Source organism: Allobosea sp. 2KB_26, assembly GCF_052115715.1.
Classification (GTDB): domain Bacteria; phylum Pseudomonadota; class Alphaproteobacteria; order Rhizobiales; family Beijerinckiaceae; genus Allobosea.
The window spans coordinates 1-57,324 of the sequence record NZ_JBFRHE010000002.1 but is presented as its reverse complement, the minus strand read 5'-3'; the positions used below and the strand labels follow the sequence as shown (position 1 = coordinate 57,324).

Sequence of the window (57,324 nt, the reverse complement as noted above, 5' to 3'; positions counted from 1 at the left end):
TTCGAGCCAGTGCAGGAGGTTCGGGAGCCCTCGCCTGACATTGTTGATATTATAGGTCGCCACCCTGAAGACGTCGCGCTTTCGGCGGTGCCTGGACATCACGCCAGAGCCTCAACCGAAATCGACCGCGTCTGCCGGCGCGTCGCCGCTCAGGCTCCGGCGGCAGGCAGCCTGCCGTCCGGCGTATAGCGGTCGACGGCATCCGGCAGTTGCCGGGACAGGCGCGACAGCAACTCGTCACGCGACAGGCCGGTCTGGCGTTCGAGCTTGGCCAGGATGTCGGGACCGATCGCCTGTTCGAGGTCCGGGGGCGCAACGTCCTGATTGGGGCCCTGGCGCACCCAGGAATCGGCCTTTTCGCCCTGGCCGGCCTGCTTGAAGCGATCAAGCAGCTCTCCCAGACCTCCGTTCAGGAAGCCGCCGATTCCGCCTGCGCCCAATGTGCCGAGGTTGCCGAGCACGGAATCCGCGCCTTTCGGGATGTCGCCTGCCGGTGCCCCGGTGCGCGCCGGCTGATTGGCCGGGTTGGCCTGGGTCGCCTGGCCGAACCACTCGGCGATCTTGTCCTTGTTCTGGTAGCCTGCGAGGGCCAGCAGGCCCAGCAGTGCCGTCATCGACGGAAAGCCCTGGTTGTCGCTCATGAGACTTGCTCCTGGTGCCGGATTAAACGGTGTGTCGGCGGTTCGCGAAAAACGCCCACGCCGCCAGGACGATGACGGCGCCGATGATGGCCCCGATCAGGCCCGCCCCTTCGCCGGGGGCGTACCAATGCATCGCCTGTCCGATATAGGTCGCAACGAATGCACCAACGATCCCGAGGATGGTGGTGAGAACGAATCCCGAAGGCTCGTTGGACCCAGGGGTCAGAAATTTGGCGACCACACCGGCGAGAAAGCCGATGAGGATGGTCCCGATAATGCCCATAATGTCCTCCCGCAAGCGCTTGGTCACATTGGAAGCTTGGCCACATCTGAAGGCGCATGAGCCGCCGCAAGCGACGCGCAAGCGCAGGTCCTGAACCGACGAACAGCAGAGAGGTTCCCGCTGGGTCGTCAGCCCCTGCGAAACCGCACGGGGCGGTTCGGAACGAAACCACTGCCAACTCCGTTTGGATCGCTGGGAGAGTCCGGAGTTCAAGATGAAGCTGCTCGCATCGGCCCAACTCGTCTATGGCTTTTTCGCGCCGACGCAGGTGATCGGGCTGATCCAGGCCTCACATTCCAGCGATCAGTCGATCATTGCGGACGAATTGACGGTCAGTGGCGACGTGCGGCCCATCACGGACGAGGCGCCCTCGGGAGACCGCCGGTTCCGGACCTGCCTCTCGGGCGAGACGACGATCACCTATACCGCCACGGTCGATAACGGCGTGCGCCAGTTGCTGCCCCTGTCGGGGCGCCAACATGCGTGGAACGAACTGCCGGCCGACGCGCTGCCCTATCTCCTGCCGAGCCGGTTTTGCCCGAGCGACCGCTTTCAACGCTTTGCCCAGCGCGAGTTCGCAGGCGCCGGCGACGGGGTCGGCCGGGTGATGGCGATTCTCGAGTGGATCGCGGCCCACGTCGATTACGTCGCGGGCGTCAGCACACCTGGATCGACAGCGGCGCATACCTTCACCGTCAGGGCGGGCGTCTGCCGCGACTTCACCCATCTCGGCATCACCTTCTGCCGTGCCCTGTCGATCCCGGCCCGCGCCGTCAGCGCCTATTCGCTCGATGTTCAGCCGCCCGATTTCCACGCCGTGATGGAAGTCTATCTCGAGAACGCCTGGTGGCTGGTCGACCCGACGCGCCTTGCCCCGATCGAGGGCATCATCCGCATCGCGCATGGCCGGGATTCGACGGATACCGCCTTCCTGACCACGGATCAGGCTTGCACCGTGATCTCCCAGACTGTCCAGGTCCTGCGCAGCGAGTCAGCCTGAGAGAGGCTTGCAGCGCCTGCCGTTGCGGCCCCTGACTACTCATGACGAGGGATCTCCATGTCCCACCCACTCGATTGCCTCGTGATCGGCGGCGGCCCCGCTGGCCTGACGGCGGCGATCTATCTTGCGCGCTTTCACCTCGGCGTCACCGTCATGGATGCAGGCCATGGCCGGGCCCTGCAGATCCCCTGCACCCATAATCACGCCGGCTTCCCCGAAGGCATTTCCGGTCGCGAGCTGTTGTCGCGGATGCGGTCGCAGGCGATCCAGTACGGCACCTGGATTGTCGATCGCCGCGTCGAGGCGCTGACCCGCGACGGTTCCGGCTTCGCGGCACACGGGCAGGACGTCGACATCAAGGCGCACTCGGTTCTGCTCGCCACCGGCGTCACGAACCGTCGCCCCCCGATGACCGATGCGCTCCATGCCGAGGCCCTCAGCCTGGGCCGCCTGCGCTACTGCCCGGTTTGCGACGGTTACGAGGTCACCGGGCAGGACGTTGCGGTCATCGGCTCCGATGCCGGTGCCGCGAATGAATGCGAATTCCTGAGGTCATATACGGCGCGGGTCAGCCTTGTCCTCGATGGGACCGATGGTCTCGCCGCCCCCCTGGCGGAGCGTCTCACGGGTCTCGGCGTCCGCATCATCGGCGGACCGGCGCAGGAATTCGCACTGGAGGAGGATGGCCTGAGCCTGTCTTCGGCCGCCGGGCGGCTGCGCTTCGACGCCGTCTACCCCGCACTTGGCTCGGTTGTTCATTCCGGCCTCGCGACCGCACTGGGCGCTGACGTGACGGAGGATGGCTGCGTCCAGGTCGATCGCCATCAACGCACCAGCATCATGCGATTATACGCGGCCGGCGACGTCGTGATCGGTCTCGATCAGATCAGCCATGCCATGGGGCAGGCCGGCGTGGCCGCGACCGCGATCCGCAACGATCTCGCCGCATGCCGCCCTCAGCTGCGCTAGTCACGGGGGCAAGCCCCCGCTTCTCCGCGACGACGGCGACAAGGATAGTCCAGTTCATCTCGTTCGCCGGCTTCCATTCCGGAACAGAGAAGGCTTGCCGATTGTATCGCTGCCACCCGCCGGCCACCGCAAAGATTACGGGGGATGAGATCGCTCGTCATTCACATTCACCCGCTGCCCCCGCTCAACAGGGGTTGGTGCCGGTGCCGGAATTGTCTGTACTGGCAGGCGTGATTCGATCGAGGGCCAGAGACCGGCCGCATCAGCCCGGCGGTAAGGACGTGTTAATCTTTATTAATCAATGGTTCAGATATGGTGATCGCTCCAAGACACCGGCCTGGGTGCCGATGAGCGTGTCCGGCCTGCGTCCGGCGTCGGGCCCGGCTCGCGGCCAGACCAGGGGGCGACGCGCAGCCCTTGTCACCGCGGCCTTGCTGGGAGCGATGGCGGCGGGCTGCGGTGAGCAGAGGCTGACGGATGCCGAGCTGTCCTTCGCAACGCGCTCCATCGCCGTCGACCCGAGCCGGGCGATGATCATGCTGCCGCCGGGCGGCCCGCCGATCGTGAACGTGACGCAGCGCAACTACGAAAACGCCGTGTCCCAGACCATCACGCTCGCCACGCGCGGCCGGACGCCGGGCGAGAATGCGATCCATGCCGCCTTCCTGACGGCGGCCGATGTTCCCGATACGAACGGTGTCGAAGGCAGGCTCCTGTCCCTTCCGAGCATCGAGGATTTCGCGATCGCGCGCGAGATGGAGGAGCGGCTTCCTGGCGTCGCCATGGTGCCGTCGGCCGCCTATGTGCAGAACCGCTACGGCCCGTTCGGCTATGCCTATGGTCGTGGTGCAGGGGGGGATGGCTGCCTTTACGCCTGGCAGCAGGTCGCCAGTGGCGACAGCCTCTTCCGGCCCAGATCGGGCGTGATCTCCGTGCGACTGCGCGTCTGCGCGCCGGGCGCGTCCGAGGCCGCCTTGCTGCGCCTGGCCTATGGTTTTTCCGTCAACGCCTCGCTCAGGCGCCCGGGCTGGAACCCGATCGGGGATGCGCCATCGCCCTCCCCCGACCTCGGCGAAGCCGGCGCACCGATCTATCCCCTGCCTCTGACATCCATGCCCCAGACATCCCTGCCTGACGCGCTCGATCGGCCGCCTCGGGTTGCCCGCCCGAAGCGTCCGCAACCGGCCCGTGCGGAGGTGAGAGACCCCGTCCCAGACAGGTCTTTGCCAGACAGGCCTTTGCCGGACCGCCCCCTGGAAGGATACCCGACCGTTCCGCCGCCCTTGTCGCCTTGACCGCAACCATGATCGCCTGAAGAGCCGATGCGAACAGCAAGCTACGTCATCGTCTGGGCTGTGATCGCCACTGTCGTCGTGGTGCTGATCACGCTACCGATCAGCCTGCAGGCGCATCTGATCGCGGGTGCGATCGTGGTCACGGCCATGATCGCGCTGAAGTTCCTGCGCCCTTACGGCGTCTGGCGGCTGATCGCGCTCGGGCTCGGAACGGCGATCGTGCTGCGCTACATCTATTGGCGCACGACGAGCACCTTGCCGCCGGCGAACCAGATCGAGGACTTCATCCCCGCGATGATCCTCTATCTCGCCGAGTTCTATAATATCGGCATGCTGTTCCTCAGCCTGTTCGTGGTCGCGATGCCGTTGCCGCACCGCAAGACACCGCCGGTCGACCTGCAGAATGCGCCCACCGTCGACGTCTTCGTGCCGACCTATAACGAGGACGCGGACCTGCTGGCGACGACGCTCGCAGCGGCGCTTGCGATGGATTACCCCGCGGATCGGCTGAAGGTCTATCTCCTCGACGATGGCGGGACCGACGAGAAGTGCAACGCGGATAATTTCGTGACGGCCAACGCCGCCAGGGAGCGCCGGGCGACGCTGCAAAGGCTATGCGAGGGCCTCGGCGTCACCTATCTGACGCGCGCCCGCAATATCAGCGCCAAGGCCGGCAATCTCAACAACGGCATCACGCATTCCGAGGGCGAGTTGATCGTCGTGTTCGATGCCGATCATGCGCCCGCGCGGTCCTTCCTGACCGAGACCGTCGGCTATTTCGGGCTGGATCCGAAGCTGTTCCTGGTCCAGACCCCGCATTTCTTCATCAATCCCGACCCGTTGGAGCGCAATCTCCAGACCTTCAAATACATGCCGTCCGAGAACGAGATGTTCTACGGCATCATCCAGCGCGGCCTCGACAAATGGGACGCGTCGTTCTTCTGCGGCTCGGCCGCCGTGCTGCGCCGCCAGGCGCTCAAGACGACCAACGGCTTCTCGGGCCGCAGCATCACGGAAGACGCCGAGACCGCGATCACGCTGCACGCCACCGGCTGGCACAGCGTCTATGTCGACAAGCCGCTGATCGCCGGCCTGCAGCCCGCGACCTTCGCGAGCTTCATCGGGCAGCGCTCGCGCTGGGCGCAGGGCATGATGCAGATCCTGATCTATCATCGCCCACTGTTCAAAACCGGCCTCTCGCTGCCGCAACGGCTCTGCTATTGCTCCTCGGCGCTGTTCTGGCTGTTTCCGTTCGCGCGCTGGATCTTCCTGATTTCTCCGCTGTTCTACCTGTTCTTCGGATTGCAGATCTTCACGGCATCGGGGGCGGAGTTCTTCGCCTATATCCTGAGTTACATGGTCGTGAACCTGATGATGCAGAATTACCTCTATGGCCGCTATCGCTGGCCATGGATCTCGGAACTCTACGAGTTCATCCAGTCGGTCTATCTGCTGCCCGCGGTCATCTCGGTCCTGCTCAATCCGGGCAAGCCGACCTTCAAGGTCACGGCCAAGAACGAGTCGCTCGAAACCCGGCGCGTCTCGGAACTGGGCACGCCCTTCTTCATCATCTTCGCCGTTCTGGCGCTTGGCGTCGTCGCGACCTATTGGCGGATCATCACCGAGCCCTACAATGCCGACACGACCGTGGTGGTCGGCCTCTGGAACGTTCTCAACCTGCTGATGGCGGGCTGCGCACTCGGCGTCGTCTCGGAGAGGCCGGAGGGACGCGCCGCCCGGCGTTTCGCGGTGCGACGCCGCGGCGAGATCACCATCGACGGCCAGACCGCGCCGATCGTCACGGAGAACGCCTCGGTCGACGGCGTCGGCATCCGCGTCCTGTCCTCGGCTTTCGAGAATCTGCCGATCGGCAGCGAGGCGCTGATCTCGTTCGAGACCACGATCGATATGCCGGCCGGCCAGCTGCCGGTGCGCGTGATGCGGCTGGCGCCCGACGACAAGGGCTTGCTGATGGGCTGCCGCTATGTGCCCAGCGAACCGCTGCACAGCCGCATGATCGCCGATCTCGCCTTTTCCGACGCGGAGCGCTGGGCCCTTTTCCAGAAGGCGCGGCGCCAGAACATGGGGGTCGTCTACGGCACGATCCGCTTCCTGCGGATCGCGCTGTTCCAGACCAGCCGCGGCCTGTCCTATTTCTTCGGCCTCTACCGCCTGACACGCCCCTCAGCGACACCGGCGAGGCCGGCGGAATGAGGCTGCAGCCATTCTCCCTGATGGCCGCGATGGCCCTTCCGCTCTTCTGCGGCGCCAGCATGGCCCAGGACGGGCGCGTGCAGTCGGCCCCGGCCGAACCGGCGCCGTTCATGATCGCGCCGCCGGAGACGCCGCCGGCCACGACGCCCGCCCCCGTGCCTCCGGCCGCGCCTGCTGCCCAGCCCCCTGCCCCGGCCCAGCCGCCGAAGCCCGCAGCGGCAGCGACTGCCGCTGTCCCCTTCGCCTTCAAGCCGTTGCTTCCTGCCGCCCGCGTCACCCTCGAGGGCGAGAGCGACACGCGCAGCTGGGCCTTCTTCCTGACGCAGGACGAGGCGGGCGCGGACCTGAACCTCGACGTGGCGTTTCAGAACGCGCTCGTCGTGATGCCGGAAGCCTCGCGACTGACCGTCCGGATCAATGGCGAGCGCGTCATCGAGCAGCCCGTCGCCTCCTCGGACCGGGTGGCGCGGCTGTCGGCCGCGATCCGCAAGGGCCTGCTGAGAGCGGGTGAGAATACGATCCGCTTCGAGGCGGTGCATCGCCACCGCACCGATTGCACCCTGGCCTCCACCTACGAGCTCTGGACGCGCATCGACGGCGCAGGCACGCAGCTGAGCTTCCGCCGCCCCGATGCCGGGCAGTTCCGCCTGCGCGGCATCGACGACCTGCCGACGATCGGCGGGGACGAAGGTGGTCAGACGACGATCAACATCGTCGCGCCGAGCGCGTCGCGGGCGATCGCGGGCAATACCATCCTCGCCGTCGCGCAGGCCGTGGCGCTGCGCGGGCGCTTTGGGCAGGTCGTGGTGCGGGTCTCCGAACGGCCGCCGGAGCGGCTGCGGCCGGGCTCGCTGACGGTCGTCGTCGGAACCGCGAACGAACTGGGCGAGCTGCTGGGCACCATCCCTGAAGAGGCCGCCACCCGCAGCTTCCTGGGCTTCGTCGCCAGTCCGAAGCTGGGTCCGGCGACGCTCCTCGTCACCGGACAGGGTTGGCCGGATATCGAGGCGGTCGTCGCCAAGATCCTGACGGAGCCCGTGTCCAGGCCGACCAATATCAACCGCACGAGCATGGATACGGCGAGCTGGCACACACCGAACCCGCCCTATGTCGCGAACAAGCAGGTGCTGCGCTTCTCCGATCTCGGCGTTCCCACGCAGGAATCGACCGGCCGGCGCATGCGCGTACGCGCGCTCGTCGCCATGCCCGGCGATTTCTATGCGAACGCCTATGGCGAAGCGACGCTCCTTCTCGACGGCGCCTATTCCGCGGAGGTCCTGCCTGGCACCAGCCATATCGAGATCTTCGTCAACGGCAACGTCGCCGCGACCGTGCCGCTCAACACGACGAATGGCGGCCTGTTCCAGCAGTTCCCAATCACCGTGCCGATGCGGCATTTCCGGCCGGGGATCAATGAGCTCTGGCTCGAGGCCGTCACGATCGCGAAGACCGATCTCAGCTGCGGGCCGGGCGCAACGCTGCCCGGGAAGAGCCGCTTCGCGCTGTTCGACACGACCTCGCTTGCCGTTCCCGATTTCGCGAAGGTCGGCGTCAAGCCCAACCTCGCCGCGCTGTCGGGTACGGGTTTCCCCTATTCGGTGTCGCCGCGCGTGGCGCTGATCCTGGGCCGGCTCGATTCAGCCAATTACAGCGCGGCGGCGACACTGTTGGCGCGCCTCTCCCAGCGCGCGAGCCGGCCGATTGCGGTCGACCCGCTGGCGAACGCCGCCACCGTGGGCGATCGTCCGGCCTTGATCGTGGGCGCCGTCGGCCAGTTGCCGAGCGGCCTGCTGCCGCGCGTCGGCATCTCCGACACTGTCCGCAGCACCTGGCCGCGGCGTGCCGACACCGTCGTGGTCGCGCCCGATGCCGATGGCACGGCCGTGTTCGATGCCGTGCTCAACCGGTTCCAGGGCCGCCAGACGACGCCGGAGGATTCAGGCGGGCCGCCGCAAACCGCGATCGAGATCCGCGACCGCTGGCACAACTCGCTCGGCGGCCCGCTGGCCCGCTATTTCGATGCTTTCGACGGCTGGCTGGAACGGACTTTCGATTTGTCCTTCGCCCGGCTGCGCGCCCCGTCGCGCGCGGCCTCGCTCTACGAACCCGCCGAGGGAACCGACCTGATCGTGGCGCAGGCCGCCGATCCCGACACTCGCCAGGTCTGGACCGCCTTCGTCGCACGGCGCGAAGAAGCGCTCGAAAGCAGCGTCGCCCGCATCGTGACACCGGGCAACTGGGCTGCCATGGCCGGCAAGATCACGGCGTTCCGCGGCGCGCAGGACACGCATGTCGTGTCCGCCGACAGCACCTCCTTCTTCATGACGCGCCCGTTCAGCCTCGCGAATATGCGGCTCGTCCTGGCCAACTGGATGTCGAGCAATATCGGCACCTATGCGCTGGCGCTCCTGCTGGCCTGCATCGGGCTGGGCATCGGCACCTCGCTGATGCTCGGACGGTTGGGGCGGCGCACATGAAAACGCTTCTCGCCACCGTCACGGCCACCATGATGGTTCTCGCATCCGCGGCGCAGGCCGCCCTGCCCGACGGAGCCTGGGAGCTCTACCGGCAGAAATTCGTCACCTCCGAAGGGCGCGTGATCGACGACGCCAATGGCGGGATCAGCCATAGCGAGAGCCAGGGCTACGGCCTGCTGCTGGCCTGTCTCGCCGGAGACCGCAGCAGTTTCGCGAGCATCTTCGCCTTCACGCGAACCGAACTTCTGATCCGCGACGACGGACTGGCGGCCTGGCGCTGGGACCCCAAGGCGAGCCCCCATGTCACCGACATCAACAATGCCAGCGACGGCGACCTGCTGATCGCGGAGGCCCTCGCCTGCGCCGGGACGCGCTGGACCATGCCGGCCTACACGACAGCGGCGCGCCAGATCGCCCGGTCATTGGCCAAGGTCGCGCTGCTGAAGCGCGGCGGCGAGACCTGGCTGATGCCCGGCGCGGTCGGCTTTTCCGAGAAGGACCGGCCGGACGGCCCCGTGGTCAATCCATCCTATTGGGTGTTCGAAGCGCTGCCGGCGCTCGCCCAGCTCACCGGCGATCAGAGCTGGATGCAGGTGCAGGCGAGCGGCCTGAAACTGCTCGACACCCTCGCCAAGGCGAAGATGCTGGCGCCGGACTGGGTCTCGATCAAGGACACGCCGAGGCCCGCCGACGGCTTCCCGCCGCAATTCGGCTACAACGCCATCCGCATCCCGCTCTACCTGATGCGGGCCGGGCTGGCCGACAAGGCACGCATGGAGCCCTTCCGAAAGGCCTGGGCCGGCGGCACCGCCGTGATCGACGTCAAGACCGGCAATCCCGTCGAGCCGCTGCCTGACGCCGGCTACCGCATTCTCTTCGCCGCCATGGCCTGCGCGCTCGACAAGACGCCGATCCCGGCCGAGCTGAAGAGCTTCCAGCCCACGGCCTATTACCCCTCGACCCTGCACCTCCTGTCCCTCTCGATGCTCCGCGAGAGGTATCCGCAATGCATGTGAAATACGCTGTCCTCGCGATCGCTGCCTCGAGCGCCGCATTCTATGCCTTCGGGCGCCATGGTCGCGACGCCGAGCTGTCGCTGGCGCCGCCGGCGGCGATCCGGCAGGCCGTCGCGGCCGGCCTGCCCTTTGCGGACAACCAGCAATCCGGTCCCGAGCTCGCCCAGGCGCAGCCGCCCGCCAACCCGGCTGCGCCGTCCGCAGTCCAGCCGGGCCAGCCCGGCCAGCCGGCGCAGCGCCCACCCGTGGTCGACGAAAGCGCGCTGCGCTATTTCGCGGCTCAGGGCGACACGCGGCGGCTGGAGGCCGAGCTGGCCCGGCTGCGGGCCCTCTATCCGGAATGGAAGCCGCCCACCGACCTGACAGCCCCGGCCCAGACCGGCGATCGCGAGCTGGAGCGGCTCTGGAAGCTGTTCTCGGAGGGCAAGATCGGCGAGGTCCGCGCCGCAATCGCCCAGCGCAGCACGAGCGACCCAAACTGGCACGCCCCGGCCGACCTCGTCGCCAGGCTCGACGCCGCTGAAGCCGCGCAGCGGCTGGTCAATGCCTCCAACGCACGGCAATGGGAGCAGGTGATCCGGATCGGCACCGAGACGCCGGCCTTGCTGACCTGCGCGAATGTCGATGCGCTATGGCGTGTGGCCGAGGCTTTCGTGCAGACCGGCAAGCCCGAGCGGGCGCGGGACGCCTATTCCTATGTGCTGGGCAACTGCAATACCCCGGCCGAACGGGTCGGGACGATGCAGAAGGCCCTGGCGACGCTGCCCGACGCGCTAACCGACGGGCTGCTGGCCCAGGAGAGGCAGACCGAGTTCTCGAGCATCCGCGACGAGATCGCGCGCCGGCGCATCGGGCGAGCCGCCGAGGACCCCAAGCTCACGGCGTCCGCCGACGACATTCGACGCGTCGAGGCGCTGGCCAATGCCGCGACGACGCCGGACGATGCTATCCTGCTCGGCTTCTACGCGCTGCACCACAATGACCCCGTCAGGGCGGAGGCCCTGTTCCAGGCCGCCTTGCAGCGCAAGGGCGGGGCGAAAGCCGCCGAAGGCGCCGTTCTCACGCTGGGCGCCAACCGGAAATACCGGGAAGCCGAGGCACTGGGCTCGCAGTGGCTGGACGCAGGCGCCGCCAACCGCAAGGCCTATCTCGATGTCGCGACGACACTGATCACGCAGGAACCCGCTCCAAAACTGGATCGCGCCGTCGTCGAGCGGATCGCGAAGACCGTTGCGACGGACCGCTACGCGCCGGGCGCGGCCGGTCTCGGCTGGTATGCCTATAATGCCGGCCAGACCTCCCCGGCCGAGACCTGGTTCGAAACCGCCCTCTCCTGGGACCGAGGCTATGAGCCGGCCGCCTATGGGCTTGCCCTGGCCCGTCAGCGCTTGCGCGACCAAGCCGGCCTGCGCGCGGTCGTGAACGACTGGGGCGGTCGTTCCGAACGGATTGCCGCGCTGCTCGATCCGCGCCGCGCGCGCGCCGTGCCGGTGCAGGAACAGCGCCGGGACGATATCGCCGCGCCCGCAGCGCCGGTCACACGCGAGCGAGACATTGTCGAACCCGCACCGAGCCGGCCGGTGCGCTCCCGGGCTCCCCGTCAGACCGTCCAGACCGATATCGACACCGAGCCGGTCCGGCGCCGCCAGGCGGCAGCCCCCGCGGCCGGCAGCTGCGGCAACGGCCAGTCGGGCGCAGCCGCGTTGCAGCGCGGCTGGTGCCTGCTCAACCTGAAGCGGCCTGCCGCCGCAGCCGCAGCCTTCGATGCGGCCATGCGCAGCAGCTCGGGCCAGGTCGCGGCCGATGCTGCCATGGGCAAGACCTATGCGAAACTCCAGCAGGGGCTGACGGCGGAAGCCAATGTCGCGGCGGCGCAGACCAATCCGGCTCCCGCGCAGCGGCGCGAACTCTCGGCCCTGCTCCTCTCCGAGCGCTTCTACGCGCAATACGACACCAAGGATTACAACGGCGCCCTGGTGACCCTGTCGGAACGCGCGCGCCTTGCGCCTGAAACCACCGATCTGATGATGATGCGCGGCTGGTCCTATTTCCATCTCGGTCGCTACAGCGATGCCAGCCGGGTCTTCACGGCGCTGTACAAGAGCAATGGCTCACCGCAAGCACTGGCCGGATTGACTGCCATCGGCGATGTGACGCGCCAGAACAGGTACTGACGGCGCTCGCCCAGGGCGGTGCCGGAGACCGGGAGAGTTCCGCTCCATCCCCACTCTGGGGCCAACCGACGAAGGCGCGCGCCTTTGCCGCGGGAACCGATGGCCGGGCCGATCGTTTGACTGTCCCGCGTCAGTTTACGCCAGGACGGGAGGTCCGCCATGCCTCTGATCGATGAAGCGAAACCCGTAGCCGCGGGGGTAACCGCGGCAGCGCGTCCGGATGATCCGCGCATCCAGAGAATTGCCCGGGCGATGTGTCGCGCCGCGCGGATCGACCCCGAACAGCCGGCCGGGACGGTGGCGATCTTCACGATCATGCACTGCCACGCCGGACGGTCGGAGAATGATCCGGCCTGGATGCTGTTCGCGCGTCAGGCTGAACTCTTCATCGCCATGAATCCGGACGTGGTCGAACCGCTCTGATCCGTCACGGAGACGCCGACAGTCTCGGCGAAACCAGCCCCTCGCGGTTTCGGCATCAGCAGGGCCCTGTGCAAGCGCCCGGAAGTTTGTCACCATGGGCTCAGGTCCCAGCGGGGGTTCGATCGCACGGGACTTGGGTTCCTGGGGGCTTGGGTCCCTGGGATCGGTCATTGCGGGGCATACGGATGACATTCCGGTTGCTTGTCTCGATTGCGGTGATGGCGCTGGCGCTCGGCGCCTGCAACGACCGGCAAGCCGCGCAACCTCCGGCCGCTCCGCCTGCGCCCGCGGTCGGCATCCAGCCAGCCAGCAAGAAGGGCGTGACCTGGTCCTATTCCTTCGTCGGCCGTATCAAGTCGCCCGAAAGCGTGGCGCTGATCGCCCGCGTGCAGGGCTTCCTCGACAAGATCCAGTTCACCGAGGGGCAGGAGATCAAGGCCGGCGACACGCTCTACCAGATCGAGAAGGTGCAATACCAGGCGCAGCTCGACCAGGCGACGGCCAACCTCGCCGCCGCCAAGGCCCAGGAGCTCAACGCACAGCTCACCTATGCGCGCTCGCAGGACCTGGTGAAGACGCAAGCCGTGTCGCAGGCGACGCTCGACAGCAACCGCGCCGCTCTCGACGTCGCCCATGCCTCGGTGCTGCAGAACCAGGCGGCGCTGACCCAGGCCAAGGAGAATCTCGGCTACACCGACATCATCGCCCCGATCGCCGGCCGCATCGGCCGCACAGCCTATACGCAGGGCAATCTCGTCGGCCCCGGCAGCAACCCGCTCGCGACCATCGTCAGCCAGGACCCGATGTATGTCCTGTTTCAGGTCAGCGTGCGCCAGCTTGAGGAGCTCCGCGAAGCGCGCCGGCAGGAAGACGGAGGCCAGAGCAAGATCGCGATCACCGTGCGCCTGTCCTCCGGCAAGGAATACCCCCATCCCGGCGTCTGGAACTATACCGACCCGCAGGTGGACCTACAGACCGACACCGTGACCATGCGGGCCTCGCTGCCGAACCCCGAGCGCCAGTTGATCGATGGCGAGTTCGTCTCGGTCGATGTCCGCGCGCGGCGCGAACAGCCGCGCCTCGTCGTGCCGCAGGCGGCCGTCCAGGTCGACCAGGCCGGCAGCTACGTCATGGTCGTCGACAAGGACAGCAAGGCCCAGCAGCGCCGCATCAAGCTGGGCCCGCAGCAGGACGCCGATGTCGTCGTCGAAACCGGGTTGACCGAGGGCGAGAACGTCATCGTCGACGGCCTGCTCAAGGTCCGCCCCGGCCTGACCGTGTCCGCCACGCCCGTTGCTCCGGCAAGCGGGAGCTAGACGTGATCTCGTCGATCTTCGTCGACCGGCCGCGCCTCGCCTTCGTCGTCTCGATCGTCATCACGCTGGCGGGCCTCATCGCCATCTTCACGATCCCGGTTGCGCAATTCCCCGATATCGTGCCGCCGCAGGTCACCCTGACCGCGAGCTATCCCGGCGCCGATGCCGAGGTGGTCGAGACCACGGTCGCCCAGCCGATCGAGCAGCAGATCAACGGCGTCGACAACGCGCTCTACTACCAGTCGACCAGCGGCGCCGACGGCAGCTACACGCTCAACGTCACCTTCGCGCTCGGCACCAACCCGGACATCAACACCGTCAATGTCCAGAACCGCTCGTCGCTGGCCCAGCCCCAGCTCCCGACCGAGGTCACGCGCCAGGGCCTGACTGTCCGCAAGAAATCCGCCGCGCTGCTGCAGGTGGTCGAGATCCACTCGCCGAAGCACAGCTTCGACTCGCTCTATCTCAGCAACTACGCGACGATCAACCTGGTCGACGCGCTCGCCCGCATCAACGGCGTCGGCCAGGTCAGCCTGTTCGGCCCGCTCGATTACTCGCTCAGGGTCTGGCTCGATCCGAACCGGCTGACGGCGCTCAGCCTGACACCCAGCGACGTCATCTCCGCCGTCCAGGGCCAGAACGTGCAGGCAGCGCTGGGCCGCATCGGCGCCGCCCCGGTCAGCAGCGACCAGCAATACCAGCTCACGGTCAAGACGCAGGGCCGGCTCACCAAGCCGGAGGAATTCGCCAATATCGTGCTGCGCACCAACCCGGGCGGCTCGGTCGTGCGCATCAGGGATGTGGCGCGCGTCGAGATCGGGGCCCGCACGGCCGATCGCTACAGCCGTTTCAACGGCGCGCCCGGCGCCGCCATGGGCATCTACCAGTCGCCCGGCGCCAATGCGATCGACGTCGCCAAGAAGGTGCGGGCGACGATGGAGGAGCTCTCCAAGCGCTTCCCCGAGGATCTCACCTACGGCATCTTCTTCGACACCACGGTCTTCGTCAGCGCCACGATCGACGAGGTCATCCGCACCCTGCTCGAAGCCTTCGTGCTGGTCGGCCTCGTCGTCTTCCTCTTCCTCGGCAAGCTGCGCACCACCATCATCCCGCTGGTCGCGGTGCCGGTCTCGATCATCGGCACCTTCGCCGTCATGCTGGTGATCGGCTTCACCGCCAACACCGTCTCCCTGCTCGCGCTCGTCCTTGCCATCGGCATCGTCGTCGACGACGCGATCGTGGTGATCGAGAATGTCGAGCGCGTCGTCGAGGAGGAGCCGGAGCTTTCGATCGCGGACGCGACCAAGAAGGCGATGGCCCAGATCACCGGGCCGATCATCGCCATCACCTTCGTGCTGCTCGCGGTCTTCGTGCCGGTCGCCTTCATTCCCGGCATCAGCGGCCAGCTCTTCCGGCAATTCGCGGTCGCCGTCTCGACCGCCATGCTGATCTCGGCGATCAACGCCCTGACGCTGAGCCCGGCGCTCTGCTCGATCCTGATCAAGCGCGGCCATGGCGGCGGCGGGCCAATGCGCTATGTGATGAACGGCATCGACAAGGTCCGCGACGGCTATGCCGCGATCGTCAGGCGCCTGGTCAGGGTCGCCGTCGTCGTCCTGTTCGTGCTCGCCGGCATCCTGGCCGCGACGGGCGGGCTGTTCCTGATCACGCCGCAGAGCTTCCTGCCGGAAGAGGACCAGGGCGCCTTCTTCATCGCCATGCGTCTGCCTGAAGGCGCTTCGGTGAACCGGACCGCGGCCGTGGTCGAGCAGGTCGAGAGCATTGTCCGGCCGGTCGCCGGCGTCCAGGGCGTGCTCTCCGTCGTCGGCTTCAATTTCATCGATGGCCTCGCCTCCTCCAACCAGGCCTTCTTCGTCGTCCGCCTGAAACCGTTCGAGGACCGCAAGGATCCGGCGCAAGGCGTCGGCGCGATCATCGGGGCGCTGCGGCCGCAGCTTGCCGCCGTGCAGCAGGCAACAGTCTTTCCGTTCAACCTGCCGCCGATCATCGGGCTCGGCAGCACCGGCGGCTTCCAATATGTGCTCGAAGCCCTGCAGGGTCAGTCGCCGACCGATATCGCAGCCACGATGCGCGGCCTGCTCATCGCCGCCAATCAGCAGCCCGAGCTCGCCGCGGTCTTCAGCACCTTTGCCGCTGACACCCCGCAGATCTATCTCGATATCGACCGCGACAAGGCGCAGGTGCTGGGCGTGCAGATCGCCGACATCTTCACCTCCCTGCAGGCCACGCTCGGCGGCTTCTACGTCAACGACTTCAACGTCTTCGGCCGAACCTGGCAGGTCAATGTCCAGGCCGAGACGCCCTTCCGCCGGGCCGTGACCGATATCGGCAAGATCTATGTCCGCAACAGAACTGGCGCGATGGTGCCGCTGAACGCGCTCTCGCAGGTGCGCCTCGTCACCGGGCCGCAGGCCCTGACGCGCTACAATGGCTACAGGGGCGCGATCATCAACGGCTCGCCTAAGCCCGGCGTCAGCTCGGGTCAGGCGATCCAGGCCATGGAGCGTATCTCGGCGACGACCCTGCCGGCAGGCTACGGTTTCGAATGGACCGGCACGGCCCTGCAGGAGAAGGCCGCAAGCGGCGGCACCACGATCGTCCTCGCGCTCGCCGTGCTCTTCGCCTATCTCTTCCTCGTCGCGCTCTACGAGAGCTGGAACGTGCCGATCGCGGTGCTGCTCTCGGTCACGGTCGCGGTGCTCGGCGCAGTCGCCTCGGTTGCGCTGACGGGCGTCAGCCTCGGCGTCTACGCCCAGATCGGCCTCGTCGTACTGATCGCGCTCGCGGCGAAGAACGGCATCCTGATCGTCGAATTCGCGCTGGATCAACGCGCCAAGGGCGAGTCGATCATCGATTCCGCCGTATCCGGCGCCAGGCTGCGCTTCCGCCCGGTGATGATGACGAGCTTTGCTTTCATCCTCGGCCTGCTGCCGTTGGTGATTGCCACGGGAGCCGGCGCGCTCAGCCGGCGGGCGGTCGGCACGCCGGTCTTCGGCGGCATGCTCTTCGCCTCGATCTTCGGCATCTTCCTGATTCCGATGCTCTATGTCGTGTTCCAGTGGATGCGCGAGCGCAGCAAGGGCAGGAAGGAAGCAGCCCCCGCCAGCGAGCCGGCCCCTGCCCCGGGCCCTGGACACTGAGCCCAGCTTCGGTGGCGGAACGGAGCGGGATCGTCCTTGCCGCCCTCGGCTCAGCCTGGATCAGCGATCCCGCGTGCGGCCGGGACGCGTGTCGATCGCCTCCTCTGCGCCACCGACGAGGCCGAGGGTCAGGCGGGCATCAACCGGCGTGGCCGCCGGCAGCTGGACGCCGTCGTCGAAAGCCGGCCGCCGCGGCCTCCGGCGAACGGGCATCCCGGCAAGGGCGACAAGGACGGCCCCACCGAGAACGAAGGCAAGGCACGCGGGGTTAAGCGCCCGCGGCATCGTGAAAGCCGCGCACGCGGACGGGATCGAGCATGCCCGACAGTAGCAGGTCGACGTCGGCGCCCCGTCCTGCGGTGTCCTTCACGGCACGGCCTGCCGGTGCCGTGAAGGGCTCGCGGTCGCGGCGGTCAGGCGACCTTGGCGTGCAATGTGCCGATGCCCTCGACATGCCCCTCCATCACGTCGCCGCGGACCACCGCACCGACGCCGGACGGCGTGCCCGACATGATCAGGTCTCCCGGCTGCAGCTCGAACAGGCCGGAGAGATAGGAGATCATCTCCGGCACCTTCCAGATCATGTGGTTGAGATCGCCCTGCTGGCGGATCTCGCCGTTCACCTTGAGCCAGATCGCTCCGTTCTCGGGATGGCCGATCGTGCTCGCAGGCACGATTTCACTGAGCGGCGCGGAATGCTCGAAAGCCTTGCCGATCTCCCAGGGCCTACCCGCCTTTTTGCACTCGTCCTGCAGATCGCGCCGCGTCATGTCGAGACCGACCGCATAGCCATAGACATGCTCGAGCGCGGTCTCGACCGGGATATCCTTGCCCCCCCGGGCAAGCGCGACCACCATCTCAATCTCGTGGTGAACATTGCTGCTGCGTGGCGGATAAGGAAAATCGGCGCCGTCGAGGACGACGCTGTCGGGGTTCTTCTGGAAGAAGAACGGCGCCTCGCGGTTGGGGTCGCCGCCCATCTCGATGGTATGGGCGGCATAGTTGCGGCCGACGCAGTAGATGCGGTGAACGGGGAAGCGGCTTTGCGTCCCCCGCACCGGGACAGACACCTGCTCCGGGGCCTGGACGACATGGTTCTGAGGCGTAGCGATGTTCATCTTGCAGGATCCTTCGTTGGCAAGAGAGGTCTTCAGCGCGAGGCGGCGTAGTAGCCGAACCGGCGTTCGAGCCGCGCGAGCAGTTCGTTGAGGGTGAAGGCGAAGGCGAAGAGCACGAGCAGCAGCGCCCAGAAATGCTCCATCAGGAAATGCGACTGGTAGATCTCGAAGAGGGTGCCGAAGCCGACGACGGAGACGAGCAGCTGCCCGATGACCACGCCCTTGACGGCGCGGATCACGCCAAGCCGGATGCCGGCCAGGATTTCGGGCAGCGCCGCCCAGAGATAGATCCGGCTGAAGGCCTGCCAGCGATTGGCGCCGAAGCTGCGCGCCATCTCCACCAGCGACGGCGAAATGGCGCGGATCCCGGCGCGCGTGTTGAGGACGATGATCCACATCGAGAACAGCACGACGGTCAGCACGATCGTCGTCTCGCCCAGCCCGAACAGCACCATGATGACCGGCACCAGGGCGCTCAGCGGCGCCGAGAGGAAGAGGTTCACCCAGGGCAGGAGAAGCCGGTCGGCAATGACCGAGCGGCCCATCAGGATGCCGAGCGGGACGCCCACGGCGATCGCGATCGTGTTGCCGAGCAGGAAGGCGCGGCCGGTGATCAGCAGCGCGTCGAGGAAGGAGGCTGTCGGGACGATCTCGAAGACGCGCCAGATGATGCGCGACAGCGGCGGCAGGATGAAGCCTGCATCGGTATGGCCGGCGATCTCCCAGACCACGGCCCAGACGAGAAGCGCCGCCATCATCGGCAGGCGGATACCTGAAATGACCATGGCCGCCCCCTAGTCCAGATAGTGCCGGAGCTGCTGCCAGATCGCCTCGACGACATCGAGATAGGCGCTGTCGCGCCTGATCTTCTCGGGGTCGCCGCCACGGATGATCTGCGGCTCGATGATCGCCGAGACGCGGCTCGGCCGGCGCGAGAGCAGCGCGATCCGGTCCGAGACATAGACCGCCTCCTCGATGCTGTGCGTGACGAAGATGAAGGATTTTCCTTCATTGGCGACGAGTTCGAGCAGCTCCTCCTGGAACTTGCGGCGGGTCTGCTCGTCCACGGCCGAGAACGGCTCGTCCATCAGCACGACCTTGGCATCGACCGCCAGCGCGCGCGCCAAGCCGACGCGCTGGCGCATGCCGCCCGAGAGTTCGTGCGGGTATTTCTGTTCAAAACCCTTGAGACCGACGCGGGCGATATGGCGTTCGGCGATCGCCTCGCGCTCGCTATGGGCGACGCCGCGCAGCTCGAGCCCGAAGGCGACGTTGCGGATGACGCTGGCCCAGGGCATCAGCGCGAAATCCTGGAAGACGAAGGCGCGTTCGGGGCCGGGCCCGGTCACCTCGCGGCCGTCGACGAGAACCTGGCCGCCAGTGGCCGGGATCAGGCCCGCGATGATCTTGAGGAGCGTGGTCTTGCCGCAGCCCGAGGGGCCAAGCAGCGTCGTCAGGCGCCCTTCCGGAAACTCCAGCGAGATGCCGCTGAGCGCCTCGATGCCGCCCGCATAGGTCTTCGAGACGCTGCGCACTTCGACGATCGGCTGAGGCGCCCGTCCCGGGAGCGGCGGCAAATCGCGGTTCGGCTGCGAGGCCATGGCTGCGGACGGATTCATGGGCGCGCCTCCGGTCGAAACAGGGTGACTTCGATCCGCTCGAGCAGCTCGATGAACAGGACCGAGAACACGATGATGGCGAGGATGGCCGCGTACATCTTGGGATAGTCGGCGACCGATTGGTTGTAGGAGATCACGTCGCCGATGCCGGTTGGCGTGATCAGCAGTTCGGCGAGGATGACGCCGATGAAGGCGGCGGCGCAGCCGAGCCGAAGGCCCGCGAAGATCATCGGGCTGGCCGCCGGCAGGATGATCAGGCGGATGCTCTGGCTACGCGTCGCCAGAAACGAACTGCCCATTTCCAGCAGCGATTTCGGTGTGTTGCGCACCGCGCCCAGCGTGTTCAGCACGATCACCGGCATCGCCATGATGCAGACGGTCATGACCTTTGCGGTCAGCCCGATGCCATAGGCGAAGGTCAGGATCGGGATGAGGGCCGCCAGCGGCGCCGCCTGGGCGATCACGAAGATCGGCGCGAACAGCCATTCCGAGGGTTCGTGCAGGCCCATCAGCACGCCAAGGGCGATGCCGCACAGGATCGAGGCGGTGAGGCCGATGACGAGCGGATGAAGTGTGATCAGGAAGGCCTTGAACAGGGTCCCATCAGCCATGATCGCGCCCAGACCGCCGAGCGTTTCCAAGAAGGTCGGAAAGGCAGGGCTGAGCGGAATCCGCCCGGCATATTCCCAGAGCGCGAGCACGGCCGCGAAGGAGAGCAGGCGCAGGACGAGCGGATGGATCAGGAGATCGCGCCAGAGCCGGGCCGGAGCCTCACGAAGCGCCGGCAAGGCGGGAGCAAGTTCGGAAATCTGCAAGGGAGAGCACTCCGCCTGTGCGCATTTCGAAACGAGGGGTCGCCAGGCTGGGTGCTGCATTCCAGCCTGGGGACGGGTCTGGACGAGGCTAGCTGCCCAGGGCCTTGCGTGCCCGCTCGAGCGGCGCGAGATACCAGAAGTCCTCGACCTTCAGCTCACCCGCCGGTCCCTGCAGCTGGCCGGCCTCGGTGTAGAACTCGAAATCGGCCTTCGCGACCTCCGCACTGCCACCGGCCGGCGCATAGACGCCCTCCTTGGTCGCCAGCGTGTAGAATTTGGTGATGCCCTCCAGCACCTCCTTCGGCTGGTCGGCCATCAGCTTGCGCTTGACCCTCTCCTGTTCGACGATCGCCGGATTGGCCGCCATTTCCTGCCAGAGCCGCAGGAATTCGGTGACGATGACATCGACCTGCTTCTCGTTCTTGCTGATCCAGTCGGTCCGCCCGAACAGGGTCTCGTCGGACGCCGGCTCGCTGACGCCGGGCAGGACATGGAAGCGATCGCCCGCCTTCTCCAGCAGGAGGTTCTTGTTGGCGAGATCGACGATGGTGGCCTTGATCTGGCCCTTCATCATGCCGATGATCCGGTTCTCCGAGCCCGGCACATAGCTGCGCTCGCCGAACTGGATGCCCTCACGTTTCGCGATGATGTTGCCGATCGCCTCGGTTCCGGTGGCGCGGGCGTGAAAGGCGATCGGTTGGCCGTTCATGTCCTTCCAGGTCTTGTAGGACTTGTCCGCGACCGGGAAGAAGACGAGGCGCGTGCCCTGGAAAAGCACGCGCAGCGGCGCCTTGCTCTTCTGCACGACCGCATAGGGCGTGCCGACGCCGAGATCCGCCTGGCCGTTGATCACGGCCTGGATGGCGAGGTCCTCCTTCGAGAAATGCGTCACCTGGTAGTCGACGCCCTTCTCCTTGGCGCGCTCCAGTGCGATGATCATCGAGAGCGTCTCGGTCGACAGCACGTCTCCCAGCGCCACTCTGACCTTCGCTTGCGCCTGCGCGCCGGCGCTTCCGAGCATCAGCGCAGCGCTGACGGCGGCGGCGCCAAACAGGACGGACCTTCTCCTCAACAGCTTCATGATCTGACTCCTCCCAGAGTTCTGCTTGGCTTTCTTGCGCGACCTTGGTCGCAACCAATTTTATTTTGGGCACTGTCATGTGCCGAATTGATCCTGTCAAGGCCTGAATATCCGCCATTCTGAACCGGAATAGCTGCGTTTCCACGCAATAATCCCAACCAATTCCAAAAATGGTTGCAACCACCGACGATCCGTGGAATGACAATCGCGTCTCCTGTTGCCGGTCTCGCCCATGATGGATCAGAAAGCCCCCACCCCGCCCGATGCCGATGTCTCGGGCGTCCTGACGCAGCTCTATGGCTACATCACCGCGGCGCAGCTGCCCGATGACGGGCGCCTGCCGCCGGAGCGGGAGCTGGCCGAACTGCTAGGGGTGAAGCGCACCGAACTGCGCAAGGGCCTCGCCGCACTCGAACGCGAGGGCCAGCTCTGGCGCCATGTCGGCAAGGGCACGTTCGTGGGCCCCAAGCCGCCGCAACTGGTCGATATCGCGGACCTGGTGCAGCGCAGCAATCCGGTGCAGGTGATGAAGGCGCGGATCGGCCTCGAACCCGAGCTGTCACGCCTCGCCGCGATCAACGCCACGGTGGCGGAAATCGCGACGCTCGCCGAACTGAACGCCTCCTGCCGCGCCGCGACGAGCTGGCGCGAATACGAGGCCTATGATGCGCGCTTTCACCACCAGATCGCCGAGGCCGCGCATAATCCGATCCTGATCGCGCTTCTGGAAACGCTGAACGCTGTGCGCCGCGCCGTCACCTGGGGGCGGCCGCGACCCAGCCATTCAAGTCCGCCCGCCGATCATCACAGCTTCGAGGACCATGACCGGATCGTCGACGCGATCGCCCACCGCGAGCCCGGAGGCGCCGCGGACGCGATGCGCCGGCATCTTCAGAATGTCGAGGACCGGCTGATCGGGCGTTCGCCCTGAGGCAGGGCACCTTCTCGCTTGCCGGCTGATACCGCCATTGCGCGTGGACCCGGCAAGCATGCCTTATGCTCTTCCGTCAGGCCCGGACCGAAGCGGATCCCGCCGCGATGGCGTTCAACGCCGCGATCGCCTCACCGCTCAGGTCCAGCGCCCCGGCAGCGATGTTCTCGCGGAGATGGGCGACCGAGCCGGTGCCCGGGATCAGCAGAATGTTCGGCGCGCGCTGCAGCAGCCAGGCGAGCGCGACCTGCATCGGCGTCGCGCCGAGTTCGGCCGCGACTGCGGTCAACCCCGCCGATTGCAGCGGCGAAAAGCCTCCGAGCGGGAAGAAGGGCACAAAGGCCGTGCCCGCGGCCGCCAGTTCGTCGATCAGCGCGTCATCCCCCCGCTGCACGAGATTGTAGTGGTTCTGGACGCAGACGATCTCGCAGATGCCGCGCCCCTCCCCGACCTGCATGGACGTGACGTTGCTGAGCCCGATATGGCGGACAAGGCCCTGCTGCTGGAGTTCGGCGAGCACCGTCAGTTCGGCAGCCAGGCTGCCCTCAGCCGGGCCATGGCCATCGCCCCAGAGCCGCAGGTTAACGACATCGAGAGCCTCGAGCCCGAGATTGCGCAGATTGTCGTGCACCGCCTGCCGCAGCTCGCCCGGCGAAGTCGCGGGAAGCCAGGCCCCGTCAGCCCCGCGCCGGGCGCCGATCTTGGTGACGATGACGAGATCATCGGGATAGGGCGACAAAGCCTCGCGGATGAGCTGGTTGGTGATATGCGGGCCGTAGTAATCGCTCGTGTCGATATGGTTCACGCCCTGGGCGATCGCTTCGCGCAACACCGCGAGCGCCGCATCCCGGTCCTTCGGCGGGCCGAATACGCCGGGCCCGGCAAGCTGCATGGCGCCGTAGCCGAGCCTCTTCACCTGGCGGTTACCGAGGCGCCAGGTCAGGGATTGTTTGCTGCCAGCCATGGTCGCTCTCCTGTTCATGAGGGCACGAGATAGCGACTGGATGACTGCCGGATCAGCGCGCATGATCAGCGCAGCCTGCGCGGAAATCCAGACCATGCGGATCGATCTCGAAGACCTCCAGGCGCTCGTCACTGTTGCGCGTGCCAAGGGTTTTGGCGAGAGGCGGTCACCTGAGGAAGGTCCGGGCACGACTTGAGCCTCGATCCCAAGCCAGGCTTCAAGGTCATCGCGGCAATCTCCTGCGCGCCATCGCAACGATCAGGACAGCCGCGATCATGGCGGCAGCGAGGTTGTAAGCCATCCCGCTGACGAAGGCAGAGGCGTAACGCTGGGCTTGGCCCTCCGCATCGAGGCCGGCGGCAAGCGCCGCGCCGAAGAGGATGCCGACAATGGCCACTCCCAGTGCCGCACCGACTTGCTGCAGCGTTGCGACGACGCCCGAAGCCATGCCCGCCTGCCCTTCCCGCACGAACCCGAGGACGAGATTGAGCAGTGGCGTCATGATCAGGCCCTGGCCGGCGCCGACCAGGATCAAGGCCGGGATCAGATGCGCGACGACGAGCTCGGCTCCGGCGAGCCAGACCTGCGCAATCAGAATGCCGAGCGACACGGCATAGAGAAGCGCTCCCGTGGCGATTGCCGCTGTGCCAAGGCGCGCGACAAGGCGCGGCGCCGCCATGGAGGCAATGACGAACCCGATGCTGCAGGGGACGAAAGTTCGACCTGCCTCGAACGGGCTGAGACCAAACCCAGTCTGCGCCAGGAGAGCAAAGCATAGAAAGAATGAGGACGATGTCGAATAGATCAGGACGACCAACAGCCCGCCCTGGGCAAAGCGCAATTGACGCATGAGCATCATATCGACAAGGGGCTCGCGGCCCGCCCGGCGCCGGCTCTCCTGCTGGCTGTAGAACGCAGCAATCAGAACGGCGGCTCCTGCCAGCGATGCAAAGCTCCATAGCGGCCAGCCCTGCGCCGGTCCTTCGATCAAGGGCACGAGCAACAGCGTCAGCCCCAGGGTCACGAGCGCCACGCCGGACCAGTCAAGGCTCGAACGCTCCCGCGCATGCGTCTCGGGGATAAACGGCGCCATCAGGATGGCGAAAACCCCGATGGGAACATTGATGAGGAAGATCGTGCGCCAGCCGAGATCGAACAGGTTCGCCTCGACGAGAAAGCCGCCGACCACCTGGCCCGCGATGGCCGCAAGGCCCAATGTCATGCCGAGGAAACCAAAGGCACGACGACTGTCGTCAGCCGAGAAATTCACGCGGATCGAAGCATAGACTTGCGGAAACAAGAGTGCCGCCGCCAATCCCTGGGCCACGCGCGCTGCGATGAGGATCTCGATCGTCGGCGCCAGTCCGCAGAGCGCCGAGGCGAGCGTGAAACCGGCAATCCCGACGACGAAGAGGCGCCGGCGGCCATGAATGTCGCCAAGCCGGCCACCGGTGATCAGCAGCACCCCGAAGGCCAGTTCATAGCCCGCGACAATGAAGCCGATCTGCGACAGGCTGGCGCCGAGATTGGCCTGCATGGCGGGGATCGCGACATTGACCACGAAAAGATCGAAGATCGTCAGGAAACCCGCCAGAAGCAGAACGGATAAACCGAGCCAGGGCGGGCGGGTCCCGTGGTTTTCGGCTGGGCTGCGCAGGGCCTCGGCCCTAGCGGTATCGGAACTCATGGTGCGTCCTCGGATTAACGACGCAACAGCCATGAGACGGCATTGACGCTGATACAATTTAACTCATTATGCTATTACTTTTTGTACTGATGGGATCATGGCGACCTTCGAACGGACCCGACCCGAGCTTTCAGAGTTCCTGCGCGCCCACCGCGAGCGGCTGACGCCGGAGGATGTCGGCTTACCCGCCGGCAAGCGGAGGCGTACGGCCGGCCTCAGGCGCGAGGAGGTTGCCGCGCTCGCCGGGGTGGGCCTGAGTTGGTACACATGGCTCGAGCAGGGGCGCAATATCGGCGTCTCCTCGGGCTTTCTCGACAATCTCGCCCGGGTCCTGAAGCTCGATGGCGCCGAGCGGCGGCATCTCTTCCTGCTCGCGCAGGAACGCCCCCCGGCCGAGCCGGGAAAGACGTGGTGCACGGTTCCGTCCCTGGTAAACCGGCTGATGCACGACCTCGCCCCCCACGCCGCCTATATTCTCAACCTGCGCTGGGACGTGCTGGCCTGTAACGACGCGGCCGAAGACCTGTTCCGCTTCGGCAGCCAGCCTTCGACCCGGCGCAACCTGCTGTGGATGCTGTTCTGCGATCAGCACCTCGGCGATACGCTTCTGGATTGGGAAAACCAGGCACAAGCCATGTTGGCGAGCTTTCGCCGGGATTTTGCAGGAGCGCGCGGGGATGCCGACATGCGCGCCCTGGTCGCGGAACTGGAAGATGTTTCGCCGGAATTCAAGACATGGTGGCGAAGCCCGGACGTACACGCCCCCTGCACCGGTACGCGCAGGCTTCGCGTCGAGGGCCGCCCCGTCACCTTCGAGCACACCTCGCTCACCGTCGACGGCGGGCGGCATCTGCGATTGGTGGTCTATGCCGCCCTTGCCACCCAAACCTCCCCCGAGGGCTCCAACGGGCACTCCAAGCAGTCGGCTGCATTGCAGGAGAACTGAGAGCCTCGCTTCATCTGCGAAGCGCGTCAGTCACGAACCATGCCGTCGATCGCCGTTGCGAGCTTCACGAGATCTGCGGTACCGCTCCTCGGATCGTTGACCGGCCTCTCGCAATAGATCTCGCCCTAATGCGCCAAGGCAGCGCTCCGCGCGGACGCGGCTCAGGCAAGAGTCTATTCAAGGCTGGATGAGCTGACTTTCCGATGTCGACAAGGTTCGTTCTTGCCCGTCGTGTCGATGGCTCATCACGTCGCAGAGACGATCAAATATCCCCGGAGCAGCCACAATGTAGTCCGCTCCATCGCCTGCGCCGCGGTCTGCCATGGCCTCCAGGGCTATGACACGAGCGCCAGCTTCGGTGGCAATGAGACCAGCGGCCGCAATATCCCACTTGTGAATTCGATCGACGAAGCCGGCGAGACGTCCGTCGGCGACCCAGCAGATGTCTAGGGCTGGAGCAGCAAGTCGACGAATGTCCCCAAACTCACGCAGAAGCGGTTTCAATCGATCCACGAGCAGGTCAATCTCGCTTCTCTGGTGCGGGAATCCCGTCGCGATGAGAGCTCGCCGAACGTCTGTCAGCGTGGAGGCTGCTATCCTCGTTCCATTCCTGAAGGCGCCCTCACCTCGAACCGCCCAGAACGTCTGTTGCTGGAAAGGGGCGTGAACCACGCCCAAGCTGATCACTCCGCTGATCGCGAGTGCCATGGAGATCGCGACATGATCGTGACCGTGGACAAAGTTCGCCGTGCCATCGAGAGGATCGACGATCCAGCAGGCGGATGCCTCCAGATTTACGTCCTGGCTGGATTCTTCTGACAGCAGGGCATGCTCTTTGAACACTTCGGCGACACGTCGGGCAATGTGCTGATCGATCGCCAGGTCGGCGCTGGTCACAAGCTCAAAACCGGCCTTGCTATCGACGGTCAAAGCTCCACGTTGGCGATAATCCAAGAGGATTTCGCCTGCTTCGGCGCAGACCGCGCGTGCAAAGGCCAAGTATCGATCGAGGGGGATATCGTTCATCAGGACCTCGTGTCGAATTACAGACGGTTCAATATCCGCTTCTGTTTGCGCTCCTAGGATCGTCGGCCAGCTTTTCGCGATAGATCTCGCCTTCTCTTGCCCTGGCGCGCCAGGGCCGCGCCCTTTGAAGCGCGATTTCGTAGGCAGGGTCGTACCGGTCCAGCGTCGCCACCGCCAGGCCGGGCTCTGGGGAAGGTGAAGATCGCGCGGCCCATGTCCCGTCCGGTCCGATGATGCCGGCAGGGCCCGTGGCGGCGTCCTGCGCGGGTGTGGCAGCCGCGATCCAGATGCAGTTCAGGCCGGCATGAGCCCGGAGCGCGATCTGAAAATGCGCGGGAAGGCCGTATGACGAAAACAGAACCCCATCGACGCCGAGACGCTCATAGCCGCTGAAGATTTCGGGGAACTGGGATTCGATGCAGATCGCACAGCCAAACCTGTAGCCATCGACGTCGACGATGACCGGTTCCGTTCCAGGCGTGTACCAGCCAGCAAGTTCGGTATTCGAGAGAAACCTCTTGTCGTATCGCGTGAGCAGCGCTCCCGTATCGGAGAAGACATAGAGAGAGTTGTGCGGCGGATATCCCCGACCGAGCCGATGGGCCCCGCCGACGACCGCGACGATGCGGAGCTGCCCGCACAGGTCAGCGATCGCGCGAAGCTCGGCCTCCTGAATGGCCCAATCAAAGCCCTGCCAATCCCCCTGTTTCAGGATCTGGCTCTTCGCGTAGCCGGACAGCGCCCCTTCGCAGAGAGTGATCAGCCGGGCGCCCTCGCCCGCCGCGCGCGCAATCATCGCGCGGATGGCACTGCCATTGGCGGCAATGTCCGGCGAAACAACGGTTTGTGCGGCCGCTATCCTCAACGCTCCCGTCCCCCTTCCGTCTCGACTCATAGTCTTCCCGGATTCGACGCGCTGTGAAACCGCTTACGGCGGGGACTGCTGGCTGGCCTTGCAGGCGGGTTGGCCCATATTTGCTGGATCGCATGCGGACCAAGCAATGACGCCCCCCGCTGACGCTACCCTCCCACGGGCAGCCGCAGCCACCATATGCCCCGGCTCGTTCCTGGACCCCTCGTTCCTGGGCCGGCTCGTTCCTGGGCCGACTAGTTCTTGGGCGTCAGCTTCTGCATCACGTCATCGAGGTTGAAGCTCGCCGGCTTCTGCCGGATCGGGAACTCCTTGAAGCTTTCCAGCCATTTCGCCACGACCGCCTGGGTCGGGACGACGACGAAAGCGCGGTCGAAGAACCATTTCTCATATTCGATCGAGGTGTCGCCGCGCTCGAAGGGGTCGGCACGCAGGTTGAACAGTTTTGGCGCCCGCAAATTGGTGAACTCCCTGCGCCACACGTCGACGCCTTCGTGCTCCTGCGCCTTGAAGACGACCTTCCAGTCGGCGACGCGCACCGAGACCAGCTCGCCGTCGTCGTTCCAGTAGAGGAAATCCCGGCGCGGCGAATCCTTGGCGCTGCCGGTGAAGAACGGCATCAGGTTGTAGCCGTCGAGATGCACCTTGAAGGTCTTGCCGTTGGCCTGGTGTCCCTTCAGGCATTTGGCCACCACGTCCGGCTCCCCGCCCGCCGCGCAGAAGGTCGGGATCAGGTCGTAATGCGAGAAGGCCTCGTTATAGATGGTGCCGGGCTTGATCACGCCCGGCCAACGCATCAGCGCCGGCACGCGATAGCCGCCCTCCCAATTGGTCGCCTTCTCCCCTCGGAACGGGGTCGAACCACCATCCGGCCAGGTCATCACCTCGGCACCATTGTCGCTGGTGTAGACGACGATGGTGTTCTGCGTGATGCCGAGATCATCGAGCTTCTTCAGGAGCTGGCCGATATGCCCGTCATGCTCGACCATCCCGTCGGGATAGATGCCCTTGCCGGTCTTGCCGTCGGATTCCGGCTTGAGATGCGTGTTGACGTGCATCCGGGTCGCGTTGAAATAGCAGAACCACGGCTTCTGGGCCTTGTGCTGCCGGTCGATGAAATCGATCGCCGCCGCGGTCGTCTCGTCATCGATGGTTTCCATCCGCTTCTTGGTCAGCGGCCCGGTATCCTCGATCTTGCCGTCGGCCGAGGAGCGGATGACGCCGCGCGGGCCAAAGCGCTTCCTGAACTCCGGGTCCTTGGGATAGTCGGGGTTCTCCGGCTCCTCCTCGGCATTGAGGTGGTAGAGATTGCCGAAGAACTCGTCGAAGCCGTGATTGGTCGGCAGGAACTCATCCTTGTCGCCGAGATGGTTCTTGCCGAACTGGCCGCTGACATAGCCGAGCGGCTTCAGCAGTTCGGCCACCGTCGGATCTTGCGGCTGCAACCCGACATCGGCGCCGGGCAGGCCGACCTTGGTGAGGCCGGTGCGGATCGGCGACTGGCCGGTGATGAAGGCGGCACGTCCGGCGGTGCAGCTCTGCTCGCCATACCAGTCGGTGAACATCGCGCCTTCAGTGCCGATGCGGTCGATATTCGGGGTGCGATAGCCCATCATGCCGCGGTGATAGATGCTCGGATTGAACCAGCCGATATCGTCTCCCATGATCATCAGGATATTGGGCTTTCGCCCCGCGGCGGGTGCAGGCGCGGGCTGTTGGGCCTGCGCCGTCTGGATCCTCGGAGCGGATGCGAGGCCGCTCGCCGCCAGCGCGGTGCCCCCGAGAAGAATGCGTCTGCGAACGAGGTCCGGTCCATCTGTAGCCATGGGTTCCTCCTGGGGTTCAGGCAGAGAACCCAAGCTAGAACGGCATGGCCGCGGGGCCAATCCGGATTGCGCAAACCTGCGTGAGCCGGGGATGTGCGAGGCAGAGGCGAACGGACACGGGCAGGCCACCTGCCCTATGCGGAAAGCCGTTGATCACCAGCCCAGTTCGGGACCCGCGGCCTCATCCAGCATAGGCAAAATAGACCTTGCCCCTGACCGGATCGACGATCGTGACGCTTCCGCCCCTGCCGTAGCAATAGAACGAGCCGGCCTCCTGGATCGATCGGTCGGCTTCGGCATCGCGGCCCGCTTCCATCGGGATCATGAAGCCGTATTTCTCCAGATATTCAGCAATCGTCGGCGGATGCTACTCCGCCCGCTTGGCCGACATCATCTGTGGGTCGTGATCATAGGGATGCCAGTCTTTGTCCCCGGCGTGCCGCACGGGCGTCGGATGCCATTTCGTCACGCCGGCTGCGAGCATGTCGCCCAACCGGCTCCCCTGTTCTCGCGCCCAGTCGGCGCTTGAATCGGTGAGACGATAGACAACAAAGCCCGTCTCGTTGTCGCCGGGCATGAAACCGACGCCCCAGGCCTCCTCAAGCCGGTATTCTAAGGATGCGACCTCGAGCGGCGCCGGAACGCGAGACATCAGCATCTCCCGCTCCTGATATTTGACGGCGACATAGGGGACGCCGATCAGGAGGAGGCCTGCCGCAACAATTGCCGTTCGCCTGACGGTTCGCCCTGGTTGGGGCCGTCGCCAAAGCCGGTAGGCGAAACGCAGGAGGAGGATGACCAAACAAACCAGCAGCAGCGCCACTAGGGCGGCAATGGCCAGGATCGTGAGCAACGCCAGAGATTCCCTTGTGAAGGAAGTCTCCCCGCATCAGGCGATGCGCCGGCACTAGCGTCAACAGCGCGACGATCTCGAAGGTGCAGATTCCGGAACCAACCCGTCACCAGGCCGCACCGTTGCGGATCTCGGCATCCCCGAGCTATTCTGCGACGCGTTGCAGCAACCGGTAGGACAAGCCAAGGGCATCGATGTCGGATTTCTGGTTCTGGCTCGACCTGTCGAAGGGATTGCTCGCTGCCGCGACCCTGGTTTGCTTCTTCGTTCAATTGTTCCGGGGTCGGATCAGCCTGAAATCGCTGCGAAGCGGGCGGTGGCAGGTCTAGTTTCGTTCCCAGGCTTGGTTGGTGGCGGCAAGGATTGCGACGCGTTCCCACGCACCCCCATAATCTCGACCTCGAGCCGCAATCGAGTTCCGCAAGACGAAGGGCATCCGCGTCGGACTTTCAGCCTCAGCCGAGGTTCGCCGCCGGCAGGGGTTCCATCAACTCGATGCGGTTCCCGAACGGGTCGTCCACATACATCCGGTCATACCCGTCCAATGGTTGGTCCTCTGCCACGCGGTAGCCGCGCGCCTTCAGAGTGGTGACCAGCGCTGCGAGATCGCTCACAATGAAGGCTGGGTGCGCTTTGCGGGCTGGCTTGAAATCAGCGTCCACTCCCAGGTGGACCTTCAATGCTCCCTGTTCGAACCAGCATCCGCCCCGGCTGGCGAGATGAGCGGGCTTGGCGACTTCGCTGATGCCGAGAACGCCCTCATAAAAGGCGCGTGCCTCGCTTTCGCCGCCGGGTGGCATGGCGAGCTGCACGTGGTCGAGGCGCGTAATGGTCATTGTCGCAGTTTAGTTTCGGCCGGGGCCGAAATCCACCGACTGTGAAGGCACGACAAACCCGCCCGCGTCCTGGCCCAGGCCATTGGGCGGCCTCGAGCGGTCCTTATGCGCCCAACCCGTCCAATGCCGCGGCGAGATCGCCATAGCTGCCGACAACGCGGTCCGCGCCGGCACTCGTCAGACGGTCGCCATGATTGCCGGCGCAGTGAGCGCCAGCGGTGAAGCCGATGACCTGCATGCCGGCGGCCTTGCCCGCCATGACGCCGTTGACGCTGTCCTCGACGACCACGCATTCCCAGGGCTGCGCGCCCATCGTAGTGGCGGCGTGGAGAAAGAGATCAGGCGCAGGCTTGCCATTCCGGACCATGTCCGAGGAGAAGATATGCGGATCGAACAGGCCGAGCAGGCCGGTCTGCTGCAGCTTCCAGCGCAGCCGCGTGGACGGAGTGCTCGAGGCGACGCATCGGCGAGCCTTGATCCGGCCGATGCTGCGCCGGGCGTCCGGGAGGGCGGCCAGATGCACCTCTATTCGTGCTGTCGTATGGTCATCCAGTCGCGCGAAGAAATCGGACGGGAGCGGCGCGCTGCGCGCCTCCGCGATGATCGACTGGAGCTTGGCCTGCCACATCGGCGGGGACAGCCCCATGAATGTATCCGTGTAGACATCGCGATCGAGGACGACGCCGGCCGTGGCCAGGAACTCAAGTTCGGCAGCGAGATAGATCTCCTCGCTGTTCACAAGCACGCCGTCACAATCGAAGATGATGAGCGTCATTCAGGGCCGTCCGGTTTCAGGCGCTCACCTCGCTAAAGCAATGGGCGGCAGCAATCCAGAACGAGCAGGTCCATCCGCCGGTTGACGAGGCTTCCCCTGCTGCCCCACAGCATGGGCATGAGCGCAGAACCCCGCCCCCAGCCTGAGCCGTTCGATGCAGGGCTTCTCGCCGTCGGCGACGGCACCGAAATCTACTGGGAGATCTCCGGCAATCCCGCCGGCAAGCCCGCGCTCTACCTGCATGGCGGCCCCGGCAGCTCGCTCCGCTCCGGCAGCTATCGCCGCCATTTCGACCCGCAACGCTACCGCATTATCGGGATCGACCAGCGCGGCTGCGGGCGCAGCCGCCCCCTCGCCTCGGACGCGCCCAGCGAATTGCACCGGAATACGACGCAGGCGCTGATCGGGGATATCGAGGCCGTCAGGACGCATCTCGGCGTCCAGTCCTGGCTCGTCTCGGGCGTCTCCTGGGGTTCGACGCTGGCGCTGGCCTATGCGCAGGCCCATCCCGGCAGGGTCTCCGAACTGGTGCTCGTCGCGGTCACCACGACCAGCCGCGAGGAGGTCGACTGGATCACCGAAGGCGTCGGGCGCCTGTTTCCCGAAGCCTGGCAACGCTTCGAGCAGGATTCCGGTCGAGGCCCCGGCGAGCGCGTCGTCGAAGCTTATGCGAGGCGGCTGGCCACAGGCGACCGCCAGGACCGCTTGCGCGCATCCCGCGCCTGGAACGCCTGGGAAGCGACGCATATCTCGCTCGATCCGGGCTGGGAACCGGCCAGCCAACCACCCGACGAGGAACGGGCTCTCGCCTTCGCCACCCTCGTCACCCATTACTGGGCCCATGACGGATTTCTGCGGGATGGGCAGGAAATCCTGCGCCGCATTGCCGAAATCGCGGATATTCCGGCCGTTCTCATTCATGGCCGTCGCGATGTCGGCGGACCCGCGATCACCCCATGGACCCTGCATCAGCGCTGGCCGGCCAGTCGCCTGGTCATCGTCGAAGCCGAAGGGCATGGCGGGCCGCGATGCTACGAGCAGATGCGCCTCGCGCTCGATGCATTCGCACGGGAGAATTGACCGGCGCGTTGTCGCCCCCCTTCGCAGAGGTCTCGCTGTAGCCGCCGAGCAGCTCTGTTCACAGTCCTGCGCTACGTCCCCAGCACTGCAATACAAGGAGATGGAATTGAGCTTTTCGAGGGTGGCAAAAGCCGTTGGGTCAGTGAGTTTCCTTTTGGGTATCCTGATTGCTGCCGCAAGCGTGCGATTCCCGGACCTGTTTCACGACATGGGGCCCATTCAACAGATCGGTGCGGCAAGCTTCTTCTTTGCCGGCGCGTTTGTCGCGATGCAAACGCTGGTCAAGAGGATGGAGGGCGGGCATCCCGACGATACTTCGCTCGCGGTGAGTTTGAAGGAGCTATCAGGGTCATTGCTCTACTCGATTTTTGGCCTAACCGTTACGGCGATGTCGGTTTTGACGTGATTGGCGCGATAAGTGTACTGCAATCTCCGGTCAAATGACCGATTTCATGCGTGCCCCGGTGACGTGGCGCTTTACGTTACGCGACCGTGTTCACCCGCATGCTGCCTTGCCCGAAAACCGCGATGATCAACACTCGATATGCCCTTGTCATCGCGTCCGTTGCGGTTCTCTCCGGATGCATCGGGGAGACGATGTTCAGCGTCGAACTGCAGCGAGAGAGCGACAACGCCAAGGCCACCTGCATGAGCAGCGTCTACTCGCCGGGCTTGTTGTTTGCGGAACGAAGCCAGATACGAAATGTTTCACGCTGCGTAACGGCTTGCCTGAACAAGGGTTTCACCGTCAGCCAGCATCCTCAGGGCATCTCGCTTGACACTCTCGCGCCTGACGCGGTCGCGGAGGATGATTGCGCCCATCATGCGCAAGCGATGGCGGCCGATTCGGCCCCTGCGCGGAAGGGCGGCGATGCCGGCGCGCCCACCCGCCCTCGTCGTCTCAGTCAATGACCAGTGCGCTGCAGCACGAAATCCTTCGCGACTGCGAAACTTGGTCGTTCCTTGCGGCCTCTACTGTCATGCCGACCCTCTCGTGCAACTTAGGGAAGGCATCTCCGGGCCGCTTGTCGCAAGCTCCGCTCACGGAAAACGCGTTTGGTTTCCCGCTCTCTCCGGTTCTATTTCATTCGACGAGAGGTTTTCTGGCAAAGACACGCAATGCCGAAGACTTGGCATCGACAAGTTAACATTTGTTAATGCCTTGTTCACAGAGATTTAATTCAAGATCGAATCCCACATTGAGGCGGCAATTTGCGTATTTGGTGAATTTCGCAGGAAATCGGATCACGGTTATTTGCATGAACATTTCGGCTGCGCGACGGTAATATGGATACGAAGTCGGATTTCGACCCGACCTCGTGCTTTGGAACGCAGGAGATCAGTCATGATCGCTTACAGGATTGCCTTCATCGGAGGTCTTCTCGCACTGTTCGGGATGGCCAACACGGCGCAAGCCTACGAGTTCGGCCCCGAAAGCATCATCCACGAGCAGTACGAGAATCCGTATGCCCTGCAGGAGCAGCAGCAGTATCGCGCCTATCATGAGCACATGAAGGAGCTGCGCGAGCATCCCTATGTCGCGCCGACGACGCGGCGTCATCACAGCTAAGAGGCAAGCACGCCTCGGAGACGGGCCGCCCCAGCGGCCCGTCATTTTTGGATAGTCGTCTTGTCTGCCCATCACCGGTTGATCGAGATGTCGGCCAACGCGCCGCAGCCGCTCACGCCGGCGCCCTTCCACCGGAGCCGCCTGAAGGCATGAATCGAGCGCCTTCCGGAAAGCGCCCCTCGCCTTATCCCCCGTGCGACCGGCCGCGCCCCAGGGTCCATGTCGCAAGCTCCGTTCCGAGCAAGCGCATTCAGCGAACGGTCCCTCCGGTTCATCTCGATCAAGAAAAGGGGAGATTGGCCATATGGGCAATATCTAAACGTCGAAATCGCAATATTAATAATTGGTAACGCAATATACATCTACGATTAATTCAAATAACTCCCCAGAACTAGGGAAACATTTCGCGAAATTTCCGGTATTTTAAGATTTAGTATCACATTTATTTTAATGAACATTGTGACGTCTTGCGGGTAGTATGGATACGAAGTCGGATTTCAGATCGACTTCGTGCATTGGCACACAGGAGATCAATCATGATCACTTACAGAGCCGCCCTTGCCGGAGGCCTCCTCGCACTCTTCGGGCTCGCTGGCACGGCGCAGGCCACCGAGTTCGGCGTCGAGAGCATCATTCATGAACAGGCAGAGAACCCGCTGGCCCTGCAGGAACAGCAGCAGTATCGCGCCTATCATGAACACATGAAGGAGCTGCGCGCTCACCAGCTTGTCGTCCCAACCATGCCGCGGCATCGCAGCTGAGAGGCAAGCACGCCTCGGAGACGGGGGCCGCTCAAGCGGCCCCTCTTTCTTTGGATATGAGGCTGCCCCCGCATGGCCGATTGACTGACTGCTGTCCGGCCGACGTCGAAGGCTGGTATCGCTCACGCCCGGGGTCCGCGTCGAAATCCTGCTCCACGCTGAGAACGGACTGATCAGGGAGGTTGAAGTCTACAAGGTCGACGGAAGCGACATCATCGTCGGTTCCTTCGAGATCGGGCCGGAAAAAAATCGAAACCTGACCAGAGGAGCCTGTGATGGCCGCAGCTGTCATGCTTCACGGGCTCAGGCACCGTCCCGTGGATCAGGACCGAACCGATTGGGACCGGCCGTTCCCTTGAGCACGTAGAGTTCGATCAGGAACCAGAAACTCGCGAGAACCGTGCCCAGCTGGAACAGCAGGATGCTCGTGGATACCGGTCCTCCTGCTCGCTGCATTTGCTCGAGGTAGAGGGCCAGGAAGGAGGCTGCGACAGCCATGACGATCCACCAGCCGGTTCGGTTTCGGTCATGGATCCGGCGCACGAAGGCAGCGCCATTCACCAGCCAGATAGCCGCCACCACACCGGTCGCGACATAGCCCGCAAGCGCAATGCCCTTTGTGGCCAGGAAGATTCCCGCGACCATGACGATTGCAGACAGATAGGTCAGGCGCAGCATGAGGCGCCGATATTCGCGCGCGCTCATGCGGCCTTTGACAGAGAATTGAGCGCCAAGCCTTGCGCAAGCGTCATCGGCCGTCCCCAACCCGAGCCCGTTATCGCCCGCATTCCCTTAGGGAACATCTTATCGGCCCCCTTCGAATTGTGAAGGGAGGGAGAGGAGGGGCCTGGAGGAATCTCGCTGCCGACAGGCCTCCCTTCCCCCGCTCGCGCTCAGCGCGCTGCCGGAGCCGCCCGCCCCTCCCCGCCAAGCTCGACCCAGTAGCCGGGCTGATAGGGCAGCGACAGGAAGCGCTGATGGAGCTCCCGCAGCGTTGCCTCCGGATCAAGATCCGCAAACAGCTCGGGATGGAGCCAGCGCGCGATCTGCTGGAGCGCCACGAACTGATAGGGATTGTTGTAGAACTGATGCCAGATCGCGTGGACGCGCCCGCTCTTCACCGCAGCCGTATGGGCGAAGGCCGGGCGTTTCGCGAGATTGGCGAGTTTCCGCTTCGCCTCCGCCAGATCCGCGCCCGGTCCGAGCCCGACCCAGGCGCCGCCCGGCGCAAGCGCGCCCCAGTTGCCGCCCGTCGCGATCACCACATCGGGGTTCATGGCGATGATCGTCTCGGGGTTCACCGTGCCGAAGGTGCCCGACAGGACGAGGCTGCCGAGGTTCCGCCCACCGGCGACCTCGACCATCCCTCCGAAATTCTCCGGCCCGAAGGTCATGCAGCAATCGTCGGAATAGCCGGGAATGCGGTCGACCATGACGAGCGGCCGCCTGAGATCGGCCACCCCGGCCAGGCGTTCAGTGACGCGCGCGATCTCGCGAGAGCGAAAGGCGATGAGCTCCTCGGCAACCGCGGACCGGCCAAGCAGCCGCCCCATCAGCCTGAGCGACGGCTCCGTGTTCACGAAGGGCGCATGGCGAAAATCGACATAGACGACGGGAATGCCGACGGAAGCGAGCTTTTCGACGAGCTTCGTCTCGGCGCTCGCGATCTGGGCCTCGACATTGAGGAACAGCACATCGGCCTTCAGGGCGATCACCGTCTCGATATCGAGATTGCCCTCGCTCATGGCACCGAGCGCCGGCAGCGCCGCAATGGCGGGATAGCGCTCGAGATAGGCGCGGTAGCTGTCGGGATCAGCCTTCTGCAGATCATCGCGCCAGGCGACGATGCGGCGGAACGGCGCGTCCCGGTCGAGTGCGGCGACGGCGTGGATCTGCCGCCCCTCGCCGAGGATCACGCGCTGGACCGGAACCGTCACCGTGACGACGCGCCCGAGCACATCGGTCACGGAGACCTGCTCGGCCGATGCCGGAGCGGCTCCGGTGATCAGCACGAGCGCGAGCGCAAGGCAGCGCAGGAGCGCCGCGAGCGCCTGCCCGCAGGCGTCGATGCCGGGGCGCCGGCAGGTTCCGCCGCGTGCGCTCATCACAGGTCGACCGACATCGAGAGCCGGAAGGTCCGCGGCGCGCCGGCATAGAAGGTGCCGAACGAGGCGACGCTCGACCAGTATTTGCTATCGGCGACGTTCTGGACGGTGGCGCGGAAGGTCGTCTTGCGCCCGGCGATCTCGGTCGCGTAGCGCGCGCCGAGATCGACCCGCGTCCAGTCGGGCAGCGACTGGCTGTTGGCGGTGTTGATGAACTGCTTGCCGGTGTGGATCAGCGCGCCCGTCAGGGTGAGCCCCTTCACCCAGGGCAGATCCCATTCGGCGCCGAGATTGAGCTGCATCGCGGGAACGCCGATCGGCCGGTTGCCGAGATTGGCCGCGACCGCCGTCTTCGTCAGTTCCCCGTCGAGCAGGGTCGCGCCGCCAAGCAGCCGAAGCTCGGGGGTGACCTCACCGTAGACATTCAGCTCGAGGCCGCGCACGCGCTGCTCGCCGCTTACGGAAAAGACTCCGCTGCCGCTCAGTTCGGCACTTGGCTTGGTGATCTGGAACGCGCTGAGGCCGGCGCCGAACGTGCCGAACTGCGCCTTCACGCCCGCCTCGTACTGCTTTGCCCGATAGGGTGCGAAGGCCTCGCCGGCATTGGTCGCATTGGTTGGCGCGATATCGCCGCGGCTCAGCCCTTCAACATAATTCGCATAGAGCGAGACATTGTTCAGCGGGCGCAGCACGAGGCCGACCACCGGGGTCGTGGCCGCCTCGTCATAGGACGAGGTCACCGCGCCGGTCGTGGTCGAATAGTTGTTCGTCTCCACCGATTGGCGACGCACCCCCAGCGTCAGCAATACGCGCTCGTCCAGCACGGAGAGCGTATCGGCCAGCGCAACGCTGGTCAGGTCGCTGTCCGAGGTTCGCGCACGGGGGACGCGGGTCGCATATTGCGGCTGGGTCAGAGCGGGCGCGTAGATGTTCGAGCTCACGGCCCGGCCCGCGGTGAGCGCCCGCTCGATCTCGTCATGATAATAGGACGCCTGGAAGGTCAGCTCATGCTTGACGAAGCCGGTCTCAAAGCGGGCCCGGATGCCGCCGTCATAGGTTTGCCGGCCGATCGCCAGATCGAGAAATTGGGGGGTGTAGGTGACATCGCCCCTGCCGTTCAGGATCGTCGGCAGAGGGCCGTTGCCGAAGAACCGGTCGACATGGGACTGCGAGCCCCCGGCATTGGCGAAGACCGTCACGTTATCAGTGAGATCGTATTCATTCTTCAACAGCACCGAGCCGTCGTCGATCCGTGAATGCTCCCAGGGCTGGATCACGTTGCGACGCCCGCTGGGGGCCGCCGGCACCGCGACGCCGGGGCTGGCAAGGAAGGGCCGCGTCGGCGCGTCCCAATAATCGCGTTGCGCCAGGACATAGAACCAGCTGCGGAAGCGCTCGCCCTGATAGTCGAGCGCGAGCGAGCCGATGCCCGTGCCGTTATACTGCCGGTCGACCGCGGTATCGCCGCCGCGCAGGCTGCCATTGACCCGCACCCCGAACTCGCGGCCCGCGCCATAGCGCCGGGCGACGTCGAACGTGGCGCCGCCATAGGCTTTTGACGCGAATTCCGCGCCGATCCGGGTGAGATCGCCCTCCGCCCGCTTCGGCACGATGTTGATGATGCCGCCGATGCCGCCATTCGGAGCGAAGCCGCCCAGCGCCGCGGCGGGCCCCCTCAGGACCTCGATCCGCTCGGCATAGTCGGTGAAGACGCGATAGTTCGGCGCGACGCCGAAGACGCCGTCGAAGGCGATCTCGCCATTATTGCCTTCCGAGATCGGAAAGCCGCGAATGTTGAATGAATCCACGATTCCGCCCGATGGGTGCGAACTGCGCACCGAGGGATCGAGGATCAGCGCATCGGCGACCGTCGCCGCCTGCAGGTTCCGGATCAGGGCTGCCGTGTAGCTCGTCATGTTGAACGGGGACTTCAGGGTCTCGGTATTGCCAAGCAGGCCGAGGCGAGCCCCTTGCGCCACCTGGCCACCGGCAAAGGCGGGCGGGACCTCGCCCTTCGTCCCCTGCCCCTCGACGACGATCTCGTCGAGCTGCACGCGCGTCGGCGCGGCGCCCTGAGCCAAGGCGCCCGTTGCGCCCAGGCCGAACATCCCCATGCCCAGCAGCGCCGGGACCACGCGGTTCACCATTGGATCGCTTCGAAACTTCATCACGCCCTCATGAAAATTCAAAAACATGCCGCATCTAACAATAGCGGCACGCTTCATGGGGCTTCGTATCGATCAATCCTTATTCATCGTCAACAACACGGGAGCGATATACAAACATACATTTCAATCATCATTTGAAATGTCGACTATTACTTTCGAATAATTCAAACATAACTTCAAATCGAAGAAATAAATCCAACAAAACAACCACTTAACGTGAGCCCATCTCAGTCCAAAACGGATCATGCAGCCCGGCGCAGGCGCCAGCTCGCGCCGGCCGGGCACTCGCGCCGGATTCCCGGGGCCAGTCGATTTCAATTTTTGCAGGCCGCCCGGACAAAATCAGAGGCAGCCCGCCGCCCTGCGGGAGGGCGGCAGCGTCAGGCCGCGTAGAGGCGGACGAGATCGCGCGCCGACGAGATTTCGTCGCAGATCCATTCGTCGACCAGCTTGACCTCGCGCCGGCGCCGCATGTCGGGCGGGCGGACCAGGTAATAGGAGGCGCCGGTCGGTACCGCCTTGCGCAGCGGCACGACGAGCCTACCGGCCTGGATCGCCTCATGGGCCAGCACGACATCGGTCATGGCGACGCCGAGTCCGGCTTCCGCAGCGCTGAGCGCCATGTCGAGCGCGTCGAAATCGAGGCCGCTGCGCGGATCGAGATTCGCACCCGATTTCTCCGTCCAGGTCGCCCAGTCCTGCCGGTCCGGCAAGGGGTGGAGCAGCGTCGCCTGGGCGAGGTCAGTCTCGCTGGCCTGGCGTCCGGCAAGATAACCCGGCGCGCAGACCGGGAGGATCCATTCCGCATAGAGCTCGGTCGTGTAGTCGCGCGGCCAGTTGCCGACGCCGTAGCGAATGCCGAGATCGGCGTCGGTATCGTTCAGCGTCATGTCGTTCAGGCGCGTCTGGACATTCACCTTGATCAGCGGGTGCCGCTCCTGGAAGGAGCGCAGCCGCGGCAGCAGCCAGCGCAGCGCGAAAGTCGGCAGCACCTTGATGGTCACGGCTTCGCGGTCGTTCTGGAACGGGTTCACCGCATTGGCGATGTGGTCGAACGCCTCCTTGACGCTGACCGCGAGCCGCTGGCCTGCATCGGTGATCTCCAGGCCATTGTGATTGCGCAGGAAAAGCTGAGCGCCGAGCTGCTCCTCCAGGATACGGACCTGGCGGCTGACCGCACTCTCGCTGACATGCAGGGCGAGCGCGGCCTTCTTGATGCTGAGCTCGGCCGCCACGATCTCGAAGCAGCGCAGCGCATTCAACGAGGGGAGCCTGCGGGTCAAAGCGACCTCCTGCCGTGTTCATGTCGCGTAGCCGGCTGCTGCCGGCCGCCCAGAGGCGCCACCACGCCCGGGCGATGTCTTCAGCTGATCTCCATGCGCGGGTCGAGGGCATCCCTCAGGCCATCACCAACGAAATTGAAGCTGGTGACGGCCAGTGTAATGGCGAGACCGGGCATGATGGCAAGCCAGGGCGCGCTCGACAGGTAGATCTGCGCGTTGTTCAGCATGTTGCCCCAGCTCGCGTTGGGCGGCTGGATGCCATAGCCGAGAAAGCTGACATAGGATTCGAGCAGGATCGCCTTGGCGACATTCAGCGTGGCGGCGACCACGATCGACGCGACCGCATTGGGCAGGAGGTTGCGCCACATGATCCGGAGGCTCGACGCCCCCATCGCCCTGGCCGCGACCGCGTAATCCTGGTCGCGCAGCGCCCTGATCTGCGCCTCGACGATGCGCGCGACATTCATCCAGGACGTCGCCGCGATCAGCAGCGTCATCGAGAGCAGGCCGGGCTTGACCAGCGCGGCCAGCGCCAGGAGCAGGAAGATCGTCGGAAAGCACAGGATCGCATCGACGAAGCGCATCAGGAGCGAGCCGATGATGCCGCCGTAATAGCCGGCGATCATCCCGACCCCGGTCCCGGCCGCGATCGCGATCGCCATGGCGGTGAAGCCGATCGCAAGCGAGATCCGCCCGCCCATCATCAGTCGGGCGAGAATGTCGCGGCCGAGTTCATCGGTGCCGAGGACATGGGCGCCAGACAGCGGCGGCGCGAAGCGATGCATCACATCGATATGGGTGTCGTCGAACGGCAGGAGATAGGGACCGAGGAAGGACCCGAGCACCAGGATCGCGATGGTGGCTGCCCCCGCCATGGCCAGCTTGTGGCGCCTGAAGCGGGTCCAGGCACTCTTGTGCTCGCTGGCTGCGCGGGTGTCGGCCAGATCGATCAGGCCCGTTGCGTCGGTCATGGCTCAGCCCATCCGGATGCGCGGATCAGCCACCGCGTAGAGCATGTCGGCCAGCAGCGACCCGAGCAGGACCATCACGGCCGAGAACATCAGGATGCCCATGACCACGGGGTAGTCGCGATATTCCACGGAATCGAGGAAGAGCCGCCCCATTCCCGGCCAGGTGAAGACCGTCTCGGTCACCAGCGCACCGCCGAGCAGCGTCGGGAACTGCAGGCCGGCAAGGGTGATCAGCGGCAGCAGCGCATTGCGCATCGCATGGCCGCGCAGCACCGCCTGCTCCGGCAAGCCCTTGGCGCGCGCCGTCCGGATGTAGTCTTGGCCGATCACGTCGAGCATGGCCGAGCGCATGAAGCGGGCCCAGATTGCGGTCTCGACCAGCGCCAGCACGAGCGCCGGCGCGATCAAATGATGCGCGACATCGAGGAATGAGCCGTCGCCGATGGTCTGGCGGTTGCCGGCGGGCAGCCAGCCGAGCTGGACCGAGAACAGGTAGATCGCGATCAGCCCGAACCAGAAGGTCGGGATCGAGAGGGCGACCATTGCGCCCACCGTCGCCACCATGTCGAAGATGGAATAGCGCCGGATCGCGCCCAAGATGCCGATCCAGCAGCCGAGCGCGATGGCGATCAGCGTCGAGACCGCCATCAGCTCGAACGTGGCGCGCAGATGCGAGCCGATGACGCTCCAGACCGGGCTGTTGTCGCGGAAGGAGCGGCCCCAGTCGCCGCTCAGCATCCGCAGCAGCCAGTCCCAGTACTGCACCGGCAAGGGCCGATCGAGGCCGAGCTGCCGGGCGATGCGGTCAAGATCCTCCTGCGACATCTGGGCGGACTGGGCGAATTGCGACATCGGCCCGCCCGGCGCGAGATAGAGGATCGCAAAGCCGATCATCGAGACGATGGCGAGCAGGACGAGGGACTGCCAGAGCCGCCTCAGGAGAAAGGGGATCATCGCGGCCGGCTCACGAAGCCCAGAACCAGCTGCGCATATTCCAGCAATTCGACGAGCAGTTGATATTGGCGGCAAAGCCCTGCAGCCCGTCCTTGATGCCTTCGGCCATCACGGTCTGGTAGATCGGCAGCAGCACGAGATCGTCGCGGATGATCCTCTGGATCTTGCCATAGGTCGCCTTGCGCTGCGCCTGGTCGAACTGGCTCGCGCCCTCGGCCAAGAGCCGGTCGATCTCGGGGTTCTGGTACTGGTAGGTGTTCAGGCCGCTGCCGGCCTTGGCCGGGATCGCCTTGCTGCTGAAGCGCGGCGTCACGTCCGGGTCGTTGCCGAGCATGAAGTTGGACCCGACCATCACGGATTCGAATTTCGACTTCTGCCAGTACTCGCCCCAGATCACGGCGCCTGGCATGTTGTTGATGCGCATGGCGACGCCGAGCGCCCGCCAATCCTGCATCAGGAGTTGCTGCGACTGCTCGCGGCCGGGATTGCCGACCGTGGTCGAGTTGGCGAATTCGAGACGCGCGCCGTTCTTCTGGCGGATGCCGTCGGAGCCGCGGGCCCAGCCGGCGGCATCGAGCAGCGCATTGGCCTTGGCCGGATCATGGCGTTGCGCCGGCAGGCCCGGATCATAGGCCCAGGATTGTTGCGGCAGGAAGGACTCGGTTGGCACCGGAAGGCCGTAATACAAGGCCTCTATCCGCGCCTGCTTGTTCATGCCGAGATAGAGCGCTTCCCGGACCGCCTTGTCGGCGAAGGGGGCGAATTCGAGGTTCAGAGCGATATGCTCGATGAAGGCTGTCGGCGACAGCGAGAGCTTGCGGCCGCGCAGGCCTTGCGCCTCCTTGACGAAATGGGCGGAGATGCCGCTGAGGCCGAGATAGTCGATCTGCCCGGTCCGGAACTGCGTGTAGAGCATCGTCAGATCGGGGATGTACTTGAAGACGACCCGCTCGAGATAAGGGCCCTCGCCGTGATGGGTCGGGTTGGCCTGGAGCAGCAGATGGTCGCCCGCGACGCGCTCGCCCCAGCGGAAGGCGCCGGTGCCGATGGGTGCGCTGTTGAACGGCGCGGTGTTGGGATCCTGCGCCTTCGCCAGGATGTGCCTGGGCACGATGAAGGTCAGCGCCAGGATCGAGAGATAGGGCGAATAGGCGCTCTCCATGCGCCAGTGGATCTCGTCGGGGGCGACGATGGTGATCTCCTTGACGAGGCTGTGGCCGACGCGGTTGCGGACCCTGAAACCGGGCGTATTGATCAGGTCGAGCGTGTATTTGACGTCCTCGGCCGTGAACGGCGTGCCGTCATGCCATTTCACGTCCCGACGCAGCTTGATCTTCCAGACCAGCCCGTCGGCGGAAAGCCCGCCATTTCCAACGCTTGGAACCTCGGTCGCGAGATCGGCGACGAGCCTGCCCTGCGGATCGATCGACCAGAGCGGGTTGAAGAGCTGCCACCAGACGCCCTGATCGACCTCGCTGCCCGGCATCAGCGGATTGAAGACGGTCGGTTCCTGCGAGATGCCCGCGATCACCTGGCCACGCGGCTTTTGCGGCGGCACCAATGGGCGGGCCTGCGCATGAGCGCCCCCGAGACCGCCGAGCAGCGAGGCCGCTCCGGCGCCGAGCCCGAGGCCGAGAAGTTCACGGCGGCTCGTGCCGCTGCCTGCCTTGCTTTCGATCATCGCTTTATCCCCTTTTATCGTCACGGGCTGTGTTCAGCCTCGAATGATCGCCGGCCGCTGCCGGCAAAGGCCCTCGACCGCCGCGCGTCCGTTCGGATGCGGGAGCGGCGATCCGGCTTCTTGTTCGAGCATCGAATTCTTCCGGAGACCGGATTTCCGTCCGATGCCCTCAGGCCGGCCGCCGCAACCCGTCCCGCATCGGCGAAAGATCAGCCTCGGTGACGCCGAGTTCGCCGAATTTCGACGGCAGGTCGCGGCCGGCCATGATCGCGGCGATCGCCTGCCCCATGGCCGGAGAGGTCAGGATGCCGCAACCGCCCTGCCCCGCCAGCCAGTAGAAGCCCGGCGCGTCCGGCCGCGTGCCGGCCACCGGGTTCTTGTCGGCGACGAAGCTGCGGAGCCCCGCCCATTGGCTGAGCGGCCGGCCGACCCGCAAAAGCGTATCCTGCTCGATATTCTCGATCGCCTGGGCGACATCCATGTCGTCGGGATAGACATCGCCCGGCTCGGTCGGCACCGCGTCAGCCAAACTGCCCATCAGGCAGCCGGTTTCCGGCTTCACATACCAGCCGTAGCCGACATTGCTGACATGCGGCCAGTCGCGCGTCTCGAAACCCGACTGCAGCGCGAAGGTAAAGGCGGTGCGCCGGTGCGGCACCACGCCCAGCGCGCGAAGCCCGGCGAGCCGCGTGACCTCGTCGACCCAGGCTCCGGCCGCATTAAGCAGAAGCGGGGCGCGCAGCTCCCGATCGCCCAGGCGCACCGACCAGAACTCGCCCTCGCGGCGGATCGACTGGATATCGGCCTTCGTCAGGAGGGTTGCGCCATTGGCCTTCGCACCGCGCAGATAGCCCTGCAGCAAGGCGTTGACGTCGATATCCATCGCGTCGGGCTCGTAGACGCCGGCATCGACCTTGTCGGCGACCAAAGCCGGGAAACGCGCGAGCGCGGCAGCACCGCCGAGATACTCGGCGCGCGCGCCGACGGAGTGGAGATTGTCGCGCAGGCGGATGAGCGCCGCCTCCTGGCCAGCCTTGGCGACCGTCAGGCAACCGCGCGGCGTCATGATCGGGTGATCGGTGAAGCCCTCGGGCGGCGTCTCCAGGAAGGCGCGGCTCGCCTGCGCCATCTTGCGCATCGTTGCGGCGCTGATCCCGACGGTGAACTGCGCCGCGGTGCGGCCGGAGCTGTGATAGCTGAAATGCTCCTCACGCTCGATCACGGCGACCGAGCCATGGGCGGAGAGGAAATAGGCGGCTGACGCGCCCGCTATCCCGCCGCCGATGATGATGACGTCAAGCTGCATCGGCCGAACGCTTCCCTGCACTGCTGCCTGGCAACCGACGACCGGTTGCGCTGATCTGAAGGAGGGCACCGGGACGCTGGCTTGTCGATTTCAATAATTCGAGGTCGAGGGCTGAAAAACTGGAACCACCCTCGCCCGCTTTCCCGCCCCCAATTCCCGGACCGAATTTCTGGCCCTCCGCCTCCAATAATTGAAATCGACAAGGCGCTCGTCGCCGCGCTCCCTCTTGGCGCAAGGCAACGTCATGCGAAAGCGATCATGAGCGACACCAGACCATCAGCGGGCGGCCGGCGCCTGATTTCCTCGGGCAGCGAATTCGAGCAGACCTATAGCTACAGCCGGGCCGTGGTCGTCGGGCCCCATGTCATGCTGTCGGGCACCACGGGCTACGACTATGCCTCGAGCACGCTGGCCAAGGGCGCGCGGGAACAGACCCTGCAGCTCTTCCGCAATGCCTCGGCAGCCTTCGCCCAGGCCGGCGCGACGCTTTCCGATGTCGTGCGGGTGCGGATGTATCTCTCGCAGGCCGTTCACTACGAAGAGATCATGGCCGTCTTCGCCGAGACGTTTCGGGGCGTGAACCCGGCCTGCACGACGGTCGAGGCCGGGCTGTTCGATCCGGAAATCTTCGTCGAGATGGACATGGATGCCATCCTCGATGTCCGCGCTTAGCCTGTTCCCGCACGCCCCGGACGAGGTCGTCGCGCAGCTCGGGGCCGAGCCGGTCGCCCTGCCGCGCCAGGCGGATGTCGTCGTCATCGGCGGCGGCATCATGGGGGCGGCATCGGCCTATTATCTCGCCGGTGCCGGGCTCAGCACGATCCTGATCGAGCGGGACAAGGTCTCGTCCCAGCAATCGGGCCGCAACTGGGGTTTCGTGCGGACGCAATATCGCGATCCGCTCGAATTGCCGCTGGCGATCGAGGCGCTCTCGATCTGGCCGGAGCTGGAACAGGAGCTCGGCCAGCCGATCGGCTGGCGCGCGACCGGCTGCATCTTCGTGGCGGAGACCGACGCGGAGCTCCAGACCTTCGCGCATTGGCATGATGTCACGCGCGATATCGCCGTCGATGCCCGGATGCTGTCTCGCCCACAGCTCGCTGGCCTGATGCCGTCGCTGCGCGGCCAGGCGCCCGGCGCGCTGCACACCCCCTCGGACGGACAGGCCGAGCCTGCACTCGCGACCACGGCCTTCGCCCGGGCGGCGATGCGGCGCGGCGTCCGCGTGCTCGACGATTGCGGGGCGCTCGCGATCGAGACTTCCGCAGGCCGGGTCAGCGGCGTCCTGACCGAGCATGGCCTGATCCGCTGCGGCACCGTGGTCTGCGCGGCCGGCCTGCAAAGCCATCGCCTGCTCGCCCCGCTCGGCCTCGTCCTGCCGCAGCAGGGCGTGCGCAGCACGGTCTCGCTCACGGCCCCGCTGCCGCCGCTTAGCGACGCCTGCTTCTGCGGCTTCGGCATCGGCTTGCGGCAGCGCGCCGACGGTTCCTGCATCATCGCAGCCGATTCAAGCTCCGATATCGATCTCTCCCTCGATTCCTTCCGGGCTTCGCGCTTCTTCCTGCCGGAGCTGCTCCGCTATCGCAGCGGCTTCGCCTTCAGGCTGGGACGGCCGCTCCTCGACGACCTGCATGAGCGGCTCTCCGTGCCGAAGCGCGAGCGGCCGGTGGCGCGCCGGCGTCCGCGCATCCCCGCCAATGAGGCACGGGCGGCCAAGACCGGCGAGAGCGTCAGGCAGCTTTTCGAGGGGGCGGACGGCATCGCAATCGTGAAATCCTGGGCCGGCCAGATCGACGTGATGCCCGATGCGCTGCCGGTCCTCGACAGTCCCTCGGAAATCGCCGGGCTGATCGTCGCGACCGGCTTCTCCGGGCACGGCTTCGGCCTCGGCCCTGCCGTTGGGCGCCATGTCGCGAGCCTCGCGAGCGGTGCCGCTCCTGCCGCGATCCTGAAACCGTTGCGCTTCGACCGCTTCGCACGCGGCACCTATTCGCGCCCGCACGCCCCCCTCTGAGCCTGATCCGGGATGTCGTCATGATCCATGAAAACGCGGCCCATTACAGGGCCATCGCCGGCAGGCTGGCGCTGCCCGTCGGGGCCTTCATCGATGGCAGGCCCGCTGCCCCGGCCGATGGCCAGCTCCTGGAAACCGTCAACCCGGCAACGGGCGAGATCCTCACCACGATCGCGCATTGCCAGCCCGCCGATGTCGACCGGGCCGTGGCAGCCGCCCGGCGCAGCTTTCGCGATGGCGGCTGGTCGCGCGCCGCGCCCGAGCTGCGCAAGGCGGTGCTGCTGCGGCTGTCCGAACTGATCCGCAGCAACGCGACCGAACTCGCCGTGCTGGAAAGCCTCGACAGCGGCAAGCCGATCAGGGATTGCCTGAAGGAGATCGCGATCGAGGTTCCCGCGACCTTCCAATGGTATGCCGAGCTGATCGACAAGAGCTTTGGCAGGGTCGCGCCCACGGGCGAGGATGCTTGCGCCCTGATCACGCGCGAACCGATCGGGGTGGTCGGCGCCGTCCTCCCCTGGAATTTTCCGCTGCTGATGGCGGCCTGGAAGCTGGCGCCGGCGCTCGCCAGCGGCTGCTCCGTCGTCGTGAAGCCGGCCGAGCAGACCGCGCTGTCACTGCTGCGGCTTGCGGAACTCGCAGCTAAGGCCGGTCTTCCGGCCGGCGTGCTCAACGTCCTGCCCGGTCTCGGCGAGACCACCGGCCGGGCGATCGGCCTGCATGATGATATCGACGCCGTCTCCTTTACCGGTTCGACGGAGGTCGGCCGGCTGTTCCTGCGCTATGCCGCAGAGAGCAACCTGAAATCGATCGGCCTCGAGATGGGCGGCAAGAGCCCCTTCATCGTGCTCGACGATGCCGAACTGTCGCCGGAGCTGATCGAGAATGCCGTGACCGCGGCCTTCTGGAATGGCGGGCAGAATTGCTCCGCCAATATGCGCCAGATCATCGACCGGAAGCGCCAGGAGGAATATCTCCATCTGATCACGGAACGCGCCCGGGCGCTGGTCGTCGGAGATCCGCTCGATCCGGCGACGGAACTCGGCCCGATGGTCTCGGCCGAGCATCGCCGGACGGTGCTGGGCTTTGTCGAGGCCGGGCATCGCGAGGGCGCGCGCTGCGTCCTCTCCTCCTCGCCCGCGCTGCAGGAGCAGCCGGGGAATTTCCTCGGCCCGACTGTTTTCGGCGACCTCGGCCCGCAGATGACGATCGCGCGCGAGGAGATCTTTGGCCCCGTGCTCGGCGTTGTCCCGGTCGACGGCCTGGACGAGGCGCTGGCGGTCGCGAATGACAGCGATTACGGACTGCACGCGACGCTCTACACCAGGGATCTCGACCGGGCGCTGTTTATGTCCCGGCGGCTGGCTTGCGGCACGGTTGCGATCAACGGCTTCACCGAAGGCGATCTCAAGACGCCGTTCGGCGGCTATAAGCGCTCGGGCTCGCTGGCGCGCGACAAGGGCCTGGAAGCGATGGGGCAATATCTGCAGACGAAGACGACCTGGATCAGCATCAACGCGCCGACACGGCAGGGATGATGCGGCGGGACAGGCAGGCCGGGATCAGGCCAGGAACGGGCATTGGATAAGGCGATGAGCATGGACAGCTCCACCCGCGCTCAGATCGAGCGCTTCTATGACGGCACCTTGCTGCCCGACGAGATGGTCGCGACCATGTCGACCGATGGCGGCTGGTTTCCCTCCCGGACCATCCCGCGCGCAGCAAAGCCGTCCGCGCTGAAGCGATCCGGCCAGGGTTTGCCGAAGCTCGCGATCCAGGATCACGGTTCGACCTTCGATCTCTACGACTATCTCTCGGTCAACCGTGTCGCCGGGCTGACGGTGCTGCGCGATGGCGAGGTGATCGAGGAGAGCTATTCGCTGGGCATCGCCCCCCAGACGATGTGGAATTCCTGCTCGCTCGCCAAATCGGTGGCCGCGACTCTGGTCGGCATCGCGCTGCGCGAGGGCGCCATCGCGAGCCTCGACGACCCGGTGACGCGCTATGCGCCTCTCGGCGGCGTCTATGCGCAGGTCTCGATCCGCCAGCTCCTGCGCATGGCGTCTGGCATCCGCTGGCGCGAGGCCTATACCGACCCGACCTCCGATCGCCGGCAGCTGCTGGAGATCCAGATGCAGTGGCAAAAGGGCGGCATCGCCCGCCACATGGCCGCCCTGCCCGCCGAGACGGCTCCGGGCCAGTCCTGGACATACAATACCGGCGAATCCTACCTCGTCAGCGCGGTCATGGAAGGCGCGACGGGCACAAACCTCGCCGATTATCTCTCGACGCGGCTGTGGTCGCGCATGGGCGCGGAAGCCGACGCAACCTGGTGGTCGGAAAGCCCGGACGGAATGACCGTGTCGGGCAGCGGCATGCACGCGACCATGCGCGATTATGCGCGCTTCGGGCAGTTCGTCCTCGATGGCGGCCGGATCGGCGCCGAGACGCTGCTGCCCGAGGGCTGGACCGGCGAAGCGGGCCAGCCCTTCCCGATCGGCGAGACGCTCATCCCCTATGGTTACATGTGGTGGATCCCCGTCCTCGACGACCCGGCGCTCAAGGGCACCTTCCAGGCCGAGGGCATCTATGGCCAGTACATCCACATCAACCCGCAGAAGCGCCTGGTCGTCGTGGTGCTGAGCGCGCGCTCGAAGCCGAGCTTTCGCCAGCGCCTCGAGATCAATGACGATGCCTTCTTCGCGGCGCTTGCCCGCGCCCTGTGAGGAGAAGGCCGGAGTGCCGGTCCCGCGTCGCGCTGCGGGAGCGCAGCACCTGACAGCACCATGGGTGACGTCGCCGTATTGTGCGCTAAGCTTGCCCTGCCGGGCTCGTGGGCTCCCCGCTGCTGAAGCGGTCCAGAGCCGATAGCGTGGCTGGCAGGCGCTGAGCCGACGTCTTCGACGCGAGGCGCAGTTCGGGACATGTGCCATGAACATCTCGATCTCGCGTCTCCTGCTGATCGCCGCGGCGGCCTTCGCGCTGCTGACCGCGGCTGTCGTCGGCTATCTCACCTGGTCGCAGCCCCTGCATTTGCGCGTCGCGGCCGGGCCCAAGGACGGGATCGATGCCAAGCTGCTGATCGCCTTCAATCGCCTGCTCGACGTCAACCGGGCCGGGGCGCGCCTGGATCTGGTCACGACGGCCGATATGCACGAAAGCAGCCGGCTGCTGGAGAAACGGGAGGTCGACCTCGCCGTCCTGCGGCTCGACGATCCCTTGCCGACCGGGGCTGCACTGGTCGCTTTGCTGCGCACCAATCTCGTGATCGCCACGGCACCGGCGCGACTGAAGCTGGAGACGCTCGCCGATGTGAAGGGCAAGCGCCTCGGTCTCGTCTCCCGCTCGCCGCTTGACGAGCCGTCCTTCGCCCGGCTCCTCGACTTGGTGGGCCTCACACCGGCCGATGTTCGCCTGACGATCGTCAAGCCCGGGGATGTCGCCCGGCTCGTCGCTGGCGGACAGCTCGATTGTGTCGTCGTGCTCGGCGTCCCGGCCGATCCCGTGGTCAGGGACGTGGTCGCCGCGGTCGGTGACAAGCGGAAAAATCCCCCGACCATCCTCAGTATCGAGCTTGGCGAGTCCTTGAAGCAGAATACCCCGGCCGCCAGCTCCGAGACGATCGAGAAGAACGCTTTTCCACGTCTGTCCATTCCCGACGACGATGTCGACACGGTCGGGGTTCCAACCGCGCTGGCTGCCAATCGCGCTTCGACCGGTCCCCTGCGCGCGCGGCTCTACAACAACGCGATCATGGAGGTGACGCGCGGCTTGCTCGAACGGCGCAGCGAGTTGGCGCGCGAGGTTCCGCTGGCCAGCCTGATCACACCACCGGACAGCGAGAAGGATGCACGTTTTCCGCTTCACCCCGGCACCGCCGCCTATCTGGACGATACGGACACGAGCTGGTCGACCCTGTTCAGCGAACAGATCTGGAATGTTGTGCTGGTCGGAGGCGTCGTCAGCTCAATGCTCGCCGCCGCCGGCGGCTTCCTCAACCAGGGCGGCGCCGATCCGATGGGTGGGATCCTGTCCCGCCTGAAGGGCATCACGGAACGCGCCGGCGCCTCGACCGATCCAGCCGATGCGCAAGGGCTGTCGCAGGAACTCGGCGTCATCGCGATCGATATGGCAGCCCTCGGCTACGAGCGCCGATGCAGCTACGAGGAGTTTGCCCCTCTGCAACTCGCCTATGAGAACGCGCGGGACGCTGTCGCCGCACTGCGCGCCGGCCCGCCGCCCGGGGCTCGCGGCAAAATGGGCGCCGTGGGCGGCGCGCACGAAGCGCCACCGATCAAGGAAGGCACACCAGCCCCCTATGCGCCGACGGACGTAACGCCAGCCGACAGGGATGTTGGTGTGAAGGACAATCCGGCGAGCTCGAACTGAGGCCTTGGTCCGATCCGGCAGCGTCTCACACGTCCGTGATGGGCAAGGCCAGGATCGACGTCCGGCGGCGGGTCTTCTCGTTGGTGGCGGACTGCGCCTTGCCGTCAGCCGGCTCTCATCGCCTTCAACGTCCGGGAGACCTCGCGGAGTTTCAGGCCGCGCTCGGCATGCGCGAGACGAAGCTCGCCCGGGTGATCGAAATCTTCATGCCGCCAGCCCCGCTCGGCGCCTCCATGACGGCGTCGAGCTGCTTGACGAGCGCTTGCACGATGGCCGTGCCCAGTCCGGTGCCGGCCCCGCCCGCGTCGCCGGCCGTCTTTCCGATGCCATTGTCGGAGACGACCAGCTTCCAGTCCGCGCCCTTGATCTCGTAGGTAATGAGGATCACGGCATCGGCCCTGGCGACGGGGAATGCGTATTTGATGGCGTTGATGACGAGTTCGGTGACGATGAGGCCAAGGCTCACGGCCTGATCGGACCTGATCATCCCTGCGTCGGCGATCACCTCGACCGCGATCGGCTGACCTTCCCCGACCATCGACGAGGCGAGGCTCGCGCAAAGCTTGGTCAGGTAGGAGCTGACCTCGATCTGGTCGATCCCTTCGGCGGTGTCGAGATGCCGCTGCACCTCGGCGACCGACATGACGCGCTGATGCGCATCCTTCAGGTGCCGGCGCGTTTCCTCCGATGAGACGGCCCGCGCCTTCAACAGCAGGATGCTGGCGATGATCTGGAGGCTGTTGGCGACGCGGTGCTGGATCTCCTGAAGCAGGACATCCTTCTGGCGCAGCAGCTCCTCGGTTTGCTTGAGAAGCTCCTCCTTCTCCCGCTCGACCGCCCGACGCGCCGTGATGTCGGTGCAGGTGAGCAGGATCTTCTTCGCCGCGCCGTCCTCGTCGACCAGCTGCCGGGCATTCAGGAGAATGATCCGACGGCCAAAATGCGGACACTCATGCTCGATCTCGAACCCTTCAAGGACGGCATGCCCGGGAATGATCCCGTCCAGAAGAACGCGAAGGGCCGCGATGTCCCATTGGCCATCGCCAAGCGAGGCCAATGGACGGCCCGCCATCTCGTCACGATCGACATGGAAGGCCGTGCAGAAGGCGTTGTTGGCCTTCACGACGCGAAGCTGATCGTCGAGCACGACAAAGGGCTCTGCGATCGTGTCGACGATCGCCTGCGCCAATATGCCCGCGTCTTCCATGTTGTGAGAAATCCATCATCGACGCGGCAGATACCCGGCGGGAACTGCAAGCGCATCCTTGAGCCGGCGACCGGCCCGTCCCCGACACTACACCGAACCGCGAGCAATGTCGCAGCCTGAAGGGGCCCCCGGGCATCCAGGAGGGCGCGTCCCGAACGGTCCCTGGCTTCATCGTGAACGACAGGGCCGATGGCCGCATTCGATCCGTGCCGGCGACACGGCAACCAGGCCTGCTGATGGCGCCGACATTGGCCAGACCAGCGCGAGATCCGCGATCACGCCATTACGGCCAGTGCAGGAGGAACGCCAGGAAGCCGGCGCCGTGCGCATTGGGGGCCGGAGCAAGCAGGTTGGCGAAGGCCAGAACCAGCACAATCACCGCAAGCCAGATCAAACTGTCGAAGCTGGGAAATCTCGGCCGTCTCATAGGCTGCCTGTCAGGGAACGGAAGCCTTTGCGGTGCGGCTTGCGCTTGTGCAACAAGCTGAGGCCCGTTTGGTTCCGGTAGCGCGAGCCCGGGCCGCACGTCGCTCAGATCTCCAGGCCGGATGCGATCCCGTTGGGCCTTCTCAACCTGCTCGGGCACGCGGGTGATGATCGTCCCCGTCCTGTCGATCTCGAATCGGTGGTCGTCGACATAGTTCACCAGCGCGCCCGTATCGAGCGTATAGCTGGTGCTGCGGCGATGCGGATACGGGCGCCAGGCGATCACCGTATAGTGATTGCCGTCGTCATCCCGGCATATCTGGCGGGTCAGTTCGACAGGCACACCTGCCGCGGCTCGGGGTCGAGCAGAGGCTCTTCGCTCGGTCGATGGCTGGCGGCGCCGGGTCTTATGACGGTAGGCACGCGGTAAAGAGCCCATTGTGGCACCACGCAATGCGACAGACGACATTCAACCCGCGACGTGCCCGTTTGTTCCGCCTGGGGAGAGCCGTCAGGCACCGCGCGAAGGGCGAGAAGGTCGACTTCGGCAAACGGCGCGGCCGCTGAACCGGAGATTGGCATGCCAGGCATTCGCCCCGCGAGCGCCCATTGGACGCGCTGACTGGGGGAGAGATCGTCGCTGCCTGGTGCCATTCACGCCTTCAGCGCGTTCGATCGCGATGCGATGGCGATGTCTGGTTCGCCTTGTGCGAAGAGCGCCCCCTCGCATTCTTCGCCGGCATCTGGATGGCGGCTCAATGGACCACGACGGCTGCAATCAACGCAAAGGCCGCGGTCAGCATGAGAAGAGCGATCCAGGCGTGGTAACGCGGAGCCATCCACACCCCAAGGGCGCGGCAACTGTCCAAACTGAGCCAGAAACTTGTCATGGGGACTCCATCGCATTTTGCCCGGGGTCAGACCAATCCAGGGAGAGGCTGGGGCTGCCCTCGGAAGCCATTCCGGAGGCCCAAGTCAGGTTGCCGCAGCAACCGTCTGCTTTCGAAGCTGGTCGAGGGCTTACCCGCATCCGCAGGCTGAGACGGCCGTCGGCGACCTCATCTCGATGTCATCGGACATGGCGCCCTGTCGCGCCAAACGCCCTTGCCTTGCTCGACTGGAATTGCGGTGGCCGAGCACGGTCGGCATTGAGGCCCGTCTCAGTTCGGTCAAAACAGAGACTGCCCAGGCATTGGGCGCTCAAATCGCGGATTAAGCAAGCAGACGGCCCGCGTCATCTTAGCCACGCCCAGGATCAGACACGGCCAGGTCTGGGCACGAAAAGGTCTGGGCACGGCCAAGTCTGGGACGGCCAGATCTCGACCTGCTGGGCCCGCCGTGCGGAGGGCGAAGATTCAGAGCGGATCGAAGCTCGTCCTTTGCTGCAGGTCGCCGGTCTCATAGCGCATATAGGCCTGGATCGCGGTCATCACGGCGCCAAGCGAGGCGTAGGGGCCAAATCGGATCATGGGCAGCGCCCGCGCGCCCCGGTTCTCAGGGCCGATCCAGAAATCGTCATCCTGCCCGGCAACAATCGTTCCGAAATGGCGACCGAGCCGGTCCTTCATTTCCCAAACGCTGTGCTCGAGCTGCGTGACGACGATGTCCATGAACGCCTCCGGCCGGCCGGTTGAGCGCTTGCGCCGGTCGCCAGGATATGGGGACGCCGGGTCATGCCGATAAGGTCGCCAGCCGGGAATACAGCCGCTGCGACGAGGCCAGGGCGCTCACGCACCCCTGGCGCTGCCGGCCGCCATCGCCGTCAGAACTTCTTCCTGGTGATGAGGGTCAGCCGCCCATTGGCACCGGTCTCGGCGACGAGCACCTGCAGCGATGACAGCCCCTGCGCCCGAAGCGCAAGGGCGAGAAGCGGTGCTGCATCGATCGCCGTCCGGAGCTTCTGCAGTTCGTCATCGCCGCGTGCTGCAACGATCCGGGTGACGCGTAACCGTTCCGGCTTGGGCAGCGCGCGGATATCGACGACGATCACCGACCGGTTCCTCAAGGGTCCCGATGCAGCCACGGGACTGAGCCCGACCTCGCGGTCGGCAGCAGCTTCTTCAGGCGGAGTCTGGGCATGGGCGGCACCGGTGAGTGCGAGGGCGGAAACCGCGGCCACGATCGGGATCATGTGCATCGGCAGTCCTTCCATCCGGTCACGGGTCGGCTCGGAGTTCAGGCACGCCCGGGCGGTAACGCCCGTGCTGCGATCACCGCCTCGACGCGTTGCGAGCCCCCATCCTGCCCATCCGGTTTCGTGCAGGCCTCGTGATCGTCGTCTCGCCGAGCAAGACTGCGCTGGCGATCTCGCGATTCCGCGCGGCGCTTCAGCAGAGCTGCGATGCCCTCTACCAGAAGTGGACGATCACCAAGAACTGCAACTTAAATACTCATTACAGCCGCATCTTTCCGATCACAATTTAATTTCAGACAGATTTTATGATCAAAAAATCACCAGAGGAATGAATACCTTGTAAAAGCCTGACATCCTCTGAGAAAACGGGGCAGTGAAACGTCATATACGCAAATTTGTACAGGGATTTCTCTACCCGATTACGCTTTTGTTACCCGCCCGGAGCCCACAAGGAGCAGGGATGCCACAGTCGATGCGATCACGGCATGGCGCCCGGGCCAATCGCCGCTGCGCCCTGCGCCCATGGAGCAGCCGGGTCAGAACGGGAGCCTCGCCTGGAGCAGCGGCGCCATCGACGGCGCCGATGAGGGGCGTTCTCCGGCGTCGCAACCCCGCTCGCCGGCCGGCATAACATTCCGGCATGAAGTCATGCCTGCCGGCGGATTGCCCGCCGGGGCCTGGTTCCTATGCTCGGCCCAAGGACACACTCACTTCGGATCAGCTCTTCATGGCACATGCGACCACCGCGCACCCTCGCCCGGGAGATCACGGCGCGACGGCCGATCGCCCTGTCGGGCTGAAGCAGACCTCCCTGACCACGGACACGGCCGTGGAGATGATCGGGGTCAATAAGTGGTATGGCGAGTTCCATGTGCTGCGCGACATCAACCTGAAAGTCGCCCGCGGCGAGAAGCTGGTGATCTGCGGGCCGTCCGGCTCGGGCAAGTCGACGATGATC

General features: G+C 65.5%; 54 protein-coding genes (1 of these 54 only partly in view). 24 read left to right on the top strand and 30 right to left on the bottom strand.

Translation table 11 applies throughout. The annotated features are described in order from the left end of the window. The 3 genes in view from xth to AB4099_RS08535 are tightly spaced (at most 50 nt apart) and all read right to left on the bottom strand, a layout consistent with a single transcriptional unit that may run on beyond the window. Positions 1–99, bottom strand: the 5' portion of a protein-coding gene (gene xth / locus AB4099_RS08545) for an exodeoxyribonuclease III (protein WP_441477738.1). Its footprint begins 702 nt before the window's first position; the window shows 99 of its 801 coding nt (coding positions 1–99); it begins with the start codon at positions 97–99; its stop codon lies off the left edge, out of view. A gap of 50 nt (positions 100–149) precedes the next feature. Beyond that, positions 150–641, bottom strand: coding sequence for a YidB family protein (locus tag AB4099_RS08540; protein WP_441477737.1), 492 nt, complete (start codon positions 639–641; stop codon positions 150–152). 22 nt (positions 642–663) lie between these two features. Continuing rightward, entirely contained in the window at positions 664–924 is a 261-nt protein-coding gene (locus AB4099_RS08535) for a GlsB/YeaQ/YmgE family stress response membrane protein (protein WP_113519336.1), read from the bottom strand. A gap of 214 nt (positions 925–1,138) precedes the next feature. Between AB4099_RS08535 and AB4099_RS08530 the strand changes: the two genes are divergently transcribed. The 10 genes from AB4099_RS08530 to AB4099_RS08485 all read left to right on the top strand — a co-directional run bounded on the left by AB4099_RS08530 (position 1,139) and on the right by AB4099_RS08485 (position 16,969). Continuing rightward, complete coding sequence (locus tag AB4099_RS08530; RefSeq protein WP_113519340.1) at positions 1,139–1,924, top strand: transglutaminase-like domain-containing protein; 786 nt, start codon at positions 1,139–1,141, stop codon at positions 1,922–1,924. Between the two features lie 57 nt (positions 1,925–1,981). Continuing rightward, positions 1,982–2,893, top strand: a complete 912-nt coding sequence (locus AB4099_RS08525) for an NAD(P)/FAD-dependent oxidoreductase (RefSeq protein WP_441477736.1) — start codon at positions 1,982–1,984, stop codon at positions 2,891–2,893. Between the two features lie 347 nt (positions 2,894–3,240). Then, a complete protein-coding gene (gene bcsN, locus AB4099_RS08520; RefSeq protein WP_441477735.1) occupies positions 3,241–4,188 on the top strand; it encodes a cellulose biosynthesis protein BcsN in 948 nt (315 codons plus the stop codon). Positions 4,189–4,215: 27 nt separating this feature from the next. Continuing rightward, positions 4,216–6,402, top strand: a complete 2,187-nt coding sequence (bcsA, locus tag AB4099_RS08515) for a UDP-forming cellulose synthase catalytic subunit (RefSeq protein WP_113519339.1) — start codon at positions 4,216–4,218, stop codon at positions 6,400–6,402. Next, complete coding sequence (locus tag AB4099_RS08510) at positions 6,399–8,879, top strand: cellulose biosynthesis cyclic di-GMP-binding regulatory protein BcsB (RefSeq protein WP_441477734.1); 2,481 nt, start codon at positions 6,399–6,401, stop codon at positions 8,877–8,879. The genes bcsA and AB4099_RS08510 overlap by 4 nt, the downstream gene beginning before the upstream one ends. After that, on the top strand, positions 8,876–9,895 hold the full coding sequence (locus tag AB4099_RS08505; RefSeq protein ID WP_441477733.1) for a glycosyl hydrolase family 8: 1,020 nt from the start codon (positions 8,876–8,878) through the stop codon (positions 9,893–9,895). The genes AB4099_RS08510 and AB4099_RS08505 overlap by 4 nt, the downstream gene beginning before the upstream one ends. Further along, positions 9,886–12,069, top strand: coding sequence for a hypothetical protein (locus AB4099_RS08500; protein ID WP_441477732.1), 2,184 nt, complete (start codon positions 9,886–9,888; stop codon positions 12,067–12,069). Before AB4099_RS08505 ends, AB4099_RS08500 begins: the two co-directional genes overlap by 10 nt. Positions 12,070–12,228: 159 nt before the next feature. Beyond that, positions 12,229–12,492 carry a hypothetical protein gene (locus AB4099_RS08495; protein ID WP_113518295.1) on the top strand — a complete coding sequence of 88 codons (264 nt, stop codon included), beginning with the start codon at positions 12,229–12,231 and terminating at the stop codon, positions 12,490–12,492. A 185-nt stretch (positions 12,493–12,677) separates the two neighbouring features. Further along, positions 12,678–13,808 carry an efflux RND transporter periplasmic adaptor subunit gene (locus AB4099_RS08490; RefSeq protein WP_441477731.1) on the top strand — a complete coding sequence of 377 codons (1,131 nt, stop codon included), beginning with the start codon at positions 12,678–12,680 and terminating at the stop codon, positions 13,806–13,808. 2 nt (positions 13,809–13,810) lie between these two features. Continuing rightward, positions 13,811–16,969: an efflux RND transporter permease subunit gene (locus AB4099_RS08485; RefSeq protein WP_441477730.1), complete on the top strand. Its 3,159-nt coding sequence runs from the start codon at positions 13,811–13,813 to the stop codon at positions 16,967–16,969. Between the two features lie 60 nt (positions 16,970–17,029). On the opposite strand, the gene AB4099_RS08480 is transcribed toward AB4099_RS08485, so the two are convergent. The 6 genes from AB4099_RS08480 to AB4099_RS08455 all read right to left on the bottom strand — a co-directional run bounded on the left by AB4099_RS08480 (position 17,030) and on the right by AB4099_RS08455 (position 21,602). Continuing rightward, positions 17,030–17,254: a DUF6691 family protein gene (locus tag AB4099_RS08480; RefSeq protein WP_441477729.1), complete on the bottom strand. Its 225-nt coding sequence runs from the start codon at positions 17,252–17,254 to the stop codon at positions 17,030–17,032. Positions 17,255–17,382: 128 nt separating this feature from the next. After that, complete coding sequence (locus AB4099_RS08475) at positions 17,383–18,087, bottom strand: fumarylacetoacetate hydrolase family protein (protein ID WP_441477728.1); 705 nt, start codon at positions 18,085–18,087, stop codon at positions 17,383–17,385. 32 nt (positions 18,088–18,119) lie between these two features. Then, a complete protein-coding gene (locus tag AB4099_RS08470) occupies positions 18,120–18,872 on the bottom strand; it encodes an ABC transporter permease (protein WP_441477727.1) in 753 nt (250 codons plus the stop codon). 9 nt (positions 18,873–18,881) lie between these two features. Then, positions 18,882–19,688: an ABC transporter ATP-binding protein gene (locus AB4099_RS08465; RefSeq protein WP_441478056.1), complete on the bottom strand. Its 807-nt coding sequence runs from the start codon at positions 19,686–19,688 to the stop codon at positions 18,882–18,884. 14 nt (positions 19,689–19,702) lie between these two features. After that, positions 19,703–20,521, bottom strand: coding sequence for an ABC transporter permease (locus AB4099_RS08460; protein ID WP_441477726.1), 819 nt, complete (start codon positions 20,519–20,521; stop codon positions 19,703–19,705). A gap of 88 nt (positions 20,522–20,609) precedes the next feature. Continuing rightward, entirely contained in the window at positions 20,610–21,602 is a 993-nt protein-coding gene (locus tag AB4099_RS08455) for an ABC transporter substrate-binding protein (RefSeq protein WP_441477725.1), read from the bottom strand. Positions 21,603–21,834: 232 nt separating this feature from the next. Here AB4099_RS08455 and AB4099_RS08450 point away from each other — a divergent pair, with 232 nt between their 5' ends. Beyond that, complete coding sequence (locus tag AB4099_RS08450; protein ID WP_441477724.1) at positions 21,835–22,533, top strand: FadR/GntR family transcriptional regulator; 699 nt, start codon at positions 21,835–21,837, stop codon at positions 22,531–22,533. Between the two features lie 76 nt (positions 22,534–22,609). On the opposite strand, the gene AB4099_RS08445 is transcribed toward AB4099_RS08450, so the two are convergent. Continuing rightward, positions 22,610–23,497, bottom strand: a complete 888-nt coding sequence (locus AB4099_RS08445) for an aldo/keto reductase family oxidoreductase (protein WP_441477723.1) — start codon at positions 23,495–23,497, stop codon at positions 22,610–22,612. A gap of 61 nt (positions 23,498–23,558) precedes the next feature. Between AB4099_RS08445 and AB4099_RS08440 the strand changes: the two genes are divergently transcribed. Then, positions 23,559–23,693, top strand: coding sequence for a hypothetical protein (locus AB4099_RS08440; RefSeq protein WP_441477722.1), 135 nt, complete (start codon positions 23,559–23,561; stop codon positions 23,691–23,693). Positions 23,694–23,720: 27 nt separating this feature from the next. Here the strand turns inward: AB4099_RS08440 and AB4099_RS08435 are convergent, their stop codons facing one another. Then, positions 23,721–25,184, bottom strand: a complete 1,464-nt coding sequence (locus AB4099_RS08435) for an MFS transporter (RefSeq protein ID WP_441477721.1) — start codon at positions 25,182–25,184, stop codon at positions 23,721–23,723. 97 nt (positions 25,185–25,281) lie between these two features. Between AB4099_RS08435 and AB4099_RS08430 the strand changes: the two genes are divergently transcribed. Beyond that, on the top strand, positions 25,282–26,130 hold the full coding sequence (locus AB4099_RS08430) for a helix-turn-helix transcriptional regulator (RefSeq protein WP_441477720.1): 849 nt from the start codon (positions 25,282–25,284) through the stop codon (positions 26,128–26,130). 177 nt (positions 26,131–26,307) lie between these two features. Here the strand turns inward: AB4099_RS08430 and AB4099_RS08425 are convergent, their stop codons facing one another. From AB4099_RS08425 to AB4099_RS08395, 7 genes are all read right to left on the bottom strand, one after another. Further along, the gene (locus AB4099_RS08425) at positions 26,308–27,156 is read right to left on the bottom strand and encodes an inositol monophosphatase family protein (protein WP_441477719.1); all 849 of its coding nucleotides are present in this window, start codon (positions 27,154–27,156) and stop codon (positions 26,308–26,310) included. Between the two features lie 28 nt (positions 27,157–27,184). Continuing rightward, positions 27,185–28,021 carry a carbon-nitrogen hydrolase family protein gene (locus AB4099_RS08420; RefSeq protein ID WP_441477718.1) on the bottom strand — a complete coding sequence of 279 codons (837 nt, stop codon included), beginning with the start codon at positions 28,019–28,021 and terminating at the stop codon, positions 27,185–27,187. 242 nt (positions 28,022–28,263) lie between these two features. Continuing rightward, complete coding sequence (locus AB4099_RS08415) at positions 28,264–29,853, bottom strand: arylsulfatase (protein WP_441477717.1); 1,590 nt, start codon at positions 29,851–29,853, stop codon at positions 28,264–28,266. Positions 29,854–30,034: 181 nt separating this feature from the next. Further along, on the bottom strand, positions 30,035–30,178 hold the full coding sequence (locus AB4099_RS08410) for a hypothetical protein (RefSeq protein ID WP_441477716.1): 144 nt from the start codon (positions 30,176–30,178) through the stop codon (positions 30,035–30,037). A gap of 42 nt (positions 30,179–30,220) precedes the next feature. Then, entirely contained in the window at positions 30,221–30,676 is a 456-nt protein-coding gene (locus tag AB4099_RS08405) for a hypothetical protein (protein WP_441477715.1), read from the bottom strand. Between the two features lie 485 nt (positions 30,677–31,161). Then, on the bottom strand, positions 31,162–31,542 hold the full coding sequence (locus AB4099_RS08400; RefSeq protein WP_441477714.1) for a VOC family protein: 381 nt from the start codon (positions 31,540–31,542) through the stop codon (positions 31,162–31,164). A gap of 103 nt (positions 31,543–31,645) precedes the next feature. Next, a complete protein-coding gene (locus AB4099_RS08395) occupies positions 31,646–32,317 on the bottom strand; it encodes an HAD family hydrolase (protein WP_441477713.1) in 672 nt (223 codons plus the stop codon). A gap of 117 nt (positions 32,318–32,434) precedes the next feature. Here AB4099_RS08395 and pip point away from each other — a divergent pair, with 117 nt between their 5' ends. The 5 genes from pip (at position 32,435) to AB4099_RS08370 (ending at position 35,728) form a co-directional block, all read left to right on the top strand. Next, entirely contained in the window at positions 32,435–33,397 is a 963-nt protein-coding gene (gene pip, locus AB4099_RS08390; protein WP_441477712.1) for a prolyl aminopeptidase, read from the top strand. A gap of 106 nt (positions 33,398–33,503) precedes the next feature. Then, complete coding sequence (locus tag AB4099_RS08385; protein ID WP_441477711.1) at positions 33,504–33,803, top strand: hypothetical protein; 300 nt, start codon at positions 33,504–33,506, stop codon at positions 33,801–33,803. 86 nt (positions 33,804–33,889) lie between these two features. Then, positions 33,890–34,309: a hypothetical protein gene (locus AB4099_RS08380; RefSeq protein WP_441477710.1), complete on the top strand. Its 420-nt coding sequence runs from the start codon at positions 33,890–33,892 to the stop codon at positions 34,307–34,309. Positions 34,310–34,742: 433 nt separating this feature from the next. Beyond that, the gene (locus AB4099_RS08375) at positions 34,743–34,967 is read left to right on the top strand and encodes a hypothetical protein (RefSeq protein ID WP_113518314.1); all 225 of its coding nucleotides are present in this window, start codon (positions 34,743–34,745) and stop codon (positions 34,965–34,967) included. 536 nt (positions 34,968–35,503) lie between these two features. Next, on the top strand, positions 35,504–35,728 hold the full coding sequence (locus tag AB4099_RS08370; RefSeq protein ID WP_441477709.1) for a hypothetical protein: 225 nt from the start codon (positions 35,504–35,506) through the stop codon (positions 35,726–35,728). 303 nt (positions 35,729–36,031) lie between these two features. On the opposite strand, the gene AB4099_RS08365 is transcribed toward AB4099_RS08370, so the two are convergent. The 8 genes from AB4099_RS08365 to AB4099_RS08330 all read right to left on the bottom strand — a co-directional run bounded on the left by AB4099_RS08365 (position 36,032) and on the right by AB4099_RS08330 (position 46,196). Next, positions 36,032–36,493 carry a DUF805 domain-containing protein gene (locus AB4099_RS08365; RefSeq protein ID WP_441477708.1) on the bottom strand — a complete coding sequence of 154 codons (462 nt, stop codon included), beginning with the start codon at positions 36,491–36,493 and terminating at the stop codon, positions 36,032–36,034. A 128-nt stretch (positions 36,494–36,621) separates the two neighbouring features. Next, positions 36,622–37,833 (bottom strand): ABC transporter substrate-binding protein, encoded by a 1,212-nt coding sequence (locus AB4099_RS08360; protein WP_441477707.1) that lies wholly within the window; start codon positions 37,831–37,833, stop codon positions 36,622–36,624. Further along, positions 37,833–39,947: a TonB-dependent receptor gene (locus AB4099_RS08355; protein WP_441478055.1), complete on the bottom strand. Its 2,115-nt coding sequence runs from the start codon at positions 39,945–39,947 to the stop codon at positions 37,833–37,835. Before AB4099_RS08355 ends, AB4099_RS08360 begins: the two co-directional genes overlap by 1 nt. Before the next feature lie 434 nt (positions 39,948–40,381). Continuing rightward, positions 40,382–41,284: a LysR substrate-binding domain-containing protein gene (locus AB4099_RS08350; protein WP_113518318.1), complete on the bottom strand. Its 903-nt coding sequence runs from the start codon at positions 41,282–41,284 to the stop codon at positions 40,382–40,384. A gap of 80 nt (positions 41,285–41,364) precedes the next feature. Beyond that, the gene (locus tag AB4099_RS08345) at positions 41,365–42,255 is read right to left on the bottom strand and encodes an ABC transporter permease (protein ID WP_441477706.1); all 891 of its coding nucleotides are present in this window, start codon (positions 42,253–42,255) and stop codon (positions 41,365–41,367) included. 3 nt (positions 42,256–42,258) lie between these two features. Further along, positions 42,259–43,209, bottom strand: a complete 951-nt coding sequence (locus AB4099_RS08340; RefSeq protein WP_441477705.1) for an ABC transporter permease — start codon at positions 43,207–43,209, stop codon at positions 42,259–42,261. A gap of 10 nt (positions 43,210–43,219) precedes the next feature. Continuing rightward, on the bottom strand, positions 43,220–44,890 hold the full coding sequence (locus AB4099_RS08335; RefSeq protein WP_441477704.1) for a peptide ABC transporter substrate-binding protein: 1,671 nt from the start codon (positions 44,888–44,890) through the stop codon (positions 43,220–43,222). A gap of 169 nt (positions 44,891–45,059) precedes the next feature. Then, a complete protein-coding gene (locus AB4099_RS08330) occupies positions 45,060–46,196 on the bottom strand; it encodes an NAD(P)/FAD-dependent oxidoreductase (RefSeq protein ID WP_441477703.1) in 1,137 nt (378 codons plus the stop codon). Between the two features lie 258 nt (positions 46,197–46,454). Here AB4099_RS08330 and AB4099_RS08325 point away from each other — a divergent pair, with 258 nt between their 5' ends. From AB4099_RS08325 to AB4099_RS08305, 5 genes are all read left to right on the top strand, one after another. Continuing rightward, complete coding sequence (locus AB4099_RS08325; protein WP_441477702.1) at positions 46,455–46,868, top strand: Rid family hydrolase; 414 nt, start codon at positions 46,455–46,457, stop codon at positions 46,866–46,868. Next, complete coding sequence (locus AB4099_RS08320; protein ID WP_441477701.1) at positions 46,855–48,210, top strand: NAD(P)/FAD-dependent oxidoreductase; 1,356 nt, start codon at positions 46,855–46,857, stop codon at positions 48,208–48,210. Before AB4099_RS08325 ends, AB4099_RS08320 begins: the two co-directional genes overlap by 14 nt. A gap of 20 nt (positions 48,211–48,230) precedes the next feature. Then, positions 48,231–49,748, top strand: a complete 1,518-nt coding sequence (locus tag AB4099_RS08315) for an aldehyde dehydrogenase (protein ID WP_441477700.1) — start codon at positions 48,231–48,233, stop codon at positions 49,746–49,748. A gap of 60 nt (positions 49,749–49,808) precedes the next feature. After that, positions 49,809–50,936, top strand: a complete 1,128-nt coding sequence (locus tag AB4099_RS08310; RefSeq protein WP_441477699.1) for a serine hydrolase domain-containing protein — start codon at positions 49,809–49,811, stop codon at positions 50,934–50,936. 205 nt (positions 50,937–51,141) lie between these two features. After that, positions 51,142–52,599: a TAXI family TRAP transporter solute-binding subunit gene (locus AB4099_RS08305; protein ID WP_441477698.1), complete on the top strand. Its 1,458-nt coding sequence runs from the start codon at positions 51,142–51,144 to the stop codon at positions 52,597–52,599. Positions 52,600–52,750: 151 nt separating this feature from the next. Here AB4099_RS08305 and AB4099_RS08300 read toward each other — a convergent pair whose 3' ends face one another. From AB4099_RS08300 to AB4099_RS08285, 4 genes are all read right to left on the bottom strand, one after another. Continuing rightward, on the bottom strand, positions 52,751–53,806 hold the full coding sequence (locus AB4099_RS08300) for a sensor histidine kinase (RefSeq protein ID WP_441477697.1): 1,056 nt from the start codon (positions 53,804–53,806) through the stop codon (positions 52,751–52,753). A gap of 283 nt (positions 53,807–54,089) precedes the next feature. After that, a complete protein-coding gene (locus tag AB4099_RS08295; protein ID WP_441477696.1) occupies positions 54,090–54,575 on the bottom strand; it encodes a hypothetical protein in 486 nt (161 codons plus the stop codon). 1,012 nt (positions 54,576–55,587) lie between these two features. Further along, positions 55,588–55,842: a BTB/POZ domain-containing protein gene (locus AB4099_RS08290; protein ID WP_113518330.1), complete on the bottom strand. Its 255-nt coding sequence runs from the start codon at positions 55,840–55,842 to the stop codon at positions 55,588–55,590. Positions 55,843–55,994: 152 nt separating this feature from the next. Beyond that, positions 55,995–56,363, bottom strand: a complete 369-nt coding sequence (locus AB4099_RS08285) for a hypothetical protein (protein WP_162768442.1) — start codon at positions 56,361–56,363, stop codon at positions 55,995–55,997. Between the two features lie 730 nt (positions 56,364–57,093). Between AB4099_RS08285 and AB4099_RS08280 the strand changes: the two genes are divergently transcribed. Beyond that, positions 57,094–57,324 (top strand): ATP-binding cassette domain-containing protein (locus tag AB4099_RS08280; RefSeq protein WP_441477695.1); only part of this gene is annotated, 231 nt, incomplete at its 3' end.

Coding starts and splice junctions, on each gene's coding strand:
- AB4099_RS08470 (WP_441477727.1), bottom strand. CDS start 18,872: ATGGTCATTTCAGGTATCCGCCTGCCGATGATGGCGGCGCTTCTCGTC.
- AB4099_RS08320 (WP_441477701.1), top strand. CDS start 46,855: ATGTCCGCGCTTAGCCTGTTCCCGCACGCCCCGGACGAGGTCGTCGCG.
- AB4099_RS08360 (WP_441477707.1), bottom strand. CDS start 37,833: ATGAGCGCACGCGGCGGAACCTGCCGGCGCCCCGGCATCGACGCCTGC.
- AB4099_RS08480 (WP_441477729.1), bottom strand. CDS start 17,254: ATGCCGCGGGCGCTTAACCCCGCGTGCCTTGCCTTCGTTCTCGGTGGG.
- AB4099_RS08510 (WP_441477734.1), top strand. CDS start 6,399: ATGAGGCTGCAGCCATTCTCCCTGATGGCCGCGATGGCCCTTCCGCTC.
- AB4099_RS08335 (WP_441477704.1), bottom strand. CDS start 44,890: ATGATCGAAAGCAAGGCAGGCAGCGGCACGAGCCGCCGTGAACTTCTC.
- pip (WP_441477712.1), top strand. CDS start 32,435: ATGAGCGCAGAACCCCGCCCCCAGCCTGAGCCGTTCGATGCAGGGCTT.
- AB4099_RS08540 (WP_441477737.1), bottom strand. CDS start 641: ATGAGCGACAACCAGGGCTTTCCGTCGATGACGGCACTGCTGGGCCTG.
- bcsA (WP_113519339.1), top strand. CDS start 4,216: ATGCGAACAGCAAGCTACGTCATCGTCTGGGCTGTGATCGCCACTGTC.
- AB4099_RS08475 (WP_441477728.1), bottom strand. CDS start 18,087: ATGAACATCGCTACGCCTCAGAACCATGTCGTCCAGGCCCCGGAGCAG.
- AB4099_RS08490 (WP_441477731.1), top strand. CDS start 12,678: ATGACATTCCGGTTGCTTGTCTCGATTGCGGTGATGGCGCTGGCGCTC.
- bcsN (WP_441477735.1), top strand. CDS start 3,241: ATGAGCGTGTCCGGCCTGCGTCCGGCGTCGGGCCCGGCTCGCGGCCAG.
- AB4099_RS08400 (WP_441477714.1), bottom strand. CDS start 31,542: ATGACCATTACGCGCCTCGACCACGTGCAGCTCGCCATGCCACCCGGC.
- AB4099_RS08530 (WP_113519340.1), top strand. CDS start 1,139: ATGAAGCTGCTCGCATCGGCCCAACTCGTCTATGGCTTTTTCGCGCCG.
- AB4099_RS08410 (WP_441477716.1), bottom strand. CDS start 30,178: ATGATCCCGATGGAAGCGGGCCGCGATGCCGAAGCCGACCGATCGATC.
- AB4099_RS08340 (WP_441477705.1), bottom strand. CDS start 43,209: ATGATCCCCTTTCTCCTGAGGCGGCTCTGGCAGTCCCTCGTCCTGCTC.
- AB4099_RS08355 (WP_441478055.1), bottom strand. CDS start 39,947: ATGGGGATGTTCGGCCTGGGCGCAACGGGCGCCTTGGCTCAGGGCGCC.
- AB4099_RS08305 (WP_441477698.1), top strand. CDS start 51,142: ATGAACATCTCGATCTCGCGTCTCCTGCTGATCGCCGCGGCGGCCTTC.
- AB4099_RS08300 (WP_441477697.1), bottom strand. CDS start 53,806: ATGGAAGACGCGGGCATATTGGCGCAGGCGATCGTCGACACGATCGCA.
- AB4099_RS08445 (WP_441477723.1), bottom strand. CDS start 23,497: ATGGCTGGCAGCAAACAATCCCTGACCTGGCGCCTCGGTAACCGCCAG.
- AB4099_RS08370 (WP_441477709.1), top strand. CDS start 35,504: ATGATCACTTACAGAGCCGCCCTTGCCGGAGGCCTCCTCGCACTCTTC.
- AB4099_RS08500 (WP_441477732.1), top strand. CDS start 9,886: ATGCATGTGAAATACGCTGTCCTCGCGATCGCTGCCTCGAGCGCCGCA.
- AB4099_RS08455 (WP_441477725.1), bottom strand. CDS start 21,602: ATGAAGCTGTTGAGGAGAAGGTCCGTCCTGTTTGGCGCCGCCGCCGTC.
- AB4099_RS08290 (WP_113518330.1), bottom strand. CDS start 55,842: ATGGACATCGTCGTCACGCAGCTCGAGCACAGCGTTTGGGAAATGAAG.
- AB4099_RS08440 (WP_441477722.1), top strand. CDS start 23,559: ATGATCAGCGCAGCCTGCGCGGAAATCCAGACCATGCGGATCGATCTC.
- AB4099_RS08375 (WP_113518314.1), top strand. CDS start 34,743: ATGATCGCTTACAGGATTGCCTTCATCGGAGGTCTTCTCGCACTGTTC.
- AB4099_RS08395 (WP_441477713.1), bottom strand. CDS start 32,317: ATGACGCTCATCATCTTCGATTGTGACGGCGTGCTTGTGAACAGCGAG.
- AB4099_RS08535 (WP_113519336.1), bottom strand. CDS start 924: ATGGGCATTATCGGGACCATCCTCATCGGCTTTCTCGCCGGTGTGGTC.
- AB4099_RS08465 (WP_441478056.1), bottom strand. CDS start 19,688: ATGGCCTCGCAGCCGAACCGCGATTTGCCGCCGCTCCCGGGACGGGCG.
- AB4099_RS08285 (WP_162768442.1), bottom strand. CDS start 56,363: ATGATCCCGATCGTGGCCGCGGTTTCCGCCCTCGCACTCACCGGTGCC.
- AB4099_RS08330 (WP_441477703.1), bottom strand. CDS start 46,196: ATGCAGCTTGACGTCATCATCATCGGCGGCGGGATAGCGGGCGCGTCA.
- AB4099_RS08345 (WP_441477706.1), bottom strand. CDS start 42,255: ATGACCGACGCAACGGGCCTGATCGATCTGGCCGACACCCGCGCAGCC.
- AB4099_RS08325 (WP_441477702.1), top strand. CDS start 46,455: ATGAGCGACACCAGACCATCAGCGGGCGGCCGGCGCCTGATTTCCTCG.
- AB4099_RS08435 (WP_441477721.1), bottom strand. CDS start 25,184: ATGAGTTCCGATACCGCTAGGGCCGAGGCCCTGCGCAGCCCAGCCGAA.
- AB4099_RS08525 (WP_441477736.1), top strand. CDS start 1,982: ATGTCCCACCCACTCGATTGCCTCGTGATCGGCGGCGGCCCCGCTGGC.
- AB4099_RS08425 (WP_441477719.1), bottom strand. CDS start 27,156: ATGAACGATATCCCCCTCGATCGATACTTGGCCTTTGCACGCGCGGTC.
- AB4099_RS08495 (WP_113518295.1), top strand. CDS start 12,229: ATGCCTCTGATCGATGAAGCGAAACCCGTAGCCGCGGGGGTAACCGCG.
- AB4099_RS08430 (WP_441477720.1), top strand. CDS start 25,282: ATGGCGACCTTCGAACGGACCCGACCCGAGCTTTCAGAGTTCCTGCGC.
- AB4099_RS08310 (WP_441477699.1), top strand. CDS start 49,809: ATGGACAGCTCCACCCGCGCTCAGATCGAGCGCTTCTATGACGGCACC.
- AB4099_RS08450 (WP_441477724.1), top strand. CDS start 21,835: ATGATGGATCAGAAAGCCCCCACCCCGCCCGATGCCGATGTCTCGGGC.
- AB4099_RS08315 (WP_441477700.1), top strand. CDS start 48,231: ATGATCCATGAAAACGCGGCCCATTACAGGGCCATCGCCGGCAGGCTG.
- AB4099_RS08415 (WP_441477717.1), bottom strand. CDS start 29,853: ATGGCTACAGATGGACCGGACCTCGTTCGCAGACGCATTCTTCTCGGG.
- AB4099_RS08505 (WP_441477733.1), top strand. CDS start 8,876: ATGAAAACGCTTCTCGCCACCGTCACGGCCACCATGATGGTTCTCGCA.